Raw genomic sequence first — 57,151 nt, 5'->3', positions numbered from 1 at the left:
TCCGCGGCGCTGCGCCGGCCGTGGCTGGGCCGCAGGCTGCTCGGTTCCACCATGGGCAGGGACGTGGATCCGGTGGTGCGGGAGGTGAACCGGCAGCTGTTCGCGGCGGCGGTGCCCCGGGTGCGGGCGGAGTTCTTCCGCTGTACCCGCGGCTGGGACGTCCGTGAGGCGCTGAAGGGTGTCACGGTGGCGGCGGTGGTCCTGCACGGGGAGGCCGACAAGGTGATCGACATCGAGCTGGCGCGGACCCTGGCCGAGGTGATTCCGGGCGCCCGTTTCGAACGGGTCCCGGACGCGGGGCACATGCTGCCGCTGGAGCGGCCGCTGCTGGCGGTGTCCGCGGCGATGGAGCTCGCCTCGCGATGATCGAGGAACTCCTGCCTTCGGGCGTCACGTCTTCGGAAGCCTTCGACGACGCGGCGCCCGCTCCGCTTTTCCCGGCCGAGGCGGCGTTGATGGAAGGCCGCCGGGAGCGGCGGCGGCTTCAGTTCGCGACCGCGCGGGCGTGTGCCCGGCGGGCTCTGGCCGGCCTCGGGGTGCGGCCGGTGGCCCTGCTGCCGGGCCCGGGCGGGGCCCCGCAGTGGCCGTCCGGTGTGGTCGGGAGCATCACCCACTGCGAGGGGTACCGGGGGGCGGTGGCCGCGCCGGCGGGGGTGGTGGCGGCTCTGGGCATCGATGCGGAGCCGGCAGGTCCGCTCCCGCCGGGGGTGCTCGGGCTGATCACCTCGCCCGGCGAGCGCGCCCATCTGGCCGCTCTGGCCGCCGCCGATGCCTCGGTGCCGTGGGAGCGCGTGTTGTTCTCCGCGAAGGAGGCGGCGTACAAGGCCTGGTATCCGGCGGCCGGGATCTGGCTGGGTTTCCGGGACGCGAGCCTGGTCCTGTCCCCCGCGGGTACGTTCACGGCCGTGCTGCGGCCGCCGGTGCCGTCGCCGGTGGACCCGGTGTACGAGGGTCGCTGGCTGGCCGGGCGGGGTCTGGTGCTGACGGCGGTGGCGCGGGGGGTGCCGGCGCTCGTGCCGGCCGCCCGGGCCGTGTCTTTCGGATCGGGCCGGGCCTGAGCGGCGGGTTGTTGTTCAGGGGGCGAGTACGACGGTGCGGGCGGGGTGTGCGGGGCGGGGTGCGCTGGTGTGGGCGGCGCCGTTGCGGAATTCCTGGGGGCTGATGCCGCGGACCCTTTTGAAGGCGGTGGAGAGGGCGAAGGCCGAGCTGTAGCCGACGCGGCGGGCGACGTTCGTGACGGTGGCGTCCGGTTCGCGCAGCAGGTCGGCGGCGAGGGCGAGGCGCCAGCCGGTCAGGTAGGCCACCGGGGGCTCGCCGACGACGTCGGTGAACCGGCGGGCCAGGGAGGCCCGCGAGACGCCGACCTTGAGGGCGAGTTCCTCCACGGTCCAGCCGTGGAAGGGGTTCTCGTGGAGCAGCCGCAGTGCGGGGCCGACGACGGGGTCGCTCTGTGCGCGGTACCAGGCGGGGGCGCCGCTGCCGGGGGCGGCCAGCCAGGTCCGCAGGACGCCGATGAGCAGCAGGTCCAGGAGGCGGTCCAGGACGATTTCCTGGCCGGGTTCGTCCTTGGAGATTTCCGAGGTGAGCAGGGTGACCAGGGTGTTGTCGGCGGCTTCGGCGGGGCGGACGAGGATGGTGGGCAGGGCGGTCAGCAGGCGGCGGCCGATCTCGCTGGGTGCCTGGTAGGTGCCGCTGAGCATGATGGCGGAGCCGTCGTCCTGGAAGGCCTCGCCCCAGGTGCGTACGCCCAGGGCCATGGTGTCGGTGACGTCCTCGCCCTCCTGGGTGTTGCACCGCTGTTCGGGGCCGACGGTGATCTGGACGGGGGTGTCGGGGGCGTCGGCGACGGTGTACGGGTCGGGGCCGCGTACGACGGCGACGTCTCCGGGGCGGATCAGGACGGGGGTGGCGTGGTCGGGCAGGAGCCAGGCGTCGCCGTGGACCATGGTGACGACGGAGAGGGGGGCCCGGTCCTCGACGCGCAGGGACCAGGGCGGGTTGAGGACGGATTTGAGGAGGAAGGCTCCGCGGGCTTTGGGGCCTTCCAGCAGGCCGGTGAGCGTGTCCATGTCCTCATCCTCTCGGACGGCGTGGCGAAGCGCCCGCTCTCCCGCGGGGGACGGAAAGAGAGCGGGCGCCGTTCGCGGGGTGGGGGGGCGGGCCGGTGGCGGGGTGGTGGGGTGGTGGGCGGGTTCTAGGCGGCCGAGGCGCGGCCGTGCAGGGTCAGTGCGCGGCCCAGGGCGGCGAGGGCCGCCGTGCAGGCCACGGTGCGCACGAGGTTGCCTGTGGTCCAGCGGCCGCCGAAGCGGGTGCGGGCGGCCGCGGCGTCGGCGCCGGTGCGTGCGAGCTGGTTGTTGAGGGGGATGTTGACGAGGGCGGTGACGGCCAGTGACAGTCCGTAGAGGGCGAAGGCGAGCCAGCCCCAGCGGGCGGCGTCGGGGCGGCCGCCGCGCTGCTGCTGGGTGGCGGCGATGCCGGTGGCGAGGAACGCGCCGAGGAAGAGCAGGCCGAACAGGCCGTTGTCGATGGCGTCGTTGATGTTGCGCATGGCGGTGACGTACGTCTGGTCGTCGCCGCGGCCGAGGCCGGGCATCACCGAGATGTCGAAGGCGAAGTAGAGGCCGGCCATCAGGCCGGTGCCCACCGTCGCGGCCACCAGGGTCACGGATTGTGTGGTCGTGCCGGTCACTTCAGGATCCCCTTCAGGGTGCGGGTGTAGCGGCGGTGCAGGAGTGTGGAGCCGATCAGGCGGACCGGTGGCGGGATGGTCGCGGCGACGTGGGCGACGGAGCGGTGGGGGGCGCCGTCGAACATCCAGGGCTGGAGGTGGGTCATGACGCGCAGGGGTGCGCTGGAGACGACTTTGCGTTCCTCGGCCAGGTAGGCGCGTTCGCCGAGGCGTTCGAAGACGGGGAAGACGATGCGTTCCTCGTCGCGGAGGTGGTCGCGCAGGACGCCTTCGAAGGTCCGGGCGGCGCGGACGAGGCCGTCGCCGCGGTGGGCGACGGCGGTGGCGACGGCGGTCATGGCGGCGTCGAGTTCCTCGTGGTCCTCGTGGAGTTCGCGGGCCTGGGCGTCGAAGTCGGCGTCGCGGCGGCGCAGTCCGGGCCACAGGACGTCGTCCTCGCTGGTGTGGTGCCATTCGATGGTCTCGCGCAGCTGCTGCCACCAGTGGGTTCCGGCGCCGTTCCACGCCGGGGCGGCGGCGCGCAGGCGGGCTGCGTCGCGTCGCATGGCGATGTGCATCAGGGCGAATCCGTGGAAGTACGGGGGGAGGGTGTCGAGTCCGTGTTCGCTGGAGTACGTCCGGGGCGTGGGCATGGGAACCTCCTGTGCCCCGAGTACCGGGCGGCGGCCGTACCAGAGTCGCCGCCCGGTCAAGGAGCGAAAGGGATGGAGCCGGTGGTGAGCGGTGCGCGGCGGGTGGGGTCAGACGTTCCAGACTCCGGTGGCCGCGGCTTCGCGGGCGAAGTCGGCGAAGTCCTTGGGCTTGCGGCCGAGGGCTTCTTCGACGCCGTGCACGAGGTGGGCGTTGCGGCCGTCGAGGATCATGGTGAAGAGGTCGGCGAACTCCTCGGGGAGGTTGTTCTCGCGCAGGACGGCGCGGTACTCCTCGTTGGTGACGGAGATGTACTTGATGTCGCGGCCGGTGGCCTTGGAGAGTTCGGCGGCGACGTCGCTGTAGCTGAGCAGGCGCGGGCCGGACAGTTCGTAGGTCTTGCCGATGTGCTTGTCGTCGGTCAGGGCGGCGACGACGACGTCGGCGATGTCGTCGGCGTCGACGAAGGCCTCGACGGCGTCGCCGGTCGGCAGGGCGATCTCGCCGGCCAGGACGGGCTCCAGGAAGAAGCTCTCGTTGAAGTTCTGGTTGAACCAGCTCGAGCGGACGATGGTCCAGTCGGCGCCGGAGGCCTTGAGGTTGTTCTCGCTGACCTCCGCGGCCTCCTCGCCGCGGCCGGACAGGAGCACCAGGCGGCGGGCGCCGTGGGCGACGGCGACCTTGGAGAATTCGGCGACCTGTTCGGCGGCGCCGGGGAAGGCGAGGTCGGGGTAGTAGGTCACGTAAACGCGGTCGACGCCTTCGAGCGCCGGTACCCAGGTGGCGGGCTCGTGCCAGTCGAAGGCGGGGGTTCCGCTGCGGGAGCCGATGCGGACCTGGCGGCCCTGGGCGGTGAGCTTCTCGGCGACGCGTCGGCCGGTCTTGCCGTGACCGCCGATGACGAGGGTGATCTGCGTGTTCTGCGCGTTCTGAGTCATGAGTACAGTCAAGTCCAGTCTCGCGAGACGGGCCATAGCCGCAAAGCTCAGTTCCATATGCGTGCGTCTACGGGTGGTGGCCCGGGGCGCGACGGTGAGCGGGCGGCTTCGGCATGAGCGCGAGAATCGTAGGCATGCGGGCGGGGGGCGGGCCAGGGCGTCCCGAGTGGTTCTGGACGTGTTGTGGAGGCTTCTTCGAGCATGTCTCGAGCGGTCCTCGGGGGGTCCTGGGCGGGGTCCTGGGCGGGGTGGGCCGGCCGGTGGTGTGCGGCGGGAGTCGAGCGGTTCTCATGTCGCGGCGGGCAGCATCTGCCGTGTTGATTCGACCCCGCTGCTGGGAGGCCGCATGAACGCCACTCCGGATCATCCGGAGCTCGACCGGTTGTCCGCCGATCTGGCCGGTCTGCTCGGACGGGTCGGGCTCGATCCGTCCGGCGGGCGGCCGGCGCGCCGGGACCGCATCGACATCCGTTTCGCGGCTTCGGCCGCCCGCCATCCGGGCCGTGTCGCCGCCCGGGACGCGCAGGCGGAGGCGACCTATCTGGAACTGGAGTGGCTGGCGGACGACATCGCGCGGCGGCTGTCGGGGCGTGCGGGCCCGGGTTCGGCCGTGGCGGTGCGGGCCCGGCGCTCGTGCACGAGGGCGGGCGCGGTGGTCGGTGTGCTGCGGGCGGGTGCGGCGGTGCTGCCGCTGGAGCCGGGGCACAGTGCGGGCCTGCAGGAGTTCTTGATGCGCGATGCGGGCGTGTGGGTGGTCGTCTCGGACTGCGGGCTGCTGGGCGGTGAGATCCCGGTGGTCAAGACGGGCGGGTTCGTCATCGCGGTGCGGCCGCCGCTGGCGGTGCGCCGCGAAGTGCCGCCGGGGACGGCGTTCATGGCGCTGCCGGCGGGCGGTGATCCGGGGCGGGCGCTGGCGGTCCGGCCCGTCGCCCACGCGGATGTGCTGTCGTGGGTGGACAGTTGTGTCCCGATGCTGGGGGCGACCGTGGACGACGTGTGGACGTGCCTGCACTCCCTGAGCCTGGATCTGGGCATGCGGGAGATGTGGGGTCCGCTGCTGTCGGGCGGCCGTGCGGTGGTCGTGGACGGGGACACGGCGGGCGACGCCCGGGCGTTCGCCCGGCTGCTGGCGCGCGAGGAGGTGACGGTGGTGACGCAGCTGCCGTCGGGGTTCGCACGGCTGAGCCGTGCGGCCCGCGGGACGGTGCTGCCGGCGCTGCGGCACGTCCTGCTGTCGGACGAGCCGGTGGACGCTGCGGCGCTGGCCGCCTGGCGGTCCGCCCGGATCGCCCCGCAGGCCCTCGCCTGGGACGTGTCGAGGTCGCCGAAGGTGCTGTGAGGCGGCCTGCGCACCTGTGGCAGGGCCCCCGGCGGGTGACCGTCGGGGGCCCTGCCGTGTGCGGGGTCCGCGCGCGGGACGGAGCGGAGCCGGGTGGGGTGGGGTGGGCGGTGGGTCAGAAGTTGCCCAGTCCGCCGCACACGTTGAGGGCCTGGGCGGTGATGGATGCGGCCAGGTCGGTGGTCAGGTAGCCGACGAGGCCGGCGACCTCCTGGGGGGTGGAGTAGCGGCCGAGGGGGATCTTCGACTCGAGCTGCTCCTGGACGTACTCCTCGGTGGTGTCCCACACCTGGGCGTAGCCGGTGCGGACCCGGGCGGCCATGGGGGTCTCCACGTAGCCGGGGCAGACCGCGTTGACGGTGGTGCCGGTCGGCGCGAGTTCCTTGCCCAGGGCCTTGGTGAAGCCGACGACGGCGTGTTTGGAGGCGGAGTAGGGGGCGCCGAGGAGTACTCCCTGCTTGCCGGCGGTGGAGGCGATGTTGATGATGCGGCCCCAGGGTTCGGCGCCGAGTCCGCCGCTGTTGAGGACCTCGCGGGTGAGGAGGAAGACGCTGTTGAGGTTGGTGTCGATGACGTCGTGCCACAGTTCGTCGGTGATACCGGCGGTGGCGCCGCCGCCGCTGCGGCCCGCGTTGTTGACCAGGATGCTGACGGGCGCGCCGTAGGCGGCGACGGCCGCGGCGACCAGGTCCCGGACGGCGGACCGGTCGCGTACGTCGGCGGCCGCGCCCTGGACGCTGAGTCCTTCGGCCTGGAGGTCGGCGACGGTCTGCTTGACCTTGACCTCGGTGCGGGCGCAGACGAACACGCGGTGCCCGCGGGCGCCCAGGTCCCGGGCGACGGCCAGTCCGATGCCGCTGGTGGCCCCGGTGACCAGGGCCACGGGCCGCTCGGGGGCCTTGTCCATCGCCTTCACCGTCATGCTCGTCCCTCCGTCACTCGCCTCTGCTGTGTGCAGCGTGTCGCAGGGAACTCGTGGCGCGGCGGAAGGGGGATGGAGGCGGCGTCGGGGCGGCGGACCCGGTGGGGGCGGCGGTGCGGGTGGGGGGGCGGGTTCAGTGGGGCCGCCAGCTGCCGGCGCGGCGGGGGCGGGCGGGGCGGGCGGGGTGCGGGTGGTCCCAGGCGGCGGGGACGGTGGGCGGCGGGGCCGGTTCGGGGGGTGCGGCGCGGCCCGCGAGCAGGGCCGTCAGGACGGCGAGGACGGCGGCGGTCTCGTCCTCGTCGGGGTGGCCGCGGTGGATCCGCCAGGTCTGCGGCTGCGGCGTGTCGGGGCCGGCCGCTTCGCGGGCGGTCATACGGGCGGGTTGCCGTGCTTGCGCGACGGCAGGTCGGCGTACTTGGGGCGGAGCATGGCGAGGGCTCCGGCGAGGACCGATCGGGTCTCCCCCGGGTCGATGACGTCGTCGACCAGGCCGCGTTCGGCGGCGTAGTAGGGGTGCATGAGCTCGGTCGTGTACTCCTTGATCTTCTGCCGGCGCATGGCGTCGGGGTCGGCCGCGGCGGCGATCTCGCGGCGGAAGATGACGTTGGCGGCGCCCTCGGCGCCCATGACGGCGATCTCGTTGGTGGGCCAGGCCAGGGCGAGGTCGGCGCCGATGGAGCGGGAGTCCATGACGATGTAGGCGCCGCCGTAGGCCTTGCGCAGGACCAGGGAGATCCGCGGGACGGTGGCGTTGCAGTAGGCGTAGAGGAGTTTGGCGCCGTGGCGGATGATGCCGCCGTGTTCCTGGTCGACGCCGGGCAGGAAGCCGGGGACGTCGACGAGGGTGACCAGGGGGATGTTGAAGGCGTCGCAGAACTGTACGAAGCGGGCGGCTTTTTCGCTGGCGTGGATGTCGAGGACCCCGGCGAGGCTGGCGGGCTGGTTGGCGACGAAGGCGGTGACGTGTCCGTCGATCCGGGCGAGCGCGCACACGACGTTGGTGGCCCAGGCGGGGTGGACCTCGAAGTAGTCGCCGTCGTCGACGACTTCCTCGATGACCCTGCGGATGTCGTAGGCCTGCTGCGGGTTGGCGGGGACGATGGTGCCGAGGGCGTCGGTGCGGCGTGCGGCCGGATCGCCGGTGGGTTCGCGCGGCGGTGTCTCGCGGTTGTTGGCGGGCAGCAGCGACAGGAGGTGGCGTACGTCCTCCAGGCAGGTGGGTTCGTCCTCGTGGGCGAAGGCGGCGACGCCGGAGACCGTGGCGTGGACGTCGGCGCCGCCGAGGCCGTTCTGGGTGATCTCCTCGCCGGTCACGGCGCGGACGACGTCGGGGCCGGTGATGAACATCTGCGAGGTGTCGCGGACCATGAACACGAAGTCGGTCAGGGCCGGGGAGTAGGCGGCGCCGCCGGCGCAGGGGCCGAGCATCACGCTGATCTGCGGGATGACGCCGGAGGCGCGGGTGTTGCGCTGGAAGATGCCGCCGTAGCCGGCCAGCGCGGAGACGCCTTCCTGGATACGGGCGCCGGCGCCGTCGTTGAGGGAGACCAGGGGTGCGCCGGCGGCCAGCGCCAGGTCCATCACCTTGTGGATCTTCTCGGCGTGGGCCTCGCCGAGTGCGCCGCCGAAGATGCGGAAGTCGTGGGCGAAGACGAAGACGGTGCGCCCGTCCACGGTTCCCCAGCCGGTGACCACGCCGTCGGTGTAGGGCTTCTTGTTCTCCAGGCCGAAGCCGGTGGCGCGGTGCCTGCGCAGGGCTTCGATCTCGTGGAAGGACCCTTCGTCCAGGAGCAGGCCGATCCGCTCGCGGGCGGTGAGTTTGCCCTTGGCGTGCTGGCGTTCGGTGGCCCGTTCGTCGGGGCCGGCCACTGCGTGGGCCTTGAGGGCGGCGAGTTCGGCCGTGCGGTCGGGGGCCGGTACGGGTGGCGCGTCGGTGATGGTCATGTGGCTCCTCCAGGAGGCGGTGGCGGGTTTCAGTTCGCCCGGTGCAGCGTGAGGTGGCCGCGGCGGCGGGCGGGGCGGGCGGTGCGGTACGGGGACGGCGGCGGCCCGGGATCGGCCGCCGTGGCCGGTCCGGCGGCGGCGAGCGCGGCGCGGGCGGGGACGGGGACGGCGGCGGCGTGTTCCTCCCGCAGGACCTCGGTGAGGGCCCGGCGCAGCCGGTCGATGTCCTGGGGGGTGTTGTCGTGGTGGACGCAGGCGCGCAGTGCGGGAGCGGTGATGCGGCCGGCCGGGTGCAGGGGGTGCTCGTGCGCGACGGTCTTCGCCAGGACGACCCCGCGGCGGGCCAGGCCGCGGCGGATGGCCGCGGCGGGGATCTCGGCGTGCCGGAAGGCCAGGACGCCGGCCTGCCGGCGGCCCGCGGCGAGCAGTTCCATGCCCGGGGTGTCGCGCACGGCGGCGCGCAGCAGGGGCAGGAGGTCCTGGTGCGGGCGGCGGGCGGCGGCCGTGTGGTGGTCGAGGGCGGCGCCCAGCGCGGCGACGGCGGCCGGGGCGGGGGCCCGCACGGCTCCCTCCGCCAGGCCCTCCGCCGGGCCGCCGTACGGGCCGCCGTGCGGGCCGCCGTGCGGGTCGTCGTGCGGGTCGTCGTGCGGGTCGGTCCGGGGGTCGGTCCGGGGGTCGGGGGCGAGGTGGGCGAATCCGATGTCCTGCGGGCCGCGCAGGAACCTCCAGCCGTCCGCGGTGAGCAGCTGGCAGCCGATGCGCGCGGCGTCGACGGGGAGCAGGCCGACGGAGTGGGAGGCGTCGAGGGTGTAGCGGGCCCGGTGGGGGGCCAGCAGCCGGCCGATGTCCTCGACGGGGTTGACGGTTCCGCAGGCCGCGGAGAGGTGGACGGCGGAGACCAGGGCGACGTCCTCGTCGAGGTGGGTGCGCATCCAGTCCAGGTCGAGGTCCCCGTCCGGGCGCAGCGGGACGACCTCCAGTCGGCAGCGGGTGCGCTCGCGCAGGGCGTGCAGGGCGGTCAGGTTGGCGATGCCCTCGTGGGGTGTGGTCCAGATCCGGTCGCGGGGGCCCAGGACGGTGGTGCGCGCGAATGCCTCGAAGGCCTGTGCGGCGCCGGTGGTCAGGACGGTGCGGCCGGAGCGGACGCCGAGCAGGGCGGCGAGGCGTGCGTGCAGGCCCGGGTGCGTCCTGCCGCCGGGCCTTTCGCGCAGTGCGGCCGGCCCGTAGCGGTCGTCGAGGGCGGTGCAGCGGGCGAGTACGGCGTGCACGGCGTCGGGCATCCGGCCGGTGCCGGCGGTGTTCAGGTGGGCCGTTCGTTGCCCGTGGTGCGTCGGCGCGTTCATTTCAGGGGCCTCCCCCCGCTGTCGGGGCCGCCGGACGTCAACGACCCTCCCCCAGCAATGTATTGCCAATAGGCTTGGCAATACATTGCCCAGTGGTTGGCAGTTTTGGCAATGCGGGGATGCGGCCGCTCCGGCGAGGCTCTAGTTCCTCCCCCCGGGCAATTCCCGGCAACGATCCGCCCCGTCGCCCTTTCGCGGTTCTCCGTGCAGGTCGGGGCGGTTCCCGGGAGTTCCTCCACTGCGTCTCCAGTGATTTCCGAGCGAGTCCCGAGCGGGCGTTGCCAAGCTTCTTGGCAGAAGAGTTGCCAAGAAGAATCAAACAATTGCCACAGAGGAGTCGTCATGAGGAACATCGCCCGCGTCGCCGCCACCGCCGCTCTGGTCTGCGCCGCCGTGCTCACCGCGGGCGGAGCCGCCCAGGGGGACCCGATCGACTGGCCCGTCGCCCCGGCCTCGGCCGACCCGATCGACCGGCCCGTCCGGCCGGGTCCGGCCGCCGGCCCGGCCGTCGCCCTGATCGACTGGCCGTAACCGAAGACGGCTCGAAAGCCGCTGGAGGAAAGGGATGGAAAACATCCACCGCGGCTAGCGTGCGCGACACGGGGGCAGTACCTCCGCCACCGGTGGCAGAAAAACGCCGGGGAACTCGACGAGTACGGAGGGGAGACCGTGAGGATTCAGGTTCTGGGTCCGTTGAGTGCCGAGGTCAACGGGGGATCCATCGTTCCGTCCGCGGGAAAGCCGAGACAGGTGCTGTCGCTGCTCTCGCTGTATCCCGGACGCGTGATACCCGTGCCCACTCTCATGGAGGAGATCTGGGGAACCCAGCCGCCGCAGAGCGCGCTGACCACCCTGCAGACGTACATCCTCCAGCTGCGCCGACGCCTGGGCACCGCGATGGGCCCCGACGCCCCCGGCGGCGCCAAGGACGTCCTGGCCACCCGGCACGGCGGCTACCTGCTCCAGGTGCCCGACGAGAGCGTCGACGTGCACGACTACGAACGTCTCGCCCGCGAGGGCCACAGCGCCTTCGAGCAGGGCGACGACCGGACCTGCGCCGACCGCCTGCGGGCCGCGCTCCAGCTGTGGCGGGGGCCCGCACTGGTCGACGTACGGGTCGGCCCGATCCTCGACATCGAGGTGCTGCGCCTGGAGGAGAGCCGCCTGGTGGCCGTGGAGCGGCGGATCGACGCCGACCTGAGGCTCGGCCGGCACTCCGAACTCATCGCCGAACTCACCGACCTGACCGCCCGTCACCCCCAGCACGAGGGACTCCACTCGCAGGTGATGGTGGCCCTGTACCGGTCGGGGCGGCAGGCCACCGCCCTGGACGTGTACCGCAGGCTGCGGGCCCGCCTGATCGAGGACCTCGGCGTGGAGCCCTCGCCCCAACTGCAGCGCCTGCACCAGGCCATGCTGGCCGTCGACCCGCAGCTCGACGTGATCGCCGGACCGCGGCACACCTCCACGTTCGACCTGTTCGCCGCCTGAGAGCGCTCCCGTCACCGGACCGGGAGCGGAGCCGGGCCGGTCGGGGGGCGGTCAGCGGCGCGGCCCGTGCGCCTCGCCGACCAGGTAGCGGTCCTGGACGAGGTGCGCGGCGAAACTCCACTCCCCCGCCGCCTCCGGCGCGAACTCCTCCGGCGCGAACACCGCCCCGTCCCGCACCTGCCCGTCCTGTACCTGCCCGTCCTGTACCGGCCCGTCGTGCGCCGCCCCGGTACGGGCCGTCCGCAGGGTCAGCAGTCGCAGCAGCCGTGTGCGGCGTTCGTCCTCGGGGAGCGCGTCCAGGACGGCGCTCTCCCGCGCCGGCACCCGGCCGCGCAGCAGCGGGGACCGCAGGTCCAGGTCGGCGGGGTGTGCGTGCACGGCGATCCGCCCGGTGCGGCTGACGCCGACCACGATCAGCTCGCCGGTGTGTGCCAGGGCGATCTCCACGCCCGCGCCGGGCCCCCGTACCAGGAGGCGCCCGCCGGGCCCGCGGCCCAGTTCCACGGTGTGCACGGGCACGTCCAGGGCGGTGGCGGCGGCGTACTTCATCACGTAGCGCGACACGGCGAACCGCAGGCGCCCGGCCGCGGACGGCGTCCCGCGAAAACGCGGCCAGTCCTCCCCGAGCAGCGGGCGCAGGCCCGGGTCGAGGAGGACGGCGGTCAGCCACTGTCCCCAGGTGGTGCAGACGACCGCGCGGCCGGTGTCCTCCAGCCGCTCCCCCGCCTCGTCCCAGGGGCCCTCCAGGCCCTCGGGGCCCTGGAGGTACAGCGGTGCGCGGGGGGCGCCCCCGGCGGGGCGGGCCGGTGCCATCGACGGTCTCCTTCCCGTGCTCATCGCAGGCGGCGCACGGCGGTCCGGGCCCGCCATCCGGCCAGGCGCAGCGTCTCGGTGCTCGCGCGGCCCAGCCAGGTCCGTACCTCGCGGCGGGTCTCGGCGAGCCCGCCCGGCGCGCCCGGACCCTGCGGGTCGTACGCGGCCTGCGGGGCGTGCGGGGCGTGCGGGGCCTGCGGGGCCTGGGGGGTGCGCCGGTCGCGGGGGTCGCGGGGGTCGTGGAGCAGGACCTGCTGGGCGCAGACGACCCGTACGCCGTCCCCGTCCGGGGTCAGGGACCATGCGCCGGTGCGGGCGGCGATCGGGTGGGGGGTGCGGAGTTCCTTGAAGACGATCCGGGCGGCGGAGGGGAAGCACAGGCGGGCGGTGCGGGTGGCCCGGGTGCGGCCGTCGGGGGCGCAGGTGTCTAGGGCGGCGATCTGTACGCCGGGGACGTCCTCGTGCACGTCGGCGGCGTCCACGTGCGGGAGGCGTTCGGGCCAGTCCTCGATGCGGTGGAGGAAGTCGTAGACGAGCTCGGCGGGACCCTCCAGGTGGAGGCTGTCCTCGAAGGACAGCAGGAGCTGGTCCAGGTGCTCCCAGCGTTCGGCGATCGCGCTCAGGTGGGTGAGCCGGTCGGCCGGTTCCGTCTGCCACAGCCGGCGGGTGTGCGCGGTGTCGGCGGCGGGGTGCCGTTCCGGGGTGCGGTCCTGGCGCAGTGTCACCAGGCAGTGGGTGTCGCCGTGGGCCTCGACCGTCCAGGCGCCGGTGGTGGGCAGGCCGGGGCGGGCGGTGTCCTCCTGCTCGAACTCGACGGTCCGTGTGCCGGGGTGCAGGATGCGGTGCAGGTGGAAGGAGCGGACCTGTTCGCCGTCGAGGTCCCACAGCCGCAGGCGTTCGTGGAGGCCGTCGAAGTCGATGCGCTCGACGTGGACGGGGGTGGGCAGCAGGAGGGGCCAGCGCACGGCGTCGGCGATCAGTCCGTAGACCACGCCGGCGGGGGCGGCGATCCGTGCCGTGTGCTCGCTCGTGCGGACGCGCTGCGACGGCATGCCGGGCACCTCCCCTGATCGTGTGTGCGGGTGCGCCCAGCCTGCCCGAGGGGACTCGAGGCTTCCTCAACCCCCGGCGGCCGGGGCCGGGGCCGGGGCCGGGGCGGTGGCCGGGGCGGGGGCGGGGGCGGGGGCGGGGGGGGGGGCGGGGGCGGGGGCGGGGGCGGTGGGGGTGAGGGCGTCGGCCAGGACGCGCCAGATCTCGGCGGCGAGGTCGATGTTGGCGTCCTCCTGGGCCTGTTGGGCCAGGGTGCGCAGTCCCTGGACGCCGGTGGGGTCGCCGGCGAGGATCAGGAGCTGGTGGCGCAGGATCTCCAGGCGGACCTGGCCGCGGTAGGTCATCCTGGGCCGGTCGGCGGCGAGTTCGCCGAGCAGGGCGCGGGCGTCGTCGTAGCGGCCGGTGGCGAAGGCGAGGTCGGCTTTCAGGGCGGTGAGGTCCTGGCGCAGGGCGGGGGTGCCGACCAGGGCGAGGGCGGCTTCGGCCTCCTGGGCGCGGCGCTGTGCGCGGGCGGGGTCGGCGGGCATCTTCTGCAGGTGGAGCCGGCCGGCGGCCAGGCGCAGCCGGATCCACAGGATGAGGTCCTCCTGGCTGCCGAACCGTTCGAGGGCGTCCTGCAGGCAGGCCTGGGCGCCGGGGTAGTCGCCCTGGCGCATGCGGACGGCGGCGGCGGTCCACATGGCCTCGGCGAACAGGGCGTCCGAGCGGCCCCGGACGAGGGCGGTCAGTTCGTCGGCGTGGACGCGGGCCTCGCCGGTGCGGCCGGCCTCGGCCTGGACGGAGACGAGGGCCAGCAGGGCGGTGGCGCGGTCCTCCACGCCGAGGTTCTCGTGCAGGGCGATGCGGTGGGCCTCGACGGCGGCGTCCGCGGCGGGGGTGATCTCGCCGATGGAGCGCAGGCAGCGGGCGAGGCGGGTCAGGCCGCGTACGCGCAGTTCGCTGACGTCGACTTCGTCGCCGAGGGCGACGAGCCGGGTGAGGCAGTCGCGTTCGGCGGTGTGGTCGCCCTGGACGCGGGCGGCGCGGGCGAGGAGCCACAGGGCCTGCCAGCGCAGTACGGGGCTTTCGTGGGCCTCGGCGGCCAGGGCCCGGCGCAGGGCGACGACGGCGTCCGGGGAGCCGGTGGAGGAGGCGAGGGTGAGGGCGTGGGCCAGGGAGCCGGTGGCGGGTTCCTCGAAGTCGGTGCTCGTGAGGCCCAGTCGGCCGGCGAGGTAGCCGACGGCCCGGTCGGTGGGCTGGCGTGCGCCGGATTCCAGGCGGGAGAGGTAGCCGGTGGACATGCCCTCGCCGGCCAGCGCCGTCTGCGACAGGCCCTGGGCCAGCCGGAGCTTCTTCAGGCGGTGTCCGAAAGCGGGCTGTCGCAGCATGGGCGGCGTCCTTGGGGTCGCGGGCAAGGAATCTGTCGGGAACCGGCACCGAGCGTAGGGTCCGCGGCAACGGGCGGGCAAACCTTTGCCACGGGTTCGGGGCCGCTCTCGTCCGGGTTTCGTGCCGGTCTCCTGCGGTTCTCGAGCGGTCCTCGACCCGGCCGAGGCAGACTCTCCAGAATTCCGGCCGCCGCTGCGGCCGGCGCCCTGTTCCTCCCGTGTCCAGCGCCTTGGAGTCGACGATGAGGCCTTCGGTGTGCGCATCCCGCGCGTCCTCGACGCCCGCAGCACACACCGCGGCCCCGGCGGCCGGCCTCCGCTGCGGCGGCACGTCGCGGCGGGAGCGGCCGGACGACGACATCGGCTGGCCGAAGCGGTGACCCGGCCCCGGCCCCCGTGCGGGGCCGGGGCCGGGGCCGGGTCAACGGGCCGTCACGGTGGGCCGGTTACGGCGCCGGGTGCAGGGTTCGGTCTCCCGGCGGGTGCGCCGCCGCACGGACCGGGCGGACCGGGCCGGGGGTGTCTCTTCCGGATCCTGTCGGCGGCGTCCGGCGCCGTGCCCGGCAGGGCGGGGATGGGTGTCCGTGTACTGGACGCCGGACGCATTCGGGCGCCCCGGCAACGCGGCCGGGTGCGGCGCGGGCGTCGCGGGCCCGGCAGGGTCCGGAAGAGACGGCCTGGTCCGGCGGGGAGTCGGGGGGTGTCCCCGTCGCGGATCCCCGTGCCGATGCGGTGTGCCGCGGTGCCGGGCGGCTTCCCCTCCATGCGCAGCGCCCGGGTCCGCGGGGCCGGTCCGGCCCGTACGTCGACCGGTACGGGGCCCTGCCGGCGGATGCTGCGGCTGCGGGCGGGCAGGCACTCGTAGGCGTGGGCGTCCACGGTTTCGGGGGTGTCCGCAGTGGGCGGCCGCCGTCGGGGCGGCGCGGCCATGGCGGGTGCCCGGGCGGCGGCGGAGCGGGAGGGTGCAGGTCGGAACGGTGTGCGGACGAGGGTGTTCACCCCGGGAGCGGGTCCGGGGCGGACGGCCGCGTCGGCCGGGGCGGCTGCAGGGGGGTCGGTGCGCCGGGGGGGGCGGGCAGGGGTGGTTCCCCGGATGTCCTCCATAGGGGGTGGTCACCGGCAGCGGCCGCCCGGGGCGGAGGGCGAGGTGGGCGAGGTGGGCGAGGGCGTGTCGGGGCTTGCGGGTGGCGGGGGCGACGGATCTGCGTCGGCCTCGGCGCCGGGCGGGCCCGGGACGGGTGTGTTCACGGGCTTGCGGTCCCCGGACGTGCGGTGCGGGCGGGGTGGTGGTCCGGCTGCGGTGTGGCTCACCAGCCGATGCGTACGGCCTGTGCTCCGGTGAACTCGGCCTCGGTCTGGTATTCGTGTTCGCGTCCGACGGCGACGAGGCTGGGCAGCAGCAGGGCCCACAGGGCTGCGACCTTGCCCTGGAGTTCGGCGTAGGACATGCCGGTGGCGGACATGGTCTCGATGCCGCAGGCGGCGGCCGCGACCAGGGCCTGGGCGCTCTCCCAGCGGCGGCCCGCCGCGGGGAGTTCGCCCGCGTCGCGGGCGAGGCGCAGCAGGGTGGAGACGGCCGAGATCCATGCGCCGTGGAAGTCGACGACGACGGGCCTGGCTCCGGCGGGTCCGCGGGGGGCGGGCCCGCCGCATTCCTTGGTGATGCGGAAGCTGGCGGGGATCGCCGGTTCCTCGTGGAGGGTCCAGGCCAGCCAGTGGGTGATGTCGATCAGGGCCTGCAGTGGTGAGACGCCGTCCTGGCGCAGGGTGCGCACGGCGTCGTGCAGCAGGGCGCAGCCGCGTTGCTGGACGGCTTCGGCGAGTTCGTCCTTGGAGGCGAAGTGGAAGTACAGGGCTCCTTTGGTGACCCCGGCCGCGGCTGCGATCTCGCCGAGTGTCGCGTGGGCGTAGCCATTGCGGTGGAACATCTCGGCCCCGGCGTGGACCAGCCGCCTGCGGGTCCGTTCCGACCTCTCCTGCACCGAGTCGTCTCCTCTCGCCCCGTCAGAGTCGCGGACTCCCGGCCGTCGGCGCTCTTTCCGTGTCCGGCGGCCGGGCCGGGCCGTGCCGTGCCGTGCCTCGCCGCCCCGTGCGGGGGCGGGTGGGCGTCAGACCCGTACGAGCCGTTCGCCGCCGGGCTCCGCGTGGGTCTCGGCCGGGTTTTCGGGCCCGGCCATCAGGATCGAGCGCTGCAGGCGGCGCAGGGCCACGGACGGCTCCAGTCCGAGTTCGCGCACGAGGGTGGCGCGCAGCCGCTGGTAGACGTCCAGGGCCTCGCCGCGGCGGCCGGAGCGGTGCAGGGCGAGCATGAACTGGCCGTGGAGGTTCTCGTGGGTGCGGTAGCGGGTGACCAGGACGGTCAGCTCGGCGAGGAGTTCGCGGTGGCGTCCCAGTCGCAGGTCGGCCTCGATCCGCTGGTCCAGGGCGCACAGCCGGGTCTCCTCGAGCCGGCGGGTCTCCATGTCGAGCTGGATTCCGCCCTGTACGTCGGCGAAGGCGGGTCCGGACCACAGGGCGAGGGCCTCGCGCAGGAGGCGGGCGGCGCCGGGGAAGTCGCCGGCGTCCATGGCGCGGTAGCCGGTGCCGGCGAGGCGGTCGAACTCGCGGACGTCGAGGGTTCCGCCGCCGCTGCTGAGGAGGTATCCGCCGGGCAGGGTGACCAGGATGTCCTTGGCGGTCCGTACCGCCGCACCCGCACCCGGGGCCGTGCCCGGGGCCGGGCCGGTGCCGGTGCCGGCTTCGTTGCCGGTGCCGGTGCCCCGTTCGAGGGCGCCGGCGATGAGGGCGCGTAACTGCAGGACGTAGGTCTGGAGTGTGGTGCGGGCACTGCGCGGCGGTTCGCCCGCCCACAGTTCCTCTATCAGTGCCGATACGGGTACCACCTGATCGGCATGGAGGGCCAGGAGGGCCAGGACCTGCCGGGGCTTGGGGGCGGTCGGCGTGATGGAGATCCCGTTCTCCCGCACGGCCAACGCGCCCAGTACATCGATGTCCACGCCGTACTCCCCTGTCCTTGGATGAGTACAGCCAGTAGAAAACAGGACCGGCGGTTTGTCAATATCAAACCGGTCGTGCTGTTTTGATGGTCGGTCATGTCCGAGTAACCGTCAAAAACCTTTGCTGGCCTGGGATTTCGGGTGATCGCGGGTTCTGTGGAGCGGCCTCAGGATGCCTCGATCGTTCCTCGACGAGGGTCACAGGAGGGCGGCCGGCCCCGCCTGAAAGAGACCGTTCAGTCTGATTCGGTGTTCCGGGCCGGCGGTGCGGCGCCGCCGGCGGGCGACCCCTGCGGCCGCAGGGCGGCCGGCGACCCCTGCGGCCGCAGGGCGGCCAGGGCGGCGCCGGAGGCGAGCCGCGGCAGCATCAGGGTCCAGAACCGGGTGAGGGTGTGCGGTGCGAGCCAGTCGCGGTCGTAGGCGCCCAGGACCTCCAGCCCCACCGTCGCGGCCACCACCCCGTGCGCCGCGTCCCGGGGGTGCAGCCCCTCGGCGAGCAGGCCCTGCCCCGCCGCGGCCGCCACGACCGCCTCGACCCACAGGCGCCACCGGCGGCGCAGGTCCACGGCGCTGTCGAAGGAGGGGTCCGCGCACAGGGCGAAACCGGCCCGCACCACCGCGTCGTGCGCGAGCAGGGCCATCAGCGCGTGCGCGCCGTCGACCAGCACCTGCAGGGAGCCCCCGCCCGCACCGGCCCCCGCACCGCTGCCCGCACCCGCGCCCGGAGCCCCTCCCGGAGCACTGCCCGGAGCCCCTCCCGGATCGGCGCCCGGGCCGGCCGGGGCCGTGGGGGCGGGCGGCGGCGCTGGCGCGTCGGCCGCGGTGATCTGCCGCAGTGCCCGCTCCGCGCGTTCCTCGACGGCGCGGGCGAGCGCGTTCTTGCTCGCGAAGTGGAAGTGCAGTCCCCCGGCGCTCAGCCGGGCGCGGCGGCTGATCACCGCGATCGACGCGGTGGCGAACCCCTCCTCGGCGAACACCTCCGCGGCCGCACGCACCAGCGCCTCCCGCGTACGGGCCGCACGTTCCTGCTTGACCATGGAGTCTCCACAAACCGCCAACGCGGTTTGCCCAAGGGGGTGTCAAAGATCGTTCCGGTCACAGTCGGCGCCGGCGCCGGAGCGCGGCTCGCGCCCCGGTGGAGCCGGCCGGCCCCACCGGCCCCGTCCGCCTCACGGGCCCCACCGGGGGGCTGTCGGGCGGGGCGCCGAAGTCGCGTCAGGACAGCGCCGGTTCGGTCTCCTGGGCCGTCTGCCGGCCGGGCCCGCGCCGCATCTCCGCGCTCACCCGCTCCCCCCGGTCGCCGGCGATGTCCAGGCGGGCGAGCATCGCGGGCGTCGCGATGCTCGGGCAGATGTGCTGGTAGACGGCGGCCACCCGCTCCTCGATGTCGCTGCGGTCGCTCAGGGTCTGCGAGTAGATCTGCGCGCCCGTCCAGCAGGCGGAGAGGATCCAGGCCGTCTCGGCGGGATCCACGTGCGGCAGCAGCTCGCCCTGCTCCTTCGCCCGGACCAGCAGGGTCCGCGTGAACTCGATCCAGCCCGGCACCGAACCCCCGCCGAAGATGTCGCGCATGCCCGGCCCCAGGGAGAGCCGGGCACCCGCGCTGAGCATGGGCTCGCGTTTCATCCGGTACGCCAGCACCATCGCGACGTCCACGAGTTCCTGCAGCTTGCTCTCCCGGTCGGGCACCCCGCCCTCGGCGAACTGCTCGTCGAGGACGCCCTGCGCCAGCTCCTGCTTGGAGGAGAAGTGGAAGTACAGGGCGCCCTTGGTCACGCCCGCCCGGGAGAGGATGTCCGCGATGGTGGCCGCGTCGTAGCCGCGCTCGTCGAAGACCGCCGCCGCCGCTTCCAAGATCGCGCGACGCGTACGTACCGCACGCTCCTGCCGTGCCACCGGTGCCTCCGTTGTCCATGGTCGAATACGGCCGGATCCACCGCGCGGATCCACCGCCCCATTAAAACCAACCAGAAGGTCCGATTCTTTTCAAGCAGGCCAGGCGTCACCCCGACGCGGTCAATCGGCCAACGGCGCCCGCGGCCCCAGCACCACGGGCAACTCCCGCAGCCCGTTGGAGATGAACGACTGGACCCGCGGCAACTCCTGCGCCCCCGCCAGAGCCGCCTGCGGGAACGTCTCGAAGAACCGCCGCACCGCCACCGCGCACTCCATCCGGGCCAGGGTCGCGCCCAGGCAGTGATGCGTACCGAACCCGAAGGACAGATGCTGCCCCCGCGTCGCGCGCAGCACGTCGAAGCGCTCCGCGTCCGCGCCGTGCACGGCGGGGTCGCGCCCGGCCGACCCGAACGAGATCAGGATCGGCTCGCCCCGCCCGATCACCACGCCCTCGCCCATGTCGATGTCCTCGACGGCGAAGCGCAGCAGCCCGTAGAAGGCCGGCGGCTCGATCCGCAGCGCCTCCTCGACCACGTCCTCCCACGAGGCCAGGCCCCGGCGCACCAGCGCCAGCTGGTGCGGGTTGCGCAGCAGTTCGTGCAGGGCCGTGCAGATGAGGTTGACGGAGGTCTCGTAGCCGGCCGTGAAGAGCAGGATCAGGCTGTCGACGAGTTCCTTCTCGCTGAGCCGCGCCCCCTCCCCCTCCCCACCGGCACCGTTGTCGGCACCGTTGTCGGCACCGGCAGCGGTGGTGGTGGTGTCGCGGGCGGCGATGAGTGCGCTGGTCATGTCGTCGCCGGGATGCTCGCGTCGGTGGGCGACCAGGTCGGCCATCGTGACGTCGAGGTCGGCCGCGTTGCGCTGGGCCTGTTCGGCGGTGATGTTGGTGTCGAAGAACGCGTTGATGATTCTGTGCAGGGGGGCCCAGGAGCGTTCCGGGATCCCGAACAGCTCGAAGACGATCCGGGTCGGCAGCTCGTGCGCGAACTGCGTGCGCAGGTCCACCGGGTGGCCGGGCTCCAGCGCGGCCAGGTCCTTCAGGAGCTCGCCGACGACCTCCTCGATCCTGGGGCGCATGCCGGCCGCCCGGCGGGCGGTGAAGGCGGCGGCGGCCGGTCTGCGCAGCCGGGTGTGCTCACTGCCGTAGGCGGTGATCATGTTCTGCACGGAGACCCAGATCGCCAGCGGCCAGCCGGCGTCGACCTCACCGCCGATCCAGGCCGGCCAGTGGCGGTAGGCGTCCTTGGAGACGCGCGGGTCCACCAGGAGGCGGCGTATGTCGGCGGAGCGGCCCACGGCCCAGGCACTCACCCCGCCCGGCAGCAGGACCCGTGTCGCGGGCGCCTGTTCACGGACGAGCGCGGCCTCGGCGTGCACGTCCGCACCAAAGGCGTCGATCGCAAAGGGGCACTGACGGTTCATCTCGAAACTCTCCAGGATGGACGGCGGCAGATCGGCGACGGGGTGCAGCGGCGTGTCCACACCCCGTATTCCAAAACCGCCCATCCGGTTTCTGTTTCACCGGCGGCGGCCCCGAGTCTGGCACGGCCCGCCCCGCATGCCAATGGTTTTCGGGACCCGGCCGCCCGCCCGTCGCCCGTCCGAGTCGCCCTGGGCGGCGCCCGGTTGAACGGACGGCGCCCGCACCCTGTCCGACCGGCGCATATGACCGGAAGGGCGGTTCTCACTTGGGGCGGTGGCGTGCGCGTCCCGCAGGGCCGCGCCGTGTCGGATATCCGCTGGTCCAGGTCCTGGGAGCCGTCCCGGGGGCACTCCCTCCGGCCGGCCGGACCGGTGCGGGGGCCGCATCCTGCCCGGCTGAGCTCCTTGCAAACAAAACCGGAGAGTACGTATCTTGCGTCTCGCGAGCGCAACCCGTCCCAACCGTCGAACGGCTCTGCGGGAGAAGTCATGACCATGCTGACGATCGGAAAGAACGCGCCCGTCCTGCCCCTGCCGGGGGTGGAACAGCCATGGATGCGCTGCAACGACGCCCGCGGGCTGACCACCACCGTGCCCAGGGAGTACGTCCACCGCAGCTCACTGGCCGAGGTCTTCCTGACCGGCTGCGAACGCACCGGCGAGGACACCTTCTCCCTGCGGGGACAGTGGCCCCGCGCCCACACCTTCTTCACCAGCGCCGACGGCACCGGCCACGACCCGGTCCAGGCCGGCGAGACGATCCGCCAGGCCGGCCTCTACCTCTGCCACGCCGTCTACGGCGTCCCCCTCGGCCACAACGTCCTGCTGTGGAGCCTGGACTTCACCTCCCGCCCCGAACGGATGCGGATCGGCCGCGGCCCCAGCGACCTCGACATGAACGCCGTGTGCACCGACTTCGGCTGGAAGGGCAACCGGTTCTCCGGCTTCCTGCGCGTGGACATCCGCCGCGGCGGCCACCTCGCGGCCTCCGGCACCGCCCGCTTCAGCTGCGTCGCCCCCGCCACCTACCGCCGCCTGCGCGGCGACCGCGGCCACCACGCCCCGATGCGGCCACTGCCCCGCCGCGCACCCGTCGCCCCCACCGCCGCGGGCCGCCTGCTGCCCTTCGACGTGGTCCTCGCCCCCACCGACCGCACCGGCCGCTGGCAGCTCAGCCCCGACCTCGACCACCCCATCCTCTTCGAACACGCCAACGACCACCACCCCGGCATGGTCCTCGTCGAAGCCGCCCGCCAGGCCGCCTGCGCACTCCACACCCCCGCCGCCTTCACCCCCACCGCCGTCGCCACCGAGTTCCACCACTACGCCGAACTCGACACCCCCTGCTGGATCGACGCCACCCTCACCGCCCCCGGCCACGTCACCGTCACCGGCCACCAGGACAACCGCACCATCTTCCACTCCACCATCACCGGCACCACCACCGCCGCCTGAAACCCCCCACCGACCGGAACCCACACCGGACCGGCACCAGGACGGGCCGGGGACACCGGGACGGGCGCACCGACGGACGGAGGGACCGACGGACGGGCGCACCGGCGGACGGAGGGACCGACGGACGGACGGACGGGGGGACCGGCGATCGGGCGCCGGGACGGGCCGACGGGGCCGGACATCGGGACGGGCGCGCCGACGGATGAGGGGACCGGCGCTCGGGCGGGCGCCGGCCCGGGTGGGGACGGGTCCGTGGGCGACGGGCATCGGGCCCGGACAACATGCCGGGCGCCCGACCGGACACCGGGACGGGTGCAGGGACGGCATCCGTCCCGGACATCGGGACGGGCGTGCCGACAGGTGTGGGGGACAGCCATCGGGCCCCGGAAATGGGGACGGGTCTGTGCGGGCGGGCGCCCGGCCCGGACAACATGCCGGGCGCCCGGCCGGACACCGGGACGGGGAACGGGACGGCATCCGTCCCGGACATCGGGACGGGCGCGCCGACGGATGCGGGGGCGGGCCTGCCGACGTGTGTGTGGGTGGGGAGGACAGTCATCGGGCCCGGACGTGGGGACGGGCGTCGCAGGACCCGGACGTCGAGCCGCGCGTCCCCCAGGCATCGGGACGGGTGTCGGGACCGCGTCCGGCCCGGACATCGGGACGGGCGTGTCGACGGATGCGGGGGGGCCGGCGTCGGGCCCGGACGTGGGAACGCCCGTCCCCCGGGCATCGGGACGCGTGGTGGGCCGGACACCTCCCCTCCCGCCAGCCGGCACTCACGCCCCGACCCCACACCCGGCACCAGGCGGCGGGACACCGGCCGTGGGGACGAGCCTCGGGCCCGAATGTCGCGCCGGACAGCGGGAGGGGTGTCGGGCCCGGACATCGGGACGGTGTCGGGACGGACAGCTCCCCCAGCGGCAGCCGGTGTTCGCTCCACAACCCGGCCAGGTACCAGGGGCGGGCGCGCCGAACACAGAAGTGCCCGGCCAGGGTGCGGGACCGGACCTCGGCCCGGACGCCGGCCCAGGCACGGCCCGGGCGCGGGCCGGACACCTCCCCTCCCCGCCACCCGGCGTTCACGCCAAAACCCGGCCCGGCACCAGAGCAGACGGGTACCGAACAAGGAAGTACCCGACCCGGAAGCCGGGCCGGGCATCGACCAAGGCCTGGGGCCGGGGGCGGAACGGACACGGGCCGGGCGTGTAGTCCGAGCGCGGGCCGGGCTGGGCCGGACCACTTACCCAGCAGCAGCCGGTGCTCGCGCCACAGCCCGGCCGTGCAGCAGGGAGCGGGCGCCGAACAGATAAGGTGCCCGACCCGGGCGGCGGGCCGCCTCTCGGTCCGGGTCCGGGCAACTCCTTACGACAAACGGTGTTCACGCCACGGCCCGGCCAGGTACCAGAGGGGCAGGCGCAGAACAGAGAAGCGCCCGGGCGGCCCTGCAGGCCCGGCAGCAGACCACGTTCACAGCAGAACCGCCCCCGCACCAGCGGGCCAGGGCACCGGCCCGGGGCGCGGGGCCGGCCGTCGGCCCGGAAGTCGAGCCGGGCATCGGACCGGGCACGAGAGCCCGGGCGAGGGCCGGATGTCGGCCCGGGCACGGGCCGGGCGCAGGCCGGACAACTCCCCCAACCACCGGCCGATGCTCACGCACAACGCGACCACCGCCCGGCACCACAGGCGGTCACCGAACCGCGGATCGTCCGGCCAGAGCGTCACGCCGCATGCCGGCCCGGGCACCGGCCCAGCTGCGGGACCAGGTGCAGGGCCCGGGTGCAAGGACCCGGGTGCAGGGCCCGGGTGCAAGGACCCGGGTGCAGGGGCCGGGTGGTGGGGGCCGGGTGGGGGCCGGGTGTGAGGCCGGACAACTCCCCCGGTACCGGCCGGGCTTCGCGCCGGAGCCCGGCCGGTACCGCAGGAGACGGGCACCGAACAGCAACGCGCCCGCCACGGCACAGGACCCCCTGCCGGGTCGGGAGTGGAGGCATCGGGCCCCGGCGACAAGCCGGGAAACTCCCCCGGAAACAGAAGGTGTTCACACACGACAGGACCACAGCCCGGCACCAGCGACGGGCACAGAACAGGTGAAGGCGCCCGGGCCCCGGTGGCCGGCCCCGGTGGCCGGCCCGGCGGACACCTCCCGCCCCGCCGGCCGGCGTTCACGCCACAACGGTGTCCCGGTACCAGGAGACACAGGCACCGAACGCCTCGGCGAACCGCGGCCCGGGCGAAGCCTCCAGCCCCGCCCACAACCGCCCGCTGTCGTACCAGTGATCCACCGCCAGCAGCCCCACCCGCCGCGCCAGCACCGCATCGATCCCCCCACCACCACCCAGCAACTCCAACGCCCCCGCCAGATCCACCTCCCCCACCGGCAACGGCAGACCCAGCCCCCCGGCCACCGCCTCCACCAGCTCCCGCACCGACACCGGCTCCGGATGCCCCGCGTGCAGCACCCCGCCCATCACCTCCCGCCGCACCGCCAGCTCCGCCAACGCCCCCGCCAGCGCATCCACCGAAACCAGCGAGACACGGGCACGCCCACCCTCCACCCAGTACGGCAACCGGCCCAACAACTCCACCAACCCCGGCACCACCCACCGATCACCCCGCCCGAACACCAGATGCGGCCGCAACACCGTCCCCCCGGCCGCCAGCACCAGCCGCTCCCCCTCAAGACGCGTCGCACTCGTCACCGACCCCGGCCGCTCCACGAGCTCACCCTCCACCACCCCCCGACGCACCCCCGCCCCGTACACCGCCGCCGTACCCAACTGCACCACCCGCCCCACCCCCGCCCGCCGCGCCTCCGCCAGCAGAGCCCGCGTCCCCTCCACATTCACCGCCCGCAACTCCTGCTCCGACCCCGTGATCCGCGACGCCAGATGCAACACCGTCCCCACCCCCTCACACACCCCCCTCAACGAACCCGCCACCGCCAGATCCCCCCACACCTCCTCCACCCCCACCCGCACCCCCGCCCGATGCACCAACGCCCTCACCCCCACCCCCCGCCCCACCAGACACTCCACCACCGCAGAACCCACGAACCCCGCCGCCCCGGTCACCAACACCCCAGCACCACAACCACTGTTCATCACACACCCCATTCCACCGTGTTACCGTCACGCGATGACCGCCGGAACACACAACACACTCCTCGCAGGCAGATCCGCACTCATCACCGGCGCAAGCTCCGGCATCGGAGCAGCCGCCGCCCGCGTCTTCTGCCGCGAAGGCGCCGCAGTCACCCTCGTCGCCCGCCGCGAAAAACAACTCGCCGACCTCACCGACGAATTACGCACACAAGGCCACCACGCCCAATACGTCGTCGCCGACGTCACCCGGACCGAACAAATCGCCCACGCCGTCCAGAAAGCCATCACCACCTACGGCCACCTCGACACCGCCTTCAACAACGCAGGCACCGGCGCCACCCCCAAACCCATGCACCTCCTCGACGAAGACGCCTACGACACCGTCATGGACACCAACGTCCGCGGCATCTGGAACGCCATGCGCCACGAAATCCGCGCCATGCTCACCCATGGCGAAGGCACCATCGTCAACAACAGCAGCACCGCAGGCCTCGTCGCGACCCCCGTCACCGCCACCTACATCGCCTCCAAACACGCCGTCATCGGCCTCACCAAAGCCGCCGCCAACGAATACGCCCACCAAAACATCCGCGTCAACGCCATCGCCCCCGGCACCACCCGCACCGAAATGATCAACAACTGGCTCACCGAAAACCCCACCATCGAACAAACCCTCCTCGCCTCCGCACCCCTCCCCCGCATGGCCCACCCCACCGAAATCGCCGAAGCCGCCGCCTGGCTCTCCAGCAACCACGCCTCCTACATCATCGGCACCACCCTCACCATCGACGGCGGCTGGACCACCCGCTAACACCACCCACCCCACCCACCCACCCACCCACCACAAGCAACCACAAGCGAACCTCAAAGACCCACCGACCACCATTAGTCGGGCGCATCCGGCCTGCCCGGCCGCAGCCACAGCCGTGTCAAGCTCAAAAGGCGAATGTCACTGCCACGCCGAGCGGGACAACGTCCACGGCGGGGTGAGCTGAGCGGGTCCCGTGCGACCTTGCGCAGGGCGCGCATCGATACAGGTGATGTTCCGCTGGCTACGTTGCATGCATGCTGAATGCTCAGGCGCAGTTGAAGCTGCGAGTGATTTCACCCTGGTCGGTGGCGCTGTGCCTGTTCGGGCTTGCTGCCGGTCTCTTCATGATCCTCTGGTACGGGGTGGATCCGCCGTTCCGTGCCAGGCCCTCGGGCGACGGGGAACTACTGCTGCAGTTCGCGGCAACGGCCGAGGATGCTCGCGCCATCGTGAAGGCCGGAGGCGGCTATCAGCTCTTCCAGAGTGGCCTCGTGCTCGACTGGTGCTGGTTCATCGTGTCGTATACGGCGGCCCTGGCCGGGGCTTTTGGACTCGGGTACCTGCTTCTCTACCGGAAGTCCACGCGCCTGTGGGCCCGCCGCGCCCTCGTCCTCACACCCGTGGCGGCGGCTGCGGACTGCTTGGAAAACATGTTCCCCTGGAAGGCCCTGGAACGGATCGAAGCCGACCCGCACCGTCCTGTACGGTCCCGGGCCGGGGGCCTGCGCCTGGGAGCAGAGCCCGACCTGGAGCGGAACCTGCAGTGGGCGACCTACTTCGCCCAGGTGCAATGGGCGCTCGTCATCCCTCTCGTGGCAGCGGCCCTCCTGATTGTCGTCACCCTCTTCTGCCGCCGCGTGCAGGCCCCCTCCGTCGTGACGAGTGGGCTGGAAGGCCGCCCCCGGGCCGTCTTCGCCCATGCCCATCAATCCGCCCGGCCGAGCCACCCGGACGTGATCCTCCCGCCCGCCGCGCCCCACGACTGGGAGCCCCGGCCCGAGTGGACCGCCCCCGGCCCGGCGCAGGCAGGCCAGGCGGGGGCTCAGCAGGACACCGCAGTGACCCGCTGGCGTACTCGCGCCTACCAGCCGCCCGGTCGAAGCCCTGCGGAACTTGGCTTCTGTGTCTCCGGCGGCGGCATCCGGTCGGCCGCGATCACCCTGGGCGCGCTCCAGGCACTGCGCGAGCAACTGCTCAAGGCGACGTACATCGTGTCGGTCTCCGGTGGCGGGTACACCGCCGGAGCCCTTCAACTGGTGCTGACCGATGCCCGGCTCAAGGACGAGAGCGGGAACCCCACGCCGTGGCGGGCCAGTTCCTGAACGCGTTCTACTCACACCTCCCGCTGACCGACCTCCACCGCTTCACGCCCCACAAGAAGACGTTCGTGCCGACGTGCGAGGCCCCGAAGGTCCCGAAGTGTCCCGGCCCGACGCTGATGTTCCTGCCGTCGCTCGAACTGTTTCCGAACGCCTGGCACCCCGTCCTCGGCCTGCTCGGCCTGGCCGGCGCGGTGTCCGTGGGCCTCGCCTTCGTGTGGGCATGGAAGACGAAGTCCCGCCCGGCGTGGCTGCGAAGCACGGTGAATGCGATCGTGGCCATGGCCTTGGCGGTCGCATTGATCTCCATCGTTCTTCCGGCGGTGATCTGGTTCTTCGCCTGGCTGGCGCACGAGCAGGGAGCGGTGCAGAACAACGGCAGGGGACTGTCGGTGCTTGCCGCGCTCACCGCCACGGCGACCGCACTCGGCACCTGGTTCATCGCCGTCCACAAGACAGTGAAGAGGCTGAAGCCGGACGGCGAGAAGGCAGGCATGTTCGACAAGGGCGGCCCCTCCCTCGTCATGCAGGTCGGCGGCAGCTGGGTGAAGGCTGTGGTCTGCTGGCTGGTGCTGCTCCTGGTCGCGTTCTTCTGCCTCGCCCTCATGTCCTGGACGGCCGTTTACGCCGGAGACTGGCCCGCAGGGTGGAAGTGGGGGGTACCCATTGCCCTGATCGTGCTGGCGCTCGCGATCGACCAGACCACGTTCAGCCTGCACCCCTTCTACCGACAGCGGTTGGCCGGCGCCTTCTCCGTGCGCCGCGCGGTGTTGAAGGACGGCTCGGTCGGCGCCCTGCCGTACGACTACAGCAATGAGCCGACCCTTCTGGACCCCTACGCACAGCGGGTGAAGGGCTTCCCCCAGATCATCTTTGCCGCCTCCGCGGCGATCTCGCTGCGCAACCGCACCGCGCCCGGCCGCCCCGCTGTGCCCTTCACTTTCGCCTCCGACTACTGCGGCGGCCCCGACACGGGCTGGGTCCGTACCGACACTCTGCAGAAGACGGCCCCCGCACTGATCAGGCGCGACCTGACCGTGCAATCCGCCGTCGCCGTGTCCGGAGCGGCCTTCGCCTCCGCGATGGGCACCCAGACGATGTTCATGGAGCGGCTGCTCGCACTCTCCAACGTGCGGCTCGGAACGTGGATCCCCAACCCGCTCTATCTCGCGGAGCTGGCGAAGTACAGGCCCAGCCGGATCATGCCGCGCCTGCCGCGCGTACGGCGGCTGCGGTACCAACTCCAGGAGCTGGCGGGCAGGTACTCGAACACGTCATCGACTCCTCCGGGGACACGCCGCCGCTGGCCACCACCCTCGCCCAGGCAGTGACGCTCGCCTACGAGGACCTCGGAGTGAAGATCACCTTCGAGGAAAAGGGCCAGAACCTGCTGGACCTGGTGCCCGGCAGCGCCGAACCGCTCTCGCCCGAGGAGCCGATGGCTGCCCTGAACGCCCGGTTCTCCGCCACCTGCGTAGTGCACGGCACGATCGAGTACCCGGAAGAGATCACGTTCTCGCCCGATACGCCGCCCGGCACGAAGGGGACCATCATCTTCGTGAAGGCCGGCCTGACCCCCGACATGCCGTACGAACTGCTCAGTTACGCCCTCCAGGAGAAGGCCTTCCCCCGCCAGGCCACCTTCGACCAGTGGTTCGATCACAGCCAGTTCGACGCCTACCGGGCGCTCGGCCACCACATGGGCACCGAGGCCGGAAAGGTGCGTCCAGGCCGACGCAGAGGTGTACGGCGCTGGTGGTGACCGATCCTCGCTGTAGCGGCGGTGGAGGGCGACACGGCGGCAGGGCCCGCGAGGCGTTCGCACGTGAGGCGCAGGCGGCGATCGGCCGGATCCGAGCACTCCGCCGCCGCCCTGGCGGCCTACACCCCGCTCCCGAACTCGATGGAACGCTGCACCCTGAACATCTCGCAATAGGCCGAGTCGTCACCGAACCGCTCGACGACCCGGTGATGAACATGCTGGCGGTACGCCACCGCCCCCAGCTGCCGGAAGACGTCCATGTCCAGCTGTCGCTGCGATGCGAAGCACTCCAGGGCCTTGACCTTCGCGTCCATCAGCTTCTCCGTACCGACGAAGAACATGTTCGGCTCGAAGCCGGTGCTGTACGGGGAGCGGAAGTAGCTCAGCCCCATGGCCTCGCGCATGGCGACGGCAGTCACCTCCTGCCCCGTGATCGAATGATCGATGTGCTGGTCGTCCGGATAGTGCGTGTAGACGAGGTCCGGACGCGATTCGCCGATGACCCGGAAGAGCTCGGAATTGATCCGCCCTCTGTGTTCCACGAATCGGGTGTCCGGAACGTCGGAGAAGGTGTACTGATCCACCATCAGTACGGCGCCTGCGCTCAGGCATTCGTTGCGCCTCGTCACCGAACCCTCCTCCTCGGGTTTGCCGGTGCTCAAGCAGTGCACGCGCACGCGTACGCCGAGCTGCGTGTACCAATGGATGCGCATGCCCATCGAAATCTCGGCGTCGTCCGGGTGGGCGACGACTACCAGAACGCTCTTCATTGCCCCCCGATTCGGTACAACTTCGGCCGCTCATGCGCGGTGACATCGGTGCCGGCGCCGAGCAGGATGTCCCGCGCCCCGGGGCCGTGATTGAACAGCAGATCGTAGGCCGAGAGCTCCGCCTCGAAGGGGAGGCCCGGGGTGTGTTGGGCCTGTGCGTAGCGGGGGTGGCGATAGCCGAAGGTCCGAACGCGCACCCCTCGGCCCTCCATGACCTCGTGTTCCGCCAGGGCCGGATCATCCCGGGACGGCCGGCGCAGGTAATGGTCCTCACCCATGGGATGTGAGCAGGCGAGGTAGGTGAGGGAGCGCTCGCGGCCGGACGGGGTCACGGTGTCGGCGGCCCGGTGTACCACCTCGGCGAGCAGGGCGCCCTTGGCCCCCTCGGGCTCGTCCATCAGCTGCGATGCGCGCAGGTAGGGGGTGGTGATGCCGAACCCGTGGCGCGCTACGTCCGTCAATGCGTCGCACAGGTCGTTGAGATAGGTCCAGGAGGAGGCGTAGATCTCTCCCAACGGCCCCTCGTAGGTGCTGAAGTACGGTGTGCTGCGATAGACCGAGGTGATGTGGTCCCAATGAGATGCTGGTGCCGAGGGATCCGCCAGGACCTTCCTCCGGATCGCCTCCCGGCCGCCCCGCACCGGAAGGGTGAGCCACCGGCGGGCGCCCTCGTGAATGAACACCTGTCGGTTCTGCCAGTCCGATCGCACGAACTGCACGTGGTCCAGCGACACGAAGACGTCGGAAATCGCCATCTTGTAGAAGTAGTAGAGATGTCGGTGGTATCCGGGCTGGTGCACTGCCACGCGCACGGCGGTCTCCCTCCATCAGGCGCTACGTGTACTGCCGCTCTCGGAGTGCTGTTCGGCAGCCGGAACGGCGGTCACTGTGCGGAGCGGCCCCGGTCGGCGGTCCACGGGCCGGCGAACTGTCGGGGGCACGCTCCGGACGCCCCCGCCTGACCGGCGGGGCACGCTCCCGCCGGTCACGGGGGAGGCAGCCCCTCCCCCGGTGCCGCGAGCCGTGCATAGCGCCCCCGGTGCCGCAGCAGCGGGCCGCCGCCCGAGGAGCCCGTGTGATGCAGCCGGACGACGACGATGTGGTGGTCCCCGGCGCGGTGCGCGTCGGCGACGGAGCACTCCAGCCACGCGACGGATCCCCCCAGCACGGGCATGCCGCCCGGGGACGGTGTCCAGGACACACCGGCGAAGCGGTTCTCCGCCCCGGCGAACTTGCGGGAAAGGTCCTGCTGGCGCTCGTTGAGGATGCTGACGCACAGGCCGTCCGCCGCTCGGAGCAGCGGCCATGTGCGGCTCGTGAGCGCCGGGCAGAACAGGGCCAGCGGGGGCTCCAGGGATACGGACGTCAACGAGGAGACGGTCATGCCGACCGGTCGGCCGCGGTCGTCGAGGGCTGCGACGACCCCGACCGTGCCCGCCAGGCTCCGCATCACCTCCCGGAACCCCGCCCTGCACGAGGGGGAACCTGCAGTCGTCACCGGGTCGGTACGGCTCGTGTCGATGGCGTCAGTCATCGGACGCCCTCCTTTCTTGGCGGCCACCGGGCTACGGTTCGGCACGGGTGCGGACCACGAAGGCGCTGTGGAGGCGCCGACCCTCGATTCCGCGCCAGCGGAACGTCCTCTCCCCCGCACCGGGCCACTGGAGGTAGTGGAGGTTTCCGACCACCTCCTGCTCCCCCTCGCGCCGGTAGGCGATCTTCGACGACTGCCCCCCGTCGAGGTGGTGGGCGGTGCGCGGATCGACGCCCGACCTTTCCAGGTCGCGGACCACCTCGGCGGGGGTCATCCCGCGGAACGAGTCCGTCAGGGGTGCGCCGTCCACGACCCGGAAGCAGAGCGTCCGCCCGTCCGGCCACAGCAGGGTCCGCGCGTGGCGAACGGGCCGGAAGGGGGAGGTCCCGAGGCTCGCGTCGTACGCCGCCACCTCGCCGCAGGCCGCGTCGGCGGCGCTCGGGCCGAGGGAGATCCCGCACCAGAGATGCTCGGTGGCCAGGCCCGCGATGCCGGTCACCCGCACCTCGGTGCCCACGGCCAGGGGCCGGGCGTGGGCTGCGGTGCCCCGCAGCACGTAGCCACCGCTGAACAGGTTCGCCCCGCCGCCGGGGTGGATGCTGCGGATCACGTGCAGATGCGGGGCCATGCGCTGTACCACTGCGTCCACCACGCCCGCGTCGCGGGGGGTCGTGTTCCCCGTGCGCTCCACGAACCGGGTGAACCCCCTCAGCGCGTCGTCCGCGTAGCGGATCGTGCAGTTGGCGGCGCCGAACACGGCGAGCGCGCCCCGACGCACACCGTCCGGGGCAGCCTTTTCCTTGGAGCCGATCCATTCACGGACGGACCGGCCCAGGACCAGGGTCCCGGTTGCCGGCAGGGTGCGGAGGGACGGCCTACCGCGGTGCACCAGGAAGGCCGGTTTGGTCACGGTCGGCAGGCTGACCGTCTCCCCCTGCCGGGAGCAGAAGTCCAGGCGGGGCTCGGCCGGCTGGTGGTCGGGTTCGTCGGAGATGAAGGAGAACGAGCCGCTGACGGCTGCGACCACGTCGGCGTCGCACCGGTCGCGCAGGGCGAACCCGACCGGGTCCGACTCCACTTCCACCCGAGCCGCCGACCGGGCGACCCGCAGCGTGTGGACGTTGGCGAAAGCGCCGCTGCCCAGCTCCACGCTCTCCTCCTGGAGGCGGACGCCGGGAGCCAGGACACGCTCCCGGGCCGCGACCCGCACCGCGAACGGCCGCTGATCGCGGGCGATCTCCTGGATGTCGTGCACGTGGTAGCCGCGGGCTCTGAGGGCCGCGAGAGCCTGCCGGTCCTCGGCGTGCGGCGCAGGCGGGACGGGGAGGGTCATCGGGCGCCCGCCAGTGTGACGGCCAGCTCCTGCGGCGGGAAGGCACCCTGGTCCAGCAGGCGGATCACCGCCTCTCTGAGCCGTTCGCGCCGCTGCGCGCAGAGCCCCAGGTCGTAGGGAACCGTCACGTTGTCCATCCGGTACAGGACCACCCCGGCGGCCACCGCCGCCAGCAGAGCCGCTTCGGGCGGCTCGGGCGGTCGGCCCGTGCCGTAGGCGTCGAGCAGCGTGGGAGCCAGGCCGGGCAGGTGATCCGGCCAGGGCACATGGCGGATCAGCAGGTGGGCCAGCAGGTAGCCGACGTCGAAGAGCGGTCGGCTCGGGTGCACGTTGTCGAGGTCGCACAGGGCGACCCGCCCGCCGGCCAGGCTGAGGTTCTTCGGGGCCAGATCACCGAGGACGAGCTGCTGCGGCTCCTGGGTCCGCAGCTCCTCGCAGGCCCGCTCCAGGGCGGGGTGTCCGCTGCCGCGCAAGCAGTAGTCGAAGGTGTGCTCGCGGAACCACACGTCGCCCTGGGCCCGGATGGCGACGCGGACGTCCTTGGTCGCCTCGTGGATCCGCCGCACTGCCGCGCCCAGGCGCACGAGTTCGTGCGCGGTGGCCGGGCGCTCCCGCAGGTGGTCCTCGTAGGTCCGCCGGTCCTCGAACACGTCGGTCATGACCATGGCATGGGCCTGCGGGTGGAACGCCAGGACGCGCGGGACCGTCGAGGGCAGCAGCGCCCCGTACAGGTCGAGGGCCCGCCGTTCGTCCGCGATGTACGCGGGCTCCGTACGCAGCGACGGAATACGGGCGAACACCGCCGTGCGCACCTTCAGGACGACGCTGCCGCGTGGTCCCTCCACCCGGAACACGTGGCTGACGTTGCCGCCCGTCAGCCGGCTGATCGCGGTCACGGGGCCCACGTGGGCCCGGCAGTCGGCGAGGACGTCCGGCAGCATGTCACCCAGCAGGTCGGCGGGGGTCGGCAGCACGGTGGCGGCCTCCCGTCCGAGGAGGCCGGTCACAGCGGTACATCCATCAGGTGGGGCGCGCCCCCGCCACCCGGGCGGGATCCCGGCCGGGTGGCTCCGTCGCCCTGCTCGCGAAAGTCCAGTCGGGCGATGGAGGGGCCTCCGACCCACTGCCGGGCGGCGGACAGGTAGGCCCCCGCCATCAGGGTCGAACCGCGCCGGTGGTCAACGAGCTCCGAGGACATCTCCGCGCGACTGCGCCGACCGTTGACGTACTCCAGGAACTCCTCCACGGCACGGCGCCTGGAGGAGGACTGTGTCGGTTCGTCGAGGCCTGATGCGGAGGCGGTCGTGAGCGCGTCGTAGTCGAGCGTCTCGTACTTCTTCCAACGTGATTTGAAACCGCTGTTGCGGAAGACGTGCACCTCGATGTGTCCCTGGCTGCCGATGCCGTAGGCATCCCCGTCCTGCTCGTCGCCGCCCAGGGTCTGCAGCGAATGGAAGTGGATGGCCTGGAAGGGCCCCTGCTGCAGAATGTGGCTCTCGTGCCGGACACGGCCGTTGCCCTTGTAGAGGTTGGCGTGGGCCGGGGTGAAGCGTCCCCGCTGGGAGAAGCCGTTGTGCACCAGGTTGATGCTGCCGAGCGTCATCGTACGGCCGCCGCTCTTGTAGACCATGGAGACGAACGCGTCGACCTCGCCGAACGATTCGGTCGCCGCGATCAGTTGTTTCTGCGTGTACGGATTGACCTCCTCGAACTCGGGGAAAAGCCGCGCGTAGTCGTCCAGGTCGAGCTGCGCCAGGAAATCGCCGGGTCGGCTGAAGTTGGCGTGCACCTCCACGCTGTCGAGTTCCTTGCCGGGCGTCTCGCCCGCCCGCAGCAGCCAGGGAACGATGTCGAAGAAGTGGTACCCCGAGTGGGCGCACTTGCCGTAGCCCTGGTCGAAGGAGTGGTAGGAGATGTCTATGAGCTCGTTCGGCATCCGCCATTGGCCGTCGCTGTGGAAGGACTGCACCGAGGTCACCGGGCAGTTGGTCTCCTGCGCCATCTCGGCGATCAGCTCCCTCATCCTCAGGAAAGCCGGGTGATGTCGGCGTTGGCACTGCACCGCGACCAGGACCTCGGGGTGGACCTGGCGCACGGCCTCGTAGCGGTCGAGCACTTCGTCGAAATCGGTGAGGATCGAGGCCGCCCGGTCGGGGTCGACGGAGCAGTTGACATGCACACTGAGCGGCTTGTCGAGGAGCACGCTCAGCCCGCGGTCGAGCGCCCAGTGCGTGTAGACCATGTGGAAGGCCGGTTCGGTCGAGACCACGACCGCGTCGATGGCGCGCTCGCGTACGAGGGTGTCGAGGGTGTCGCGCACCGCGGCGGGCAGGGTACGGCAGGCCGGATCGAAGGGGGCGATGAAGGTCACCGGTATCCGGGTCCCGCCCGCGGCGGCGTTGAAGGCCGCTATGTCTTCGGCAGTATGGGTGAGGTCGACCCCGATCACGGTCCCTACGAGACCCGCCGCCCGGCCGGCCGCCAGCGTCGGCAGATGGTTGCGGCGCGCGTGGGGACCGATGCCGACCACGAGGAAATTCTTCACGTTGCCTTCCTTGGTGACCTATGACTCGCGCCCGGTGAGTTCGAGGTTTCGGATCTCCGCCATGACCCGGCCGGCAGGATCGGCCAGTGTCACGTTCAACTGTTCGTTCCCGGCGTCCACGACGGCCCAGCCTTCGGTCGGGCCGTCGCCGAGCGAGGCGTGGACCACCAGTTCCCCGACGGCCGTGGGCAGGCCTCCCTCGCGGGACCCCGGGTGGAAGACCAGCGTCTGGAGGGCAAGGTCGAGGAGGCCGACGTCGAGGAAGGACGGCCCGCGGACGTCCGCGGCCCGACCCGCGCCGGCCCGCAACCGCGCCAGGTGCAGTGGGCTGTCGCTCCCCCGCCGGCAGGAGACGATCTCGCGGAAGGCCGGCCCGTATTGGATGCCCTGGGTGGCGAACTGCTCCGCGAGGTCTGCCACCGGTACCGCCTGCGCATGCGGGAGGTCGGTCTCGATGCGGGATGCGGGCAGCTGTCCGGCCAGTGGCTGCACCTCGGCGCCTGCGTGTTGCAGGTTCACCGGGATCCAGCCGTGGTCGGGCCGTACCGGCGAGCTCTCGACGCTCACGCGCAGGCTGCCGTCCTTGCGCCGGACCAGTGTGGTCCGCAGCTCCCTGGGCCGGTCGGGCGCCAGGGTGAGCGGCTGGTGCACCCGCAGCCCGCGCAGGGTGAAACCGCCGGTGTCGTCCAGGCACGCGGCCGCGGACTGGCACACCAGTTCGGCGAAGAAGGCCAGCGGGACACGTACATTCCCGTCGACACGGTGGTCGCGCAGGGCGCCGTCCAGTTCCGGCTGATAGGTCCAGCGGGCCTCCCAGCGGCCCGGGCCGGTCTCGTGGCACAGGTCCACCAGCCGCCCCGTGACCGCCCCGGCGGAGCTCCAGGGGGCCGTGGTCCGGGTCAGCCCGGTCTCCTCGGGCATGTCGCGGTAGCCCAGGGTGAGACAGGTCGGCATACCGGCCGGACTGCGCAGCAGCGCTCCGGCCCAGGCCAGGCCCTCGGACACCTTCATGAACGGGATGTCCCTGCGCTCCAGCGCGGCCCGGGAGGACGGGCGCATCGCCATCCCCACCTCCGCCCAGGCGGGCCAGGCCACCGACCGCACCCGGGCGGCGGGAAAATCGGCCGCCAGCCGGTGGGCCGCGGTGCCCAGGAACTCACTGGCTCCGGCGTAGTCGATCTGTCCCGGGTTGCCGTACGTCCCCGCAGCCGAACCGAAGAGCATGATCAAACGCGTCTCGTCCCCCAGCACCGGGCTCAAGTTGTACAGGCCACCGGTCTTGACCGCGATGGTCCGTTCCCACGACTCCCGGGTCTTCGCGCACAGCGGCTTGCTCGTCTCCACCCCGGCGCCGTGCAGCAGGGCCTGGACCGGGCCGCCGGCTCTGACCACCTCCTCGGCGAAACGGCGCGTGGCGCGGCCGTCCGTGACGTCCAGGCACCGGTATTCGGCGCGGGCACCCAGGTCCCGCAGGTGGGTCACGGTCTGCAGGACCTCCAGGGAATTGGCGATCCGCGCCCAGTGCCGTTCGAAGGCGGGCGGGAGCAGCGCCGGGTCGTCGCGGCGCATCGCCGCGAACTGGCGCCGCTTGTGCCGGGAGAGTTCCTCCGGGGACATGTGCAGGAGCTGGTCCCGGTCGCCGACCCCGAGGGCCGCCTTCACGTCGACCAGGTCGGTGGTTCCGAGCAGCACGTAGCGGCACGGCACCTCTTCGGCCATCATCCGCACCACCTTGGCCGTCACCCCGCGGCCGCCTCCGGTGGCCAGCACCGTGTCACCGCGCTCCAGTGGCAGGCACCCGTCCGCCCCGGGCACGTCCGCGGGCTGCTCGTAGGCGGGGACGAGCGTGGTGGTGTACGAACGCGATCCCGTGAGCCCGAGCTCCACATGGCCGTGCGCGGTGTCCGAGGCGAGCTGCAGCAGCCGGTCGGCGGCGGTCCCGGCGGTGACCGAGGCGCCGACGTCGAGCACGACCGTACGGACGACCGGGATCTCCACGTGCAGGGCCCGCACCGCGCCGTGCAGCAGGCCTGCGAGCGCGTCCCCGGAACGGGCGCCGGTGAGTCCGAACCTTCCGTCCGCACGGGTGACCACGGCGAACCCGCCGGAGCCCTGCTGCACCCAGCGCCGCCCGAGCTCGGACAAGGTGTGGAACAGGGTTCGTGACATCCCGTGCGCGTAGAGACCTTCCTCCGGGCGGAACCTCTGCTCCGGGCGTGCCCGCCCGGTGAACCCGGGCAGGAAGAACACCCAGTCCGGCAGCGGTCCGGCGGCGAGGCGTCGTGCCAGTTCCTCGGCGCCGAGGAGCAGGCCGCGGTAGCCCGAGGCGTTCACGCGTACCGTCTCCCGCACGGTCACCGCCTCGGTCTCGGCCCCCGCCGCGGCCAGCCGGTCCAGCGTCTCGGCGGCGAGGCCGTCGCCGTCCGAGAGTACGAGCACCCGCCGGCCGGACAAGTCCTGGCGGATCCGACGCGGGTCCGTCGGCGTGGCGATGGGAATCATTCCGATCATGGTGCGACCTCCCTGGTGGTCACGGCTCGGACCGGATCGGTGTCGGTCAGGCCGATGGCCCACAACTGTGCTGCTGCACGCTCCAGTTGCGTCAGCTCTCCGCCCTTGGGGTGGAGCAGGTGCACGATCCGCACGCCCTCTGCGGACGCGCCGAGGTTCTCGGTGACGAGCGAGGACAGGGCTCGCTTGGGGCCGGTCTCGACGAAGACGCGCGCCCCGCGGTCGTAGGCGTCGCGGATCATGGTTTCGTAGTAGACGGGGAGCACGTACTGGTCGGCCAGGCTCTGCCGGATCCGGTCGGGCTCGGCGTCCTGCGGGTACGGGCGCGAGGTGCGTGTCTCATAGACCGGCGCCGACGGCGCGGTGAGGGGGATCTCGTCCAGGAACTCCCGGTATCGCGGGACGGCTTGCCCCAGCAGCGGCGAGTGGAAGGCACGCTCGATGGGCAGCGCACGGCCCTCGATCCCCTCCGCGGCAGCGCGTCCGAGGACGCGGGTGATCGCGGCCGCCCGTCCGGCCAGCACGATCTGCCGCCGGCTGTTCCAGTTGGCGATCACTACGTCGGACTCGTCCTCCCCGATCAGCCGTGCCCCTTGTGCTGCTGAGGTGAAGAGCACGGCCATGCTCTGGGAGGGGCCGCCGTCCCGGGCCCGGCCGGCGATGACGCCCCGCCGGTGGGCGGTGCGGAGCGCGTCCTCGAAGGAGAGGGCCCCGGCGGCCGTCAGCGCGGAGATCTCGCCGAAGCTGTGGCCCAGGTGGGAGTCGGACGGCACCCCGAGGGATGTGAGCCAGTCCCCGAGCACGGTGCTCACCACCAGTGTGGCGACCTGGCAGTTCTCGGTCCGCGACAGCCACGCGTCGCTCGCCCCGGGTTCCGCGTGCCAGAACCCGTCCAGCAGTCCCGGCAGCTCCGCGGCGAGGGCGTCGGCCGCTGCACGCAGCCTGGCCCCCGCGCCGTCCACGGCCCGCGCGCCTTCCCGCAGCATTCCCGCGTACTGGCTGCCCTGGCCGGGATAGAGCCGGCAGACCCGGCCGGGGCTCACGTCCCTGCGGCCGGTGAACACCCCCATGGCGTCCCACTGCCCGGGGGCCAGAGTCCCGGGTCCGGTGGCCAGGTACCGGCGGACCCGCTGCCGCAGCACCCGGTCCGCTTCGGGGCCGGTGCCCGTATGGATCGCGAGCCGGTGTGCGTGGTCCGCAGCCGCGGCCGGCGGAGCCTCACCGTGCTCGGCGAACGCGGTCAGCGCGCTGAGCATCTCGGCGGAGCCGGGGGCCGTCCAGACCGCGGTGTGCGCCGGTTCCGCCTCCGCCACTGCGGCACGCGCGACGGGCCGCCGCCCGGACCGGGGAGGAACGTACTCCTCCAGCACGGCGTGGTAATTGACGCCCCCGAGGCCGAAGGCGTTCACAGCGGCTCGGCGCGGGGCCCCGCCGTGCGGGGCCGGCCAGGGCATGGTCTCGGTCAGCACCCGGAAACGGCGGCTCTCCAGCTCCAGCGCTCGGTGCGGATTCTCGAAGCCGGGGGTGGGGACGAGCTCTCCCCGCTGGAGGCAGAGAACGGTCTTGATCACAGAGGTCATGCCCGCGGCGGCCTTCTGGTGGCCGACGTTGCCCTTCACGCTTCCGAGGAAGACGGTCTCCTTGTTCGCGAGGGCTCCGGACAGGGCCTCCACCTCGGACCGGTCCCCGAGGGCCGTCGCAGCTCCGTGACCCTCCACGTAACTGATGCCCGCGGGGTCCAGATCCGCCCCGCGATAGGTGCGCTCCATGGCGAGCCTGCGTCCGGCGGCGTTGGGGGCGAGCAGGCTGCGCCCCTTGCCGTCGCTGCCGCCGCGCACCTCGCGTACGACGGCGAGGATCGGGTCCCCGTCGCGTTCCGCATCCGTCAGCCGCTTCAGGCACAGCAGGCCCGCGCCGCCGCCCATGATGAACCCGTCGCCCTGGTCGTCGTACGGACGGCCCGCGCCGGTCCCGCTCAGGGCCCGGATCGAGGCGAGTGCCGAGTGGTTCACGAGTCCAACCCCCATGCCGACGGCACCGCACAGGACGAAGTCCAGCGTGTGCTGGCGCAGTTCCTGCAGGGCCAGCGAGAGTGCGGCAAGCCCGGTGGCGCAGGCGGCGCGCACCGCGTAGCTCTTTCCCCTGAGGTCGAAGGAGCTGGCCAAGCAGGACGCGAGGGTCGAACCGAAGCCGGCCACCGAGGTGTCCTGGTTCACGGCGTGCAGGTCGAGGGCGGGGTCGTTCCACAGCTCGTCGCGCAGCACCTGCCACGGTGCCTCGATCCCGCGCGCGCGGGCGAGTCCGCGCAGCCGGCGCAGCCACGGCATGAAGCGCAGGGACTGCATGAGCTCGAACTCACGGTCCGAGTCGGGAAGTTGACCGATGATGCAGCCCGCACGGGCGGGGTCGATCGACGCGGTCGCGTGCTCCACGGCGGTGGCGAGGTTGGCGGCGCACGACAGCAGAACGAGGTACTCGTCGGTCAGGTCCGGTACCTGCTTGGGCAGGATCCGGAAGCGGGCGTTGTCCACCGTCTGCGGCACGTCGGTGAGGGCCGCGTTCCGGAGGTATTCCGCCTGGCGTTTCAGGCCCGCGTCGTCCAGGTCCCGTTGGAGGCCGGGCACCCGTGCCCGCAGGTCCCTGCTGCTGGCCAGCCCTGCCCGGAGGTTCTGCCAGAAGGCGTCCGCGTCCGCCGCGTCGGGCTGGACCGCCTCCACCGCCGTAATGGCGACGGGCACCCGTGCGGGGCGACGCGCGGGCCTGGTCCGGGGCTCTCCGGCGCTCTGCCCCTCGGGCTGTTCGAGGAGCAGGTGGTAGTTGATGCCCCCGTACCCGAAGGCGCTCACGCCGATCCGCCACGGGCGGCCCGGCACCCGGGCGAGCGGCTCCGCCGAGCGCTGGAGCCGGAGCCGATCGGCTGCCTCGGCGGCTTCCCGCCGCAGCCCGTCCACGTTCACCGTCGGAGGCAGGCAGCCGGAACCGAACACGAACAGCCCCCGCAGCATCCCGACCAGGCCCGCGCTCTCGACGGTATGGCCGATCAGGCTCTTGGCGGAGCCGAAGGGCAGCGGGCGCGGGCGCGGTACGGAGCCGTACGTGCGGGTCATCGCCGCGAGTTCGGCTCCGTCACCGGCCTGGGTCGATGTGCCGTGGGCCTCCACATAGTCGACGTCCTGCATGCCGAAGGGCATACCGTCGAACGCTCCGCGGATGGCACGTTCCTCCGCCTCGGCGCTGGGGGCCCAGGTCGAGGTGGTGCGGCCGTTGGTGCTGTACCCGATGCCTCGGATCACACCCAGCACGGGCCGGCCCTCGCGCCGGGCGTCCGACAGCCGCGTCAGCAGCATCCCCACGCCGCCTTCGCCCGGCACCAGGCCGCCGGCTGCGGCGCCGAAGGGGAAGGCTCCCTGCGCGGACAGGGTCCGGGCGGCGCTGTTCACGACGAAGATGTCCGGGGTCAGGATGCCGAGTGCCGTCACCAGCGCGGCATCGAACTCCCCTTGGTCCAGCCCCATACAGGCCGAGTGCACCGCCGCCAGCGAACTGCCGCACGCCGCGTCGATGCCGTAGTGGGCGCCGCGGAGATCGAAGTAGTTGGCGATGCGCCCGCCGATCGTCCCGGACTCCCCGTTGAGGGCGAGGTCCTCACGCTTGTCGGCGTACCGCTCGCGTTCCCGCTCCTGGACCTCGTCGAGGACGTTCGCGAGGGCGGGCTCCCGGCGGCGCACCGCGGCCGCCCACCGCTCGGTCTGCACTTTCATGTTGGCGTTGACCCGGCTCGTGGAGCCGCCCGCCACATTGGCGACGATCACGGCCGTCGCGTCCCTGGGCAGCGGGCTGCTCCGCTCGGCCCGGCCGATGACCCGGTGCGCCAGTTCCATGCCCAGCGCGTGGACCGGATCCATCCGCTCGATCACCCGGGGAGCGATGCGGAAGGTGCCCGGATCCAGCTGCCAAGGGTCCAGGAACCCTCCGAGGTCGGTGTACGAGGTGTTCGTGTGCCCGCCGGCATTCTTGTCGTAGGTCTCGCACCCGTCCCAGAAGGCCTCCTCGGCCTTCCTGATCGAGCAGACCGCGCGACGGTTGTTGGTGTAGAAGTCCTCCAGGCGGGCGGCTCCGGGAAGTCTGCAGTCGGCAGCCACGATCGCGATCGGTTCGAATTGCATTCTCTCCACTCCCAGACTGGGGCGATGGATATCGGTTCACTCCGAGGACGAAGTGGGCCCGGCTCCGGCCGGGGCGGTGCGCTGTACGGAGGTCAGCCAGCCGCCGTCCACGTTGAGGACTTGGCCGGTGATGTAGTGGGCGCCTTGGGAACAGAGGAGCAGAATCGTTTCTGCCAACTTCTCCACCGGTGGTGGCCCGAGCGGGGACTCCCGGTCGCACATGGCCAGCCAGTCGTCAGAGCCCGAGAAGTAGCGCAGGGAGAGGCTGGGGAAGGCAGTGGTGCGCACCCCGTTCACCGTGATGCCCAAGGGCGCCAGCTCAAGGGCGAGCGACCGGACCAGGGCCTCGCTCGCCGCCTTCGCCGCGCCGACCACGCCGTAGCCGTGCGAGGCACGGATGGCCCCCATGCTGCTCATGTAGACGAACCGCGAACCGGGCGGCATCAGCGGGGACAGGTGCCGCGCCAGCGTGACGAGGGAGTACGAGTTCACGCTGAAGGTCCGCTCGAACATCGGCAGGGTGGCGTCCATGACCCGCGCCTCGGACCCTCCGGCCGCGCAATGGATCACGATGTCCAGACGGCCGACCTTCTCGCGTATCACCGCGGCCATGGCCGCCACCTGGTCCTCGCAGGACACGTCGGCGCAGATGTACTGGGCCTGGCCGCCTGCCTTCCTGATGGACCGGGCCACGGTCCTGCCGTCCACCGCGGTCGAAGCGGAGTTGACGATGACCTGGGCTCCTTGGCCGGCCACGAGCTCGGCGATCCTCCGCCCCAGGCCCCGACTGCTGCCGACCACGAGCACGACTTTCCCGGTGAACCCCGGTAACTCGTCCCGCATCGCGCTCAGGTCTCCGTCGCCAGACGGCCGACGATGTAGTCGGCCATCTTCCCGATGGTCGCGTAGTCCCGCATGACGAAGTCCTCGTCCATGGGCAGGCCGTATTCCTCGCGGACCCTGCCCAGCGTCTCCACCTGTTTGATGGAGTCGATGCCGAGGTCCACCTCCAGGTCCAGATGGTCCTCGAACACCTCCGGGGGATAGCCGCTCACCTCCGCGACCAGTTCGACGAGCCGGGCCTTCACTTCCTCGACGGAGGCCTTCCTGCGCTCCGGGCCGGGACCTTCCTCCTCGTCGGGGTCGAAGAAGTCGACCGTTGCGGCCGGGGCCCGGACCGCACCGGGGTCCGGCTCCGGGCGGGCGGCGGGCGCCGGTGACGCCACCGGTGCCACCGCGGCTTCCTTTGTGGCGTCCGCGTCCGCCCCGGAACCGGTCCCGGCGGCCGGGACCGCGCGCGGGGTGGTGGTGGCGCGGCCCGGGGCCTCCTCGGAGCCCTGGTTGGCCTGCTCACGCGGCCGACCAGGGCCGCCGATGGCGGCGAAGGTCGTCCAGGCGTCGAGGAGGAGCCGGCCCCAGGACTCCGGGTTCTCCTGCAGGGAGCTGAGCATCTCCTCATCGGCGGCGCGCAGCAGCTCCTCGCCGAACAGGACCTTCCAGGCGAGCTGCGTGGATGCGGAGACGCGGTCGTGTATCCGTACTTCGGGCACAGTGCCCTCCTGTCGTGTAGGTGGTCGCTCTGCTTGCCCGGTGGCTCCGGTCCTCTAGTTGGCCTTCCACTGCATCCGCGATCCCGCGAACCAGAGGGTGATGCCGCTCAGTCCCGCGAGGACGAGCAGGTCGATCCAGAGGCGGCCGGTGACCGGGCCCACCAGGACCTGCCGCAGCGCCGAGGCCGCGTACGTGGTGGGACTGACATGACTGATCGTCAACAGCCATTGGGGCAGCTGGCTCGCCGGGATGATCACAGGCCCGAAGAACAGCAGAAGCATGGTGACGAGCAGGGTGAACGAGCTGGACTCCTCCTGGGTGCGTGCCAGCACTCCGATGACCGCCCCGATTCCGGCGAGGGGAAGTACGCACAGGGGGACGACCAGGAGGACGAGCCAGCTCACGGAAAGACCGACACCCAGCAGCGTGGACCCGAGCAGCACAGTGACCACGAGCGCCGGTGCGGAGAGCACGAAGAAGGCGAGAACCGTCGCCAGAATGACCATGTAGCGGCGCACCGGAAGGGTTCCCAGGAAATCCAGCGTCCCCATCGCCTTCATGAAGGCGAAATTCTGCGCGACCTTGTTCTGGTTCTCGAACATCAGCGACAGCAGGATGCTGCCGGTGAGTACGTACGTGAGAGCTTCCTGGCCGCGCCCGTGAGCGAATGCCCCGAGGGCGGCGATGCTCATCATGGGGGCGAAGATTCCCGTGACGACCATGGCGCGCCAGGACCATCTCCAGTTGGACAGTTGCATGAGCCACAGGTCAACGAACTGGGCTCCCATTCCCGGGCGTTCAGTCTGCAGTCGCATAGTGAAGGTACAAATCTTCCAGGGTTGCCGAGTAGAGCCGGTAGTCGACGGATTCGTGCAGGCGCAGTTCGGACAGCAGGGCCGGCGCGCGATCACGCGGGACGGACAGCACGACGTTGTCGTCCGACTTCCAGTGCTGGGGGATGTCCGGCGGGAAGGTGGGTGGCGCACCCGGAGCCAGCCATACTTCGAGACGCATGTGGTCAAGCAGCCCGCGCTTCAGCTGGGCCGGCTGACCGGTCACGAGGAACCGGCCGCGTCGCATGATGCCGACGCGATGGACGATTCGCTCCGCCTCGATCGCGTCATGGGTGATGAACAGGATGGTCGTGCCGTATTCGGCGTTGACCTTCTTCAGCACTTCCCAGACGTGCTTCCGGTTGACCGGATCGAGGTCGTTGGTCGGCTCGTCGAGCACCGCGACGGGCAGTCGCCCGGCCATGGCCAGAGCGAGCTGCAGCAGGCGTTGCTGACCGCCGGACAGTCGGGAACTCGACTTGTCCCGGACCTCTCCCAGCTGCCAGGTCTCGACCATGGCGTCACGCTCCAGGCGGGCGTCCCGGCGCGTCATACCGCGCAGGTGAGCAGCGAAGTAGATGGCCTCGCCCACCTTCAGCCGGTTGAGCGCCCCGCTGCTCTGCGGCATGAAGGCGACGGACCGGCTCACGTGCAGCGGGTCCTGGGAGATGGGCCGGCCGAACAACCGGATCTCGCCCGATGTCGAACGCAGCAGGTTCACCATCTGTCGTACCAGCGTGGTCTTTCCGGCTCCGTTGTCGCCCAGGATGCCGAACACTTCCCCGGCACGGATGTCGAGCGAGACGTCATCGGTCGCGGGTTCGCTCTGGTGCGGGTAGATCTTCACGAGGTGTTCGATCTCATATGCAAGGTCGGTCAATTGGCTCTCTTTCCGTCGGCGCACGGCACGAACGATCACGAATCACAGTTCGTAGTAGACGCTGTGACTCTTGTCGAGGGCCAGGCGGTCCTCGACGATGTGTGCGCTGAATTTCCGTGCCTGCTTCGCGTAGTGCTCGAACTTGCGCTCCATGTCGATGTTCTCGGTGGCCACGAGTCCGAAGATCTTATTCGGTGTGATGTCCATCAGATCGAAGTCCATGGCCATCAGGTCGAACCGCTCGAGCGCGAGCGTCTCCTCGACCTCGGGGTTGTAGTAGTACCCTCCCTCGATCAAGCGGGTTTCCCGGCTGCCGAAGTCCATCATCCAGGTGCGTCCGCCGAGGTCGATTTCCATCGCGATGTGCGCCGTGGACGGGCCGAAACCCGGCACCCTCCGCTCGTGGTAGACGATGGTGGGCCGGATGCCGTGGTGCCGGAGCACCGCGGAGGCCACCAGGGTTCGGTCCGGACACGGGCCGAAGGCCATGACGTCACCATCGGCGAGGATCATCGGCACCGTTCGGTTGCCGAAGGACTTCTTGAGCCGCTCCATGTCCCAGACGCTCTTCGGGACACTCTGATGGATGAGGTCCACCACGCAGAGCAGGAGACCGGCGCCGGTCTCGCAGAACGTGGGGATTGCGAGTTCACCGGACATGTCTCCTCATTCCACAGGTCGTTGCCGCAGGTGCATGGCTGCTGCCCTCCCGTCACCCTGCGACGGCCAGGGGGGCCGCGATCCCTCGGTGGCGCAGGAGCGGGAGCACTCCCTCACCGACCCAATAGGCCTCCTCCAGATGGGGGAACCCGGAAAGGATGAACTCCTCGAGGCCCAGGTCCGCGTACTCCTCGATGAGGTCGGCCACTTCCTCATGGCTGCCGACCAGAGCGGTTCCGGCACCGCCGCGCAGGAGCCCGACGCCGGCCCAGAGGTTGGGATGGATCTCCAGGTCCCTGCGGGCCCAGCTGCCGCGGAAGCCCTCGTGCAGGGCACGCATCCGGGCCTGGCCCGTGGACTCGCTCGCTCCGAGGACGTTCTGCACCTGAGCGACGTGCGCCGGGTCGAGGCGGTCGAGCAGCCTCTCGGCTGCTGCCCACGCCTCGGCCGCGCTGTCGCGCGTGACCACGTGGAAGCGGATGCCGAAGCGCAGCGTACGCCCCTCTTCGGCCGCGAGCTTGCGCATCCGGTCGATCTTCTCCGCGACCAATGCCGGCGGTTCGCCCCAGGTGAGGTAGGTATCGACATGACGGGCGGCGACGGGGCCGGCCGCCTCGGACGAGCCTCCGAAGTACACCGCGGGTAGCGGGTCCGGAGGTGCGGCGACCGTGGCACCGCGGACGTCGTAGTACTCGCCGCTGAAGTCGAAGGGGGTTCCGCTCCAGGAACCGCGCAACACCGTGAGGAACTCGGCCGTCCGTGCGTAGCGCTCTTCCTTGGAGAGGTGATCGCCGAAGCGGGCCTGCTCGTCGCGTTCTCCGCCCGTCACCACGTTCAGCAGGAGCCGTCCGTGGGAGAGCCGTTGGAAGGTGGAGGCCATCTGGGCGGTGAGCGTCGGGGAGATGAAGCCCGGCCGGAAGGCGACCAGGAACTTGAGCCGCGTGGTCTCCCGGGCCAGCGCCGCGGTCACCAGCCAGGCGTCCTCGCACCACGTACCGGTGGGGGTCAGGATGCCGTCGAAGCCCTGCTGCTCGGCGGCCCGGGCGATCTGGCCGAGGTAGGAGATGCTCGGTGCCCGGAACCGGTCGGCCCCGCCTTCGGGCGCGTGCTCAGCGCCGGCGGCTGATCCGTGCGTACCGTGCGTACCGACGGTGAGAGACCGTCCGTCACTGGCTGTGGGCAGGAACCAATGGAACGCTGCTGTTGATCGTTTCGACATCGCACTCCGTAGAAGTAGAGGAGGCATCCCGGAGGGGGTCAGTCGCAGGAGAAGTCCCCCGCGGCGCGCGCCTCGAGTCTCCGGTAGACGGAATCGTCCACACTCAGCTCTCCCGTCGACAGGGCCGCACGACGGCGTTCGCGGCTTTCCTGTCCGGGAATCCGCAGGGACAGTCCGTCGCGCGTGGACACGTCCTCCATCGATCGGACCAGCTTCGCGTTGGCGTCCGGGAACCCGTCGAGTACTCCGCCGAAAGACGGGTCCACGGCGATGAAGGTGTACCCGGTGGTCCAGGTCGAGTCGACGTCCCCGCCCATCGGAAATCCGAACAAGGACCCCGTCATGATCTGAATCAGCAGGGAGAGGGAAAAGCCCCTGTGATCTCCGAACACCATCGCCGAAGCCGCCTCGTGCGGGTCGGTGGTGAATTCCCCGTCCCGGTCCACAAAGGCCTCATGGGGAAGCGTCGTACCGGCGCGCCGCGCTTCCCACAGCACGCCCATGGGTGACCGGGTGGTCGACATGTCCACCACCAGTGGCTCACCACGGGTCGGAACGGCATAGCTGATCGGGTTCACCCCGAGAAAGGGCGTGCGAGCTCCGGCCACCGTACTGTCGGCCCGGGAGGTGTTCATGACTATCCCCAGGAAACCTGCCCTGGCCAGGTGTTCCGACCAGGGTGACAGGACACCGTAGCGCTGGGTGTTGATCATGCCGACGATGCCCACGCCCCAACGTCGCGCCCGGCTCTCCGCGGCGCGCACCGCGTAGTCCGCGCTGACGGGCCCGATCTCGCGCCGGGCGTCCACGACGGCGAGCGCACCGTGCTCGCGCACCGTGCTGGGCGCGCCCTGCCGCTCACTGAAGAACTGGGATTCGAAACAGAATTTGGCCACGCCGTGCGATCGTTTGCCCTGGGTCTCACCGAGGAGGAAATGGTCGACGACGAGGTCGACGGATTCCTTCGGAACTCCGGCGTGGCGACAAGTCTCCGCCATCAGGCGGCGCACGTGTTCGAGGTCAACCCTCATAGAAATGTCCAGAAAGAACGAGCAATCTTCAGCGCCCCCATCTGCAATGGTTCTGCAGCCGCTCTCGCTTCCCAACTCCCTCACTGACAACGAGCGTCACATGCGCAAATAGACAACACAAGTGTGCGATCAGGAATTGGCCACGGAGACGATCACGGCGGCCCCTGAGCCCCTGTCCGCGCCGACGGACGAGCGTCGGCTACGCATCGTGAAGGGCCCCCGTAGGACGTCACGCCGGCGAACGCGCAGCGTAGCCCCTCCGAAAGCGGCCGAGCACAGGCGGACGGAGCAAGACGCCAGATCGTGGCCGGAAACCGTAGTCGTCCCTTTGCCGCCGCAGCACTCCGACGGAGCGGGGGGGCGGCCCTCCACAGATGCGAGCCAGGCGGAGCGGCATGTCCAACCCCTGGCGTAGGCGGCTGGACCAATGGCTCGGCGAGTGCCTTCAGTCGATGACGGCGCCCTGCCGGTGACATTGAACTCTGTCGCGGTCATGGTCGGCGCACGGTCGGAGGCGAGGAAGGCCGCGGCGTAGGCGACGTCTTCGAGACGGGGCCGGCGGTGCAGCAAAGTGGCGGTCGCCTCGGGGTCGTCCCCGGACGGGTTCGATGGGTCGGGCGAGCCGGGAGAGCAGCCAGGCCGACCGGATGCCGTGCGGGCCGAGTTCGCCGGCCCGCTGGCGGCACAGACCGGAAAGGGCGGACCAGGCGATATGGGAGCCGCCGAGGCCAGGGACGGCTTCTCGGCCGCCACCCATGGCCAGGATCACCCCGGTGCGACGGGGGATCATATGGCGGGCGACGGCGGTGGCCGGCGTCAAGTGGGTGGTGACTGCCTTGATGACGGGGCGCAGCACGTCTTCGTCGGCCATGTCGACCAGCGGGGTGCCGTGCAGGTCGGCGTTGGAAGTGGCGTTGAAGGCGATATCGATCCCCACGGAGTGCCGGGCGACGGCGTCGGCGTGCCGCTCGACCGCCGCGCGGTCGCTCGCGTCGAGCGTGGCGACCTCGACGCGGCCCCCGGATTCGGCGATGGTGGCGCCCAGCTCCACCAGAGGTGCGTGGGTGCGCCCGACCAAGTGGACCGTGGCGCTTTCGCCGGCAAAGACGCGGGCGACGGCGGAGCCGATCGCTCCAGCGCCGCCGTAGACGATGGCCGTCTTGTTCTCCAGCAGCACGACACTCCCTGCTTCATCGCGGTTCGATCAACTGGCCCCCTCGGCAACCGCGTTCGCAGGCCAGTACCCATCGAACTCGCATCTCGCCGCTCCTGGCGGGCACAGTGTTCCTGCCGCCCAGGTGCGGCGAGGGCGGGGCGGGGGTACCCGCGCCGGGGGTTCGTAGGATGATCGCTCGATCGTTGCATTCGCAGACTGTTACGGGGGCTCGGGTGAGCATGACGTCCTTCGACGCGGAGTGGGCAGGTCTCAAACAGGGCACCGCGGCCGACACGGAGATGCGGCTGGCGAGTGCCGCGCCCGACGCCGGTGGCGGTGGCGGTGGCGGTGGTGAGGACCTCAAGTCCGACATGGCCGTCTGGAAGAAGGGCAGTGAGGACGTCGGCGTGCCCTTGGGCGGCGGGGGCTGAACGCGGCGCAGGTCGGGGCGCTGGGTCAGCAGGGCCCCGGAGCGGATGCCGATCCGGCACTTGTCACCATCCGGCGACCGCCCGGGGGTCCCGATGGGCCGGGGTGACTGTTTCGGGTCAGTAGCCGTCCGCGGCGTGCCGGCTCGCTTCCTGCCAGGACAGAAGTTCCTGCAGGTCCGGGAAGAAGGCTGCCGCCTCGTCCGGCTCCAGAACCGCTTCGAGTTCGAGGCGGCCGGGCACGCGCGGCAGGAACCGTACAGCGTTGTAGTGATGACGCATGACCGGTGGGTCCAGGACGAGGCGACGTACGCCGTCGGCCGCGGGAATACGGTCCGGGGTGGTTGCGCTCCAGATCCACCGCCCCGAGGGCTCGGAGAAGTTGAAGCACTCCAGGGTGCCGGGCAGCTCGTTCAGGCGATCCATGTCGATCGGGGCGTCGGTGCTCAGCGCGACGGCTTCCATGCTCGGGGCCTCTCCGGGAAGGTGCCCGCCACCGATGAGGAGGGCACCCAGCAGGGTCTGGAGCTGGTAGTTGTCGGCGATCCCGCCCATCCGCAGACGGAAGGCCCGCCCCGAGGCGCGGTCCAGAACCAGCAGCGGCTCGTCGTCGAGGAGCAGGAGAGCGCGCTGGGCACACTGCAGATCCCCGATGTGCGGTTCCAGACGCTGCGTCAGCTCTACGAGTGCGGGGCGGTCGGCAATCGGGTCCGGGCCGTCGAGGCCGGCCCGCACCCGGGGGTCGGCAAGGACGGCGACGGCTGCCTGCTCCCATCGGTGCACCGTGAGCCAGCCGAAGTAGGGGGCGTGCCACACGTCCCCGTAGTCGGGGCCGAAGGCCTTCTGCTGCTCGGGGCTCGGCAGGCCCGACGGGTTGGGGGGCTCCTGGTCCTCGCCGTGATGCTGCTCCCAGAGCTCGGCGAACACCAGTGCCTGCTCCATGGCGGATCGCAGTCCCGACAGGAGGGGGCGGGCGCACACGACGGCGTCCGCGTTCCACTCCACCAGGGCGCCCACGAACACGGCGTAGACCGCGGCGTGCCACTGGGGCATGTCGTCGAGGTGCCCGGCGAGGTGGGGCCCCAACTCGCGTGCGTGCTCGGCCAGGGTGTGGCGGGGCAGCGCGGCGAGGCTCTGGTAGGCCGCCTCGAGTTGCGAGATGCTCCGCTCGGCGATCGCGGTGTCGAAGGACTCCGCGGCGGAGCGGACGGCGGCGTCGGGTCTGTTCACCTGCGCAGTCTAGGCCGCCGTCCGTCGCCTTGAGCAGGGCGGCCCCGAAGCGGGCCGGATCCATGTGCACGAGCGGTGGTGCCGACGCCGCGCGGTCGCGTGCAGGCGCCGACGCGAGGTCCGGGTAAGGGATCCCGGGCCGTTGCTCCCACGCCAACTGTGTTGCTGTACACGGTCCTCATCCTGCCGTGAATGACTCCCCCGATGTTTCCCCCTGCCCGGTCCGGTACATGATCGGGTGTCACGGGTACACGTAGTGCACGTGGCGCACGTAGTGCAGACCGTTCGCGTTCCTGCATCCCACACGACAGACATCGAGGAACTCATGAGCACAGGCAGCAATGTCACTCGCGTCAAGGACGACTACGCCGAGCAGATCGCCGGTGATCTCGCGGCGAACCAGGCGGCGCAGGAACAGCGGCGAGGTGAACTGCAGCAACTCCAACAGGAGATCGGGGAGCTCGAGGAGAGCGAGAAGGTCCTCTTGAGGATGCAGGACGCACTGGGCTTGGCCGCGGCGCCCGCCACCACCCGCCCGGCCGGGCGCGGTACGAAGCGGGCCACGGTGCCTGCGGCACGCAGCGCGGGCGCGGATGCGGGTCTGGATGCGGCTGCGGGTGCGGCTGCAAGTACGGCCGCAAGTGCGAAGAAGACTCCCGCGACCACGACCACGGCCACGGCAAAGGCCAAAACCAAGTCCGGCTCCGGAGCCAAGGACGCGGCCGCGGCCACGGCCGTGAAGGCGGCTCCTGCCCGCAAGGCCACCGGAAAGGCCGCAAGTAAGGCGACCGGTGACACCGCGGTCAAGGAGGAGAAGGGCGGCCCCTCCTGGCTCGAACTCGTCACGAAGGTCCTGGCCGGCGGGACGGAGCCGAGGTCGGCCGCCGAGGTGGCCGAGGCCGTGAGCGCCGCCCACCCCGCACGCACGGTCCAGGCGGGAGTCGTCCGCAACACCCTCGAGCAGGGCGTCGCCCGCGGTCTGCTGGAGCGTTCCAAGCAGGGCCGGTCCGTCTACTACAGCCCCGTCGTCCCCGCTCCGGCACAGCCGGAGGCCGCCCTGCCCGAGCAGCCGTAGCCACCCGGTCTCAACCATCAGGTGGGTGCATCCGGCCGGCTCGTTGCCGGCCGGGTGCGGCCCGCGGGCCGGGCGGCCCCCCGGTCCACGTCGGAGGGTGATCGTCATGAGTGCCGCTGGAGCGGAGGTGGGTAGAGACACCTCGAACGCTGCCCGACTCACCGACATCGGGCTGCCGGTCACCGACATTCCGCTGGCACTCCACCACTCAAGGGCCCTGCGACGGCGGGGGGTGAGGAGCCGTCCTCTAGGGTCCATCCCAGGATGACCGGCGGGGCGGTCCGTGCGGTACGGGCCGGCCGACGGTCGTGGGTGCAGGGGGGCACAGATGGAGTCTTTGCGGCCGGGTGACCTGCTGGAGATCGGCGGGTACCGACTGTTGGCGCGGCTGGGCTCGGGGGGCATGGGCGAGGTGTTCCTGGCCCGAACCGCGTCCGGGCGGGCGCTGGCCGTCAAGACCGTGCACCGGGAGCTGAGCCAGGACGCGGACTTCGCGCAGCGCTTCGACCGGGAGATACGCACCAGCGACCGGGTGCGGTGCGCGTGGACGGTGTCGGTGGTGGATTTCAGCCCACCGGGAGCGTCGCCGCAGTGGCTGGCGACCGAGTACGTACCCGCTCCGTCGCTCGGCGACTGGGTGCGCGGCCAGGGGCCGTTGGAGTCCGCGGCCGTATCGCGGCTCGGGTGGGAGCTGTCCACCGCTCTGGTGAGCGTGCGGGCGGCCGGAGTCGTCCACCGCGACATCAAGCCGGCGAACGTACTGCTGGGCGCCGAGCGTCCGTTCCTCATCGATTTCGGTATCGCGCGGACGGTCCGCGATCCGCGCCACACCCGCACCGGTACGGTCATCGGCCCCCCGGATTCCTGGCACCGGAACAGGCCACCGGCTCAGTGGCCGGGGCTCCGGCCGACGTGTTCTCCCTCGCCGCGGTACTCGTTTACGCAGCCACCGGCCGCAGCCCCTTCCTGGCGGCCGACGAGGAACTGGACCTACCGGCCCTGCTCTACCGGATCGTGCACGACGAGCCCCGGCTGGACGGTGTGCACGAGGCACTTCTTCCCTTGGTGAGGGCATGCCTGGCCAAGGACCCCGAGCAGCGCCCGAGCGCCGCGGACGTGGCCGCGCGTCTGGAGGGCGGCCAGAAGGACGGCTGGGGTGCCGTGGTCCCGCCGAGGCTGGTGGCTGAGGCCGGGCGCCGGGAGGCCGAACTCCGGCAGCTCCTCACCGCGTCACAACCGCCCGCACACACGCCCGGCACGCACGAGCCGACGCCTACGCCTACGCCGATACTGGTACCGGAGCCCGCACCGGCGCCCGCACCGCATCTGCCTCCGTACCCGGCTGACGGGACCACACCCTCCTCCCCCGCCCCGCCGTCCAGCGCGAAGGCGTTGCTGCGGTCCCGGGGGGCCGGGGCGGCCGCGGGCGCCGTCGTCGTCGCCGCGGCCGTCGCCCTCGCCGTGGCACTCCCCGGACGCGGTGACGCAGACGGGGCGGCTCCCCACGGGTCCTCGTCCGGGCCGACCTCACCGACGGCGACACCGACGGCGACGGCCGCGGCCTCGACCGGTGCACTGCCCGCGGCGTGGACGGGTACCTGGGCCGGCACCGGGCCCGGAACTCCCGACGCGGACGGCATCTCCCGCGCACGGACAGGCGCGTTCGCAGTAACGGTCACCCTGAACGGCGGAGCAGTGGGCGAGCTGGTGGGCCGGCAGGTCAGCGACGTCAAAGAGGTCGCAACCGGCCGGAACCTGGGCTGTACCGAAGCCCTCCAACTGCGCCAGATCCGCGGGAACAACGCGGTCTTCGAAGCCGTGACCAGCCACCCCACCGACCCCGCCGCCGTCTTCGACTGCCCACGCGGCAACCTGTACGTACTCACCATGGCGGAGGCGGACCGCCTGACGCTGGAGTCGGAAGGAGCGCAATCGGCGGGGGCTCCTGCGGCGCTGACCCGCCGCCCCTGACGACGACAGCCGCCACGGCCGTCCAATGCGCGAAGCCCCCGAAGTCCTCGATGAATTGGACTCCCCGGGACTTTGACCTCAAGTGCACTTGATGTTCTAAACCTAGGGGCATGACTACTCCACTGCGTATCGCGCTCATCGTCGGCAGTACCCGCGAAGGCCGTTTCGGGCCCACCGTGGCCCGCTGGTTCGAATCCGTCGCCGGCCGCCGCACCGACATCGAACTCACCGTCGCCGACCTCGCCGACGCCGATCTCCCGGCCCACTGGACCCCCGACCTCTCACCCCGTGGGCGGGCTTTCGTCGAGCACCTGGCCGGGGCGGACGCCTACGTCGTGCTCACCCCCGAGTACAACCACTCCTTCCCCGCGTCCCTCAAGCAGGCCATCGACACCGCCGGACGCGTGTGGCGGCGCAAGCCGGTCGGTTTCGTCTCCTACGGTGGCCTGTCCGGCGGCCTGCGCGCCGTCGAGCAACTGCGCCCGGTCTTCGCCGAGCTCCATGCCACCACGGTCCGCGAGACCGTCAGCTTCCACCAGTTCCCCTTCGACGAGGCCGGACAGCCCCGCGACCAGGAAGGGGCCGAACAGGCCGCGACCGTACTCCTCGACGACCTGCTGTGGTGGGGCCGCGCGCTGCGGACCGCGCGCAGGAACGACGAAGCATGGAGCGAAGCCGCGTAACGACCGCCCCCCCGGCCCGAGGTGGCGTGCCCGATTCCGCCGCGGGACTCGACAGCGCGTACTGATGACTGGCTCCGCCGACCGCACCGTACGGTCGGCGGAGAGGGTCATCAGTGACGGCGACGGCAACCCCGAAGAGGCCCGGCATCTCGACGGACACCTCGCACCCCGTCACCTGGTCTACCCTCGGTCAGATGATCGAGTACGTGAACCAGCTCGGCGCCGGCGCCCCATTGACCGGGCCGGCCCCCACCGGCACCGACGCCGTCGTGTGGTCCCTGGACACCACCGCCGACGCCCTCGGCGGCTACCGCACCCAGGACGCACCCACCGTGCTCGACGCCGGTGAGCGCGAGAAGGCCGCGCGCCTGCGCCTGCCCGGGCTTCGCCACCGCTACCTCGCAGCCCACCTCGGAGTGCGGGTCCTCCTCGGCAGCTACCTCGGCCTGCCTCCGCAGGAGGTCCCCCTCACCCGGGAGGACTGCCCCTGCTGCGGTGAACCCCACGGCCGCCCCGCCGTCACCGGCAACCCCCTGCATTTCTCCCTCTCCCACACGGGCGACATCGCCTACATCGCTCTCGCCGCGCTGCCCGTCGGCGTGGACATCGAGATGACGCCGAGCGCCGAGACGGTCACCGACGTCATCCGCTCCCTCCACCCCGACGAAACCGGCGAGCTCAACGCTCTGACGCCGGCCGAGCGCCCCGAGGCCCTCGCCCGCCTCTGGAGCCGCAAGGAGGCCTGTCTCAAGGCGGCCGGCACCGGCCTCGCCCTCGGCCTCGTCGACCCGTACGTCGGCACCCGCCCCACTCCCCCGCCCCTCGCCGACTACACCCTCATCGACCTCCCCGCCCCCCGCGGCCACGCCGCCGCCCTCGCCCTCACTCACCCCGGCAGCACCCCTGGGCCCGGCACCACCGTCTGACCAGAGCGTCGGCGTCCTGCATCTCGGCCAGCGGGCGCTGAAGGAGCCTCACCGGTACCTGGGGGTAGCTGGACGGGCAGGGCAGTTGGCCGGCCGCACCCGCGTTGCAGTACGCCACCGGTTTCGACGACGGCGGCCACTCGCGGTTCATGACCGACGGGTTGTGGGGATACGCGGACACCTCGGGGACGGTGGAGGTCGAAGGCCGCCACCTGGTCCTCCAGTACTTCCTCCTCGTGGGCGACGCCGACCGCGCAGGTCTGGCTGGCCGCCGTCGAAGCCTGAAGCCCCCTCTGCGGTGAGCGGGCGGGAGTGCGTGCGGGCGGGCCGGCCCCGTCGCACGAGTCCGGGGAGCCCGCTGAGGAGCCCCTTCTAGGAACCCCTACACTTAGGGCACCCTAACTACAGGGCTGCGCGAGCGCTCCCCGCCCTCGCCGGTCCCTGCCGACCGAGCAGAAACGGAACTCGTATGAGACCCGAGTCCACTGTCCTCGTCTCCCCGCGCGCGGATGTCCTGACCGAGACCGTCGAAGGCTTCGGCACGGTCCGCTTCACCCCGGTCGACCCTGTCGCGGACTCCGCCGTGCTGCACTCCTGGGTCGTCGAGGAGCGCGCGCAGTTCTGGGGCATGAACGACGCCAGCCGGGAACTGGTCCAGGAGATCTACGAGGACGTGGACCGCCGCGACACGCACCACGCGTTCATGGTCCGGTTGGACGACGAGCCCGTGGCGCTGTTCCAGACGTACGAGCCCACCGAGGACCGGGTCAGCGACTGCTACGCGGTACGGGAGGGCGACATCGGGGTCCACCTGATGCTGGCCCCGGTGACGGGCCGGCCCCGGCCCGGATTCAGCAGGACCCTGGTCGGGTCGCTCATCCGGTTCACCTTCCGCGACCCGGCCGTCCTGCGCGCGGTGGCCGAGCCCGACGCCTCCAATGCCAAGGCGCTCGCCCTGCTGAACCGGCTCGGCTTCGTACGGCAGGGCGAGATCACCCTCCCGGAGATCGACCTGCCCGAGATCTACCTCCCGGAGAAGCGGGCCGTGCTCGCCTTCCTCGACCGCCCCGCCGTACTCCCGCCCGCAGTGGCCACCGCCTGACCCCGCCTGACCCTCCTGACGAACTCGTGCACGGGTACGTGACCCGGTGGGCGGAGGGGGCGGAGGCTCCGTTGACGCGGTGTTTCCGGAGCATGGCGATCGTGTGGCAGGTCCGGCCGTTCACGGCCGGGCCGTCCCGCAGGGGCCTAGCATCCCCGGCACGGCACTGTCGGCCGGCCCTGCGGGCCCGGCCGTGTGCCCGCCCCTCCCCCACTGCCGAGGACCAGGTCCGATGAGCGTTCCCACCTCTCTCGAC

At 71.9% G+C, this 57,151-nt stretch carries 52 protein-coding genes and 1 pseudogene (2 of these 53 cut by a window edge); 19 read left to right on the top strand and 34 right to left on the bottom strand.

What is annotated here, in order from left to right:
- Both OG373_RS40360 and OG373_RS40355 read left to right on the top strand, forming a co-directional pair.
- Positions 1-366, top strand: partial view of an alpha/beta fold hydrolase gene (locus OG373_RS40360; protein WP_405435175.1) — the 3' end only. The gene continues 465 nt to the left of window position 1, outside the view; 366 of the gene's 831 nt are visible here — the last part of the coding sequence; the start codon falls outside the window, past its left edge; it ends in the stop codon at positions 364-366.
- Positions 363-1,058, top strand: coding sequence for a 4'-phosphopantetheinyl transferase (locus OG373_RS40355; protein WP_405435176.1), 696 nt, complete (start codon positions 363-365; stop codon positions 1,056-1,058). The genes OG373_RS40360 and OG373_RS40355 overlap by 4 nt, the downstream gene beginning before the upstream one ends.
- A 15-nt stretch (positions 1,059-1,073) precedes the next feature.
- Here the strand turns inward: OG373_RS40355 and OG373_RS40350 are convergent, their stop codons facing one another.
- From OG373_RS40350 to OG373_RS40335, 4 genes are all read right to left on the bottom strand, one after another.
- Positions 1,074-2,069, bottom strand: coding sequence for an AraC family transcriptional regulator (locus OG373_RS40350; protein ID WP_397738534.1), 996 nt, complete (start codon positions 2,067-2,069; stop codon positions 1,074-1,076).
- A gap of 125 nt (positions 2,070-2,194) precedes the next feature.
- Complete coding sequence (locus tag OG373_RS40345; RefSeq protein ID WP_405435177.1) at positions 2,195-2,689, bottom strand: DUF1772 domain-containing protein; 495 nt, start codon at positions 2,687-2,689, stop codon at positions 2,195-2,197.
- Complete coding sequence (locus tag OG373_RS40340) at positions 2,686-3,321, bottom strand: hemerythrin domain-containing protein (RefSeq protein ID WP_405435178.1); 636 nt, start codon at positions 3,319-3,321, stop codon at positions 2,686-2,688. The genes OG373_RS40345 and OG373_RS40340 overlap by 4 nt, the downstream gene beginning before the upstream one ends.
- Positions 3,322-3,429: 108 nt before the next feature.
- Positions 3,430-4,257, bottom strand: a complete 828-nt coding sequence (locus OG373_RS40335; RefSeq protein ID WP_405435179.1) for an NmrA family NAD(P)-binding protein — start codon at positions 4,255-4,257, stop codon at positions 3,430-3,432.
- Positions 4,258-4,603: 346 nt separating this feature from the next.
- Here OG373_RS40335 and OG373_RS40330 point away from each other — a divergent pair, with 346 nt between their 5' ends.
- The gene (locus tag OG373_RS40330; protein WP_405435180.1) at positions 4,604-5,596 is read left to right on the top strand and encodes an AMP-binding protein; all 993 of its coding nucleotides are present in this window, start codon (positions 4,604-4,606) and stop codon (positions 5,594-5,596) included.
- A gap of 115 nt (positions 5,597-5,711) precedes the next feature.
- Here OG373_RS40330 and OG373_RS40325 read toward each other — a convergent pair whose 3' ends face one another.
- From OG373_RS40325 to OG373_RS40310, 4 genes are all read right to left on the bottom strand, one after another.
- Positions 5,712-6,518 (bottom strand): SDR family NAD(P)-dependent oxidoreductase, encoded by an 807-nt coding sequence (locus OG373_RS40325; protein ID WP_405435181.1) that lies wholly within the window; start codon positions 6,516-6,518, stop codon positions 5,712-5,714.
- A gap of 133 nt (positions 6,519-6,651) precedes the next feature.
- Positions 6,652-6,891 carry an acyl-CoA carboxylase epsilon subunit gene (locus tag OG373_RS40320; RefSeq protein WP_405435182.1) on the bottom strand — a complete coding sequence of 80 codons (240 nt, stop codon included), beginning with the start codon at positions 6,889-6,891 and terminating at the stop codon, positions 6,652-6,654.
- Complete coding sequence (locus tag OG373_RS40315) at positions 6,888-8,462, bottom strand: acyl-CoA carboxylase subunit beta (protein WP_405435183.1); 1,575 nt, start codon at positions 8,460-8,462, stop codon at positions 6,888-6,890. Before OG373_RS40315 ends, OG373_RS40320 begins: the two co-directional genes overlap by 4 nt.
- Before the next feature lie 29 nt (positions 8,463-8,491).
- A complete protein-coding gene (locus OG373_RS40310; protein WP_405435184.1) occupies positions 8,492-9,805 on the bottom strand; it encodes an aminotransferase class V-fold PLP-dependent enzyme in 1,314 nt (437 codons plus the stop codon).
- Between the two features lie 342 nt (positions 9,806-10,147).
- On the opposite strand from OG373_RS40310, the gene OG373_RS40305 reads away from it, so the two are divergent.
- The gene (locus tag OG373_RS40305) at positions 10,148-10,336 is read left to right on the top strand and encodes a hypothetical protein (RefSeq protein ID WP_405435185.1); all 189 of its coding nucleotides are present in this window, start codon (positions 10,148-10,150) and stop codon (positions 10,334-10,336) included.
- A gap of 138 nt (positions 10,337-10,474) precedes the next feature.
- Positions 10,475-11,296, top strand: a complete 822-nt coding sequence (locus tag OG373_RS40300; RefSeq protein ID WP_405435186.1) for a BTAD domain-containing putative transcriptional regulator — start codon at positions 10,475-10,477, stop codon at positions 11,294-11,296.
- Positions 11,297-11,347: 51 nt separating this feature from the next.
- Here the strand turns inward: OG373_RS40300 and OG373_RS40295 are convergent, their stop codons facing one another.
- The 8 genes from OG373_RS40295 to OG373_RS40260 all read right to left on the bottom strand — a co-directional run bounded on the left by OG373_RS40295 (position 11,348) and on the right by OG373_RS40260 (position 20,900).
- Complete coding sequence (locus tag OG373_RS40295) at positions 11,348-12,109, bottom strand: hypothetical protein (RefSeq protein ID WP_405435187.1); 762 nt, start codon at positions 12,107-12,109, stop codon at positions 11,348-11,350.
- Positions 12,110-12,129: 20 nt separating this feature from the next.
- Positions 12,130-13,161, bottom strand: coding sequence for an SRPBCC family protein (locus OG373_RS40290; protein ID WP_405435188.1), 1,032 nt, complete (start codon positions 13,159-13,161; stop codon positions 12,130-12,132).
- Positions 13,162-13,227: 66 nt separating this feature from the next.
- Positions 13,228-14,526, bottom strand: a complete 1,299-nt coding sequence (locus OG373_RS40285) for a helix-turn-helix domain-containing protein (RefSeq protein ID WP_405443881.1) — start codon at positions 14,524-14,526, stop codon at positions 13,228-13,230.
- A 1,307-nt stretch (positions 14,527-15,833) separates the two neighbouring features.
- Positions 15,834-16,508, bottom strand: a complete 675-nt coding sequence (locus tag OG373_RS40280; protein WP_397738508.1) for a ScbR family autoregulator-binding transcription factor — start codon at positions 16,506-16,508, stop codon at positions 15,834-15,836.
- A gap of 126 nt (positions 16,509-16,634) precedes the next feature.
- Entirely contained in the window at positions 16,635-17,522 is an 888-nt protein-coding gene (locus OG373_RS40275; RefSeq protein WP_405435190.1) for a BTAD domain-containing putative transcriptional regulator, read from the bottom strand.
- A gap of 236 nt (positions 17,523-17,758) precedes the next feature.
- A complete protein-coding gene (locus OG373_RS40270) occupies positions 17,759-18,559 on the bottom strand; it encodes a TetR family transcriptional regulator (RefSeq protein ID WP_405435191.1) in 801 nt (266 codons plus the stop codon).
- A gap of 178 nt (positions 18,560-18,737) precedes the next feature.
- Positions 18,738-19,418 carry a ScbR family autoregulator-binding transcription factor gene (locus OG373_RS40265; protein WP_405435192.1) on the bottom strand — a complete coding sequence of 227 codons (681 nt, stop codon included), beginning with the start codon at positions 19,416-19,418 and terminating at the stop codon, positions 18,738-18,740.
- Positions 19,419-19,538: 120 nt separating this feature from the next.
- Positions 19,539-20,900: a cytochrome P450 gene (locus OG373_RS40260; RefSeq protein ID WP_405435193.1), complete on the bottom strand. Its 1,362-nt coding sequence runs from the start codon at positions 20,898-20,900 to the stop codon at positions 19,539-19,541.
- Positions 20,901-21,329: 429 nt separating this feature from the next.
- On the opposite strand from OG373_RS40260, the gene OG373_RS40255 reads away from it, so the two are divergent.
- Positions 21,330-22,295: a ScbA/BarX family gamma-butyrolactone biosynthesis protein gene (locus OG373_RS40255; protein WP_405435194.1), complete on the top strand. Its 966-nt coding sequence runs from the start codon at positions 21,330-21,332 to the stop codon at positions 22,293-22,295.
- Positions 22,296-24,460: 2,165 nt separating this feature from the next.
- On the opposite strand, the gene OG373_RS40250 is transcribed toward OG373_RS40255, so the two are convergent.
- Entirely contained in the window at positions 24,461-25,399 is a 939-nt protein-coding gene (locus OG373_RS40250; RefSeq protein WP_405444376.1) for an NAD-dependent epimerase/dehydratase family protein, read from the bottom strand.
- A gap of 34 nt (positions 25,400-25,433) precedes the next feature.
- Here OG373_RS40250 and OG373_RS40245 point away from each other — a divergent pair, with 34 nt between their 5' ends.
- From OG373_RS40245 to OG373_RS40230, 4 genes are all read left to right on the top strand, one after another.
- Positions 25,434-26,210: an SDR family NAD(P)-dependent oxidoreductase gene (locus tag OG373_RS40245; RefSeq protein WP_405435197.1), complete on the top strand. Its 777-nt coding sequence runs from the start codon at positions 25,434-25,436 to the stop codon at positions 26,208-26,210.
- A gap of 254 nt (positions 26,211-26,464) precedes the next feature.
- Positions 26,465-27,532 carry a patatin-like phospholipase family protein gene (locus OG373_RS40240; protein WP_405443879.1) on the top strand — a complete coding sequence of 356 codons (1,068 nt, stop codon included), beginning with the start codon at positions 26,465-26,467 and terminating at the stop codon, positions 27,530-27,532.
- Positions 27,514-28,860 carry a hypothetical protein gene (locus OG373_RS40235; protein WP_405443878.1) on the top strand — a complete coding sequence of 449 codons (1,347 nt, stop codon included), beginning with the start codon at positions 27,514-27,516 and terminating at the stop codon, positions 28,858-28,860. Before OG373_RS40240 ends, OG373_RS40235 begins: the two co-directional genes overlap by 19 nt.
- Positions 28,857-29,291, top strand: a complete 435-nt coding sequence (locus tag OG373_RS40230; protein ID WP_405443876.1) for a hypothetical protein — start codon at positions 28,857-28,859, stop codon at positions 29,289-29,291. The genes OG373_RS40235 and OG373_RS40230 overlap by 4 nt, the downstream gene beginning before the upstream one ends.
- A 119-nt stretch (positions 29,292-29,410) precedes the next feature.
- Here OG373_RS40230 and OG373_RS40225 read toward each other — a convergent pair whose 3' ends face one another.
- The 16 genes from OG373_RS40225 to OG373_RS40150 all read right to left on the bottom strand — a co-directional run bounded on the left by OG373_RS40225 (position 29,411) and on the right by OG373_RS40150 (position 49,501).
- On the bottom strand, positions 29,411-30,061 hold the full coding sequence (locus OG373_RS40225) for a PIG-L deacetylase family protein (protein WP_405443875.1): 651 nt from the start codon (positions 30,059-30,061) through the stop codon (positions 29,411-29,413).
- Entirely contained in the window at positions 30,058-30,873 is an 816-nt protein-coding gene (locus tag OG373_RS40220; protein ID WP_405443874.1) for a WbqC family protein, read from the bottom strand. Before OG373_RS40220 ends, OG373_RS40225 begins: the two co-directional genes overlap by 4 nt.
- Positions 30,874-31,046: 173 nt before the next feature.
- Entirely contained in the window at positions 31,047-31,595 is a 549-nt protein-coding gene (locus OG373_RS40215) for a flavin reductase family protein (protein ID WP_405443873.1), read from the bottom strand.
- A 31-nt stretch (positions 31,596-31,626) separates the two neighbouring features.
- The gene (locus tag OG373_RS40210; protein WP_405443872.1) at positions 31,627-32,928 is read right to left on the bottom strand and encodes a hypothetical protein; all 1,302 of its coding nucleotides are present in this window, start codon (positions 32,926-32,928) and stop codon (positions 31,627-31,629) included.
- Positions 32,925-33,935 carry a phosphotransferase family protein gene (locus OG373_RS40205; RefSeq protein ID WP_405443871.1) on the bottom strand — a complete coding sequence of 337 codons (1,011 nt, stop codon included), beginning with the start codon at positions 33,933-33,935 and terminating at the stop codon, positions 32,925-32,927. Before OG373_RS40205 ends, OG373_RS40210 begins: the two co-directional genes overlap by 4 nt.
- Complete coding sequence (locus OG373_RS40200; protein ID WP_405443869.1) at positions 33,932-35,473, bottom strand: Gfo/Idh/MocA family oxidoreductase; 1,542 nt, start codon at positions 35,471-35,473, stop codon at positions 33,932-33,934. Before OG373_RS40200 ends, OG373_RS40205 begins: the two co-directional genes overlap by 4 nt.
- Before the next feature lie 18 nt (positions 35,474-35,491).
- Entirely contained in the window at positions 35,492-37,984 is a 2,493-nt protein-coding gene (locus tag OG373_RS40195; protein WP_405443868.1) for an SDR family NAD(P)-dependent oxidoreductase, read from the bottom strand.
- Positions 37,981-42,150 carry a beta-ketoacyl synthase N-terminal-like domain-containing protein gene (locus OG373_RS40190; RefSeq protein ID WP_405443867.1) on the bottom strand — a complete coding sequence of 1,390 codons (4,170 nt, stop codon included), beginning with the start codon at positions 42,148-42,150 and terminating at the stop codon, positions 37,981-37,983. The genes OG373_RS40195 and OG373_RS40190 overlap by 4 nt, the downstream gene beginning before the upstream one ends.
- Positions 42,151-42,186: 36 nt before the next feature.
- A complete protein-coding gene (locus OG373_RS40185; protein ID WP_405443866.1) occupies positions 42,187-42,993 on the bottom strand; it encodes an SDR family NAD(P)-dependent oxidoreductase in 807 nt (268 codons plus the stop codon).
- Between the two features lie 5 nt (positions 42,994-42,998).
- Complete coding sequence (locus OG373_RS40180) at positions 42,999-43,700, bottom strand: acyl carrier protein (protein ID WP_405443865.1); 702 nt, start codon at positions 43,698-43,700, stop codon at positions 42,999-43,001.
- A 54-nt stretch (positions 43,701-43,754) separates the two neighbouring features.
- Entirely contained in the window at positions 43,755-44,459 is a 705-nt protein-coding gene (locus OG373_RS40175; protein WP_405443863.1) for an ABC transporter permease, read from the bottom strand.
- Between the two features lie 40 nt (positions 44,460-44,499).
- Entirely contained in the window at positions 44,500-45,414 is a 915-nt protein-coding gene (locus OG373_RS40170; RefSeq protein WP_405443861.1) for an ABC transporter ATP-binding protein, read from the bottom strand.
- 42 nt (positions 45,415-45,456) lie between these two features.
- A complete protein-coding gene (locus OG373_RS40165) occupies positions 45,457-46,074 on the bottom strand; it encodes a hypothetical protein (protein WP_397739608.1) in 618 nt (205 codons plus the stop codon).
- A gap of 52 nt (positions 46,075-46,126) precedes the next feature.
- Positions 46,127-47,293, bottom strand: a complete 1,167-nt coding sequence (locus OG373_RS40160; RefSeq protein WP_405443860.1) for an LLM class flavin-dependent oxidoreductase — start codon at positions 47,291-47,293, stop codon at positions 46,127-46,129.
- 38 nt (positions 47,294-47,331) lie between these two features.
- On the bottom strand, positions 47,332-48,303 hold the full coding sequence (locus OG373_RS40155; protein WP_405443859.1) for an Ldh family oxidoreductase: 972 nt from the start codon (positions 48,301-48,303) through the stop codon (positions 47,332-47,334).
- A 466-nt stretch (positions 48,304-48,769) separates the two neighbouring features.
- Positions 48,770-49,501 carry an SDR family NAD(P)-dependent oxidoreductase gene (locus OG373_RS40150; RefSeq protein WP_405443858.1) on the bottom strand — a complete coding sequence of 244 codons (732 nt, stop codon included), beginning with the start codon at positions 49,499-49,501 and terminating at the stop codon, positions 48,770-48,772.
- Between the two features lie 212 nt (positions 49,502-49,713).
- Here OG373_RS40150 and OG373_RS40145 point away from each other — a divergent pair, with 212 nt between their 5' ends.
- The gene (locus OG373_RS40145; protein WP_405443857.1) at positions 49,714-49,911 is read left to right on the top strand and encodes a hypothetical protein; all 198 of its coding nucleotides are present in this window, start codon (positions 49,714-49,716) and stop codon (positions 49,909-49,911) included.
- Positions 49,912-50,028: 117 nt separating this feature from the next.
- On the opposite strand, the gene OG373_RS40140 is transcribed toward OG373_RS40145, so the two are convergent.
- Complete coding sequence (locus tag OG373_RS40140) at positions 50,029-51,138, bottom strand: hypothetical protein (RefSeq protein ID WP_405443856.1); 1,110 nt, start codon at positions 51,136-51,138, stop codon at positions 50,029-50,031.
- A gap of 325 nt (positions 51,139-51,463) precedes the next feature.
- Between OG373_RS40140 and OG373_RS40135 the strand changes: the two genes are divergently transcribed.
- The 8 genes and pseudogenes from OG373_RS40135 to OG373_RS40100 all read left to right on the top strand — a co-directional run.
- Positions 51,464-52,213, top strand: a complete 750-nt coding sequence (locus OG373_RS40135; RefSeq protein WP_405443855.1) for a hypothetical protein — start codon at positions 51,464-51,466, stop codon at positions 52,211-52,213.
- Between the two features lie 328 nt (positions 52,214-52,541).
- Positions 52,542-53,042: pseudogene (locus OG373_RS40130) on the top strand (protein kinase domain-containing protein); the annotation flags it as partial.
- An 83-nt stretch (positions 53,043-53,125) separates the two neighbouring features.
- On the top strand, positions 53,126-54,184 hold the full coding sequence (locus OG373_RS40125) for a hypothetical protein (protein ID WP_405443854.1): 1,059 nt from the start codon (positions 53,126-53,128) through the stop codon (positions 54,182-54,184).
- Between the two features lie 110 nt (positions 54,185-54,294).
- Entirely contained in the window at positions 54,295-54,867 is a 573-nt protein-coding gene (locus tag OG373_RS40120) for an NADPH-dependent FMN reductase (protein WP_405443853.1), read from the top strand.
- 194 nt (positions 54,868-55,061) lie between these two features.
- Positions 55,062-55,793 carry a 4'-phosphopantetheinyl transferase family protein gene (locus tag OG373_RS40115; RefSeq protein ID WP_405443852.1) on the top strand — a complete coding sequence of 244 codons (732 nt, stop codon included), beginning with the start codon at positions 55,062-55,064 and terminating at the stop codon, positions 55,791-55,793.
- A 104-nt stretch (positions 55,794-55,897) separates the two neighbouring features.
- The gene (locus OG373_RS40110) at positions 55,898-56,095 is read left to right on the top strand and encodes a hypothetical protein (protein WP_405443851.1); all 198 of its coding nucleotides are present in this window, start codon (positions 55,898-55,900) and stop codon (positions 56,093-56,095) included.
- Positions 56,096-56,262: 167 nt separating this feature from the next.
- Complete coding sequence (locus OG373_RS40105; protein ID WP_405443850.1) at positions 56,263-56,895, top strand: GNAT family N-acetyltransferase; 633 nt, start codon at positions 56,263-56,265, stop codon at positions 56,893-56,895.
- A gap of 232 nt (positions 56,896-57,127) precedes the next feature.
- A protein-coding gene (locus tag OG373_RS40100) for a rhodanese-like domain-containing protein (RefSeq protein ID WP_405443849.1) crosses the window boundary here: on the top strand, positions 57,128-57,151 show its start. It continues 540 nt past the right edge of the window; 24 of the gene's 564 nt are visible here — the first part of the coding sequence; it begins with the start codon at positions 57,128-57,130; the stop codon falls past the right edge of the window.

Source organism: Streptomyces avidinii (genome assembly GCF_045161815.1).
GTDB classification, from domain to species: Bacteria; Actinomycetota; Actinomycetes; order Streptomycetales; family Streptomycetaceae; genus Streptomyces; species Streptomyces avidinii.
The sequence above is the reverse complement of the archived record's forward strand: the minus strand, read 5'-3'. Positions and strand labels throughout refer to the sequence as shown.

Bases quoted from the DNA above. Each gene is read 5' to 3' on its own strand.
- OG373_RS40355 (WP_405435176.1), top strand. From the start codon at position 363: ATGATCGAGGAACTCCTGCCTTCGGGCGTCACGTCTTCGGAAGCCTTC.
- OG373_RS40350 (WP_397738534.1), bottom strand. From the start codon at position 2,069: ATGGACACGCTCACCGGCCTGCTGGAAGGCCCCAAAGCCCGCGGAGCC.
- OG373_RS40340 (WP_405435178.1), bottom strand. From the start codon at position 3,321: ATGCCCACGCCCCGGACGTACTCCAGCGAACACGGACTCGACACCCTC.
- OG373_RS40335 (WP_405435179.1), bottom strand. From the start codon at position 4,257: ATGACTCAGAACGCGCAGAACACGCAGATCACCCTCGTCATCGGCGGT.
- OG373_RS40330 (WP_405435180.1), top strand. From the start codon at position 4,604: ATGAACGCCACTCCGGATCATCCGGAGCTCGACCGGTTGTCCGCCGAT.
- OG373_RS40325 (WP_405435181.1), bottom strand. From the start codon at position 6,518: ATGACGGTGAAGGCGATGGACAAGGCCCCCGAGCGGCCCGTGGCCCTG.
- OG373_RS40320 (WP_405435182.1), bottom strand. From the start codon at position 6,891: ATGACCGCCCGCGAAGCGGCCGGCCCCGACACGCCGCAGCCGCAGACC.
- OG373_RS40315 (WP_405435183.1), bottom strand. From the start codon at position 8,462: ATGACCATCACCGACGCGCCACCCGTACCGGCCCCCGACCGCACGGCC.
- OG373_RS40310 (WP_405435184.1), bottom strand. From the start codon at position 9,805: ATGAACGCGCCGACGCACCACGGGCAACGAACGGCCCACCTGAACACC.
- OG373_RS40305 (WP_405435185.1), top strand. From the start codon at position 10,148: ATGAGGAACATCGCCCGCGTCGCCGCCACCGCCGCTCTGGTCTGCGCC.
- OG373_RS40295 (WP_405435187.1), bottom strand. From the start codon at position 12,109: ATGGCACCGGCCCGCCCCGCCGGGGGCGCCCCCCGCGCACCGCTGTAC.
- OG373_RS40290 (WP_405435188.1), bottom strand. From the start codon at position 13,161: ATGCCGTCGCAGCGCGTCCGCACGAGCGAGCACACGGCACGGATCGCC.
- OG373_RS40285 (WP_405443881.1), bottom strand. From the start codon at position 14,526: ATGCTGCGACAGCCCGCTTTCGGACACCGCCTGAAGAAGCTCCGGCTG.
- OG373_RS40270 (WP_405435191.1), bottom strand. From the start codon at position 18,559: ATGGTCAAGCAGGAACGTGCGGCCCGTACGCGGGAGGCGCTGGTGCGT.
- OG373_RS40255 (WP_405435194.1), top strand. From the start codon at position 21,330: ATGACCATGCTGACGATCGGAAAGAACGCGCCCGTCCTGCCCCTGCCG.
- OG373_RS40250 (WP_405444376.1), bottom strand. From the start codon at position 25,399: ATGAACAGTGGTTGTGGTGCTGGGGTGTTGGTGACCGGGGCGGCGGGG.
- OG373_RS40245 (WP_405435197.1), top strand. From the start codon at position 25,434: ATGACCGCCGGAACACACAACACACTCCTCGCAGGCAGATCCGCACTC.
- OG373_RS40240 (WP_405443879.1), top strand. From the start codon at position 26,465: ATGCTGAATGCTCAGGCGCAGTTGAAGCTGCGAGTGATTTCACCCTGG.
- OG373_RS40225 (WP_405443875.1), bottom strand. From the start codon at position 30,061: ATGAAGAGCGTTCTGGTAGTCGTCGCCCACCCGGACGACGCCGAGATT.
- OG373_RS40215 (WP_405443873.1), bottom strand. From the start codon at position 31,595: ATGACTGACGCCATCGACACGAGCCGTACCGACCCGGTGACGACTGCA.
- OG373_RS40210 (WP_405443872.1), bottom strand. From the start codon at position 32,928: ATGACCCTCCCCGTCCCGCCTGCGCCGCACGCCGAGGACCGGCAGGCT.
- OG373_RS40195 (WP_405443868.1), bottom strand. From the start codon at position 37,984: ATGATCGGAATGATTCCCATCGCCACGCCGACGGACCCGCGTCGGATC.
- OG373_RS40190 (WP_405443867.1), bottom strand. From the start codon at position 42,150: ATGCAATTCGAACCGATCGCGATCGTGGCTGCCGACTGCAGACTTCCC.
- OG373_RS40185 (WP_405443866.1), bottom strand. From the start codon at position 42,993: ATGCGGGACGAGTTACCGGGGTTCACCGGGAAAGTCGTGCTCGTGGTC.
- OG373_RS40175 (WP_405443863.1), bottom strand. From the start codon at position 44,459: ATGCAACTGTCCAACTGGAGATGGTCCTGGCGCGCCATGGTCGTCACG.
- OG373_RS40165 (WP_397739608.1), bottom strand. From the start codon at position 46,074: ATGTCCGGTGAACTCGCAATCCCCACGTTCTGCGAGACCGGCGCCGGT.
- OG373_RS40160 (WP_405443860.1), bottom strand. From the start codon at position 47,293: ATGTCGAAACGATCAACAGCAGCGTTCCATTGGTTCCTGCCCACAGCC.
- OG373_RS40135 (WP_405443855.1), top strand. From the start codon at position 51,464: ATGAGCACAGGCAGCAATGTCACTCGCGTCAAGGACGACTACGCCGAG.
- OG373_RS40120 (WP_405443853.1), top strand. From the start codon at position 54,295: ATGACTACTCCACTGCGTATCGCGCTCATCGTCGGCAGTACCCGCGAA.
- OG373_RS40115 (WP_405443852.1), top strand. From the start codon at position 55,062: ATGATCGAGTACGTGAACCAGCTCGGCGCCGGCGCCCCATTGACCGGG.
- OG373_RS40105 (WP_405443850.1), top strand. From the start codon at position 56,263: ATGAGACCCGAGTCCACTGTCCTCGTCTCCCCGCGCGCGGATGTCCTG.